Source organism: Kineococcus rubinsiae, from assembly GCF_011839805.1.
Classification (GTDB): Bacteria; Actinomycetota; Actinomycetes; order Actinomycetales; family Kineococcaceae; genus Kineococcus; species Kineococcus rubinsiae.
The window spans coordinates 1-57671 of record NZ_VWPY01000014.1 but is presented as its reverse complement, the minus strand read 5'-3'; the positions used below and the strand labels follow the sequence as shown (position 1 = coordinate 57671).

Below are 57671 nucleotides of genomic sequence, written 5' to 3'. Positions count from 1 at the left end.
TCGACGAGGGAGGCGGGTGCGTAGACGGAGTAGGTGATGGTGTTGCCGGGTTCGACGAACATCGCCCCGCCGCCGGAGATCCGCCGGACGACCTCGACGCCGAAGTCGTCGGCCGCGGCGCGGTCCACCTCGTTCGCGAGCGACTGGAAGCTGCCGATGACGACGGCGGAGGACGCCCACTCCCACACGCGCAGCGTCGGGGGGCGCCGGCCCTCGGCGACCTCGCGGGCGAGGACCTCGTCGAGCGCCATGTGCAGCTGCGGCGTCTGCGGGGCGGTGTGCAGGAACTGCCACGGGTGGTCGCGCCAGCCCGTCGCGCCGCCGACCGCGCGGCGCACCGTGGTGGCGACCGCCTCGGGACCGAACCCCAGCAGGACGGCGCCCGGCGGCAGCGCGGACCGGACCCGGGCCGCGAGCTCGCCGGCGTCGGTGTCCGCCGGAACCCCCTGCAGCGCCGCGTCCACGGCCTCGAGGGCCTCGTCGGGTTCGAGGAAGAAGTCGCCGCTCAGCCGGACGTCGGCGAGGCGGCCGTCGACCACCTCGAGGTCGACCACGACGAGCTTGCCGCCGGGGACCTTGTACTCACCGTGCACGCGGTCACCGTACGCCCCGGGGGGTGGGACCCCCGGGGCGCGGTGGACGGGTCAGCGCGCGATGACCGCACCCAGCCAGTGCTCGGGGATCCCGAACCCGCCGAGCAGCTCCCCGACGCGCGGGCGCAGCGAGCGGCAGAGGTCGTTGACGGCGTGCGTGAGGGCCTTGGCCCGCACGGGCGTCATGCGGCGGTGCTCGAGGAACCAGCCCTTCTCCGCCTCCAGCAGCGCCAGGACGTGCAGGTCGCAGACCTCCGAGAGCAGCGCCGCGACGGCCGGGTCCTCGGCCCGGGCGATGGCCGCGGTGAACGCCTCGGCGACGACGCGGTCCACGTGCGCGCGGCCCGCGAGCAGCATGTGGTCCTGCAGCTCGTTGAGGGCCTCGAACGCCTCCGCGGGCGGGCGGCCCTGCGCGCGGCGGGCGCGCTTGGCCAGCGACTCCACGACGTGGCGCTCGCGGTCGCGCAGCATCCGCAGCTGCCAGGACCGCTCCCGCAGCTCGCCGCTGTCGCGGCCGGGCGCGGAGTCGACGATGTCCGCCACGAACGACTTGGCGGGGCTGCGCCCCGAGAGGGTCGAGACGAAGTCGCGCGTCGCGAACCGCGCCATGCCGAGCGTGTCGAGCTCGGAGAACTGCATCTTGTAGGCGGTCAGGACGCTCTTCGCCACCAGCTGCAGGAGCACCGTGTTGTCGCCCTCGAACGTGGTGAACACGTCCGTGTCCGACTTCAGCTGCGGCAGGCGGTTCTCCGAGAGGTAGCCCGCGCCGCCGCACGCCTCGCGGCACGTCTGGATGGTGCGCGTCGCGTGCCAGGTGGAGGCCACCTTCATGCCGGCCGCGAACGCCTCGAACTCCCGCTGGGCCTGCGGCTCGTTCTCGCCGCCGCGCAGCTGGTGGCCCACCAGGTCGTCCATGGCCACGAGCAGCTCCTCCTGGCCGAAGCCGAGGGCGTACGTGGTGGCCAGCGGGATCAGCAGGCGGCGCTGGTGGCTGAGGTAGTCCAGCAGGGTGACCTCGCGGCCGGCCGCGCCGTTCTGCGCGTCCTTCCCGGCGCCGGGCTTGGCGAACTGCGAGCGGTTCTCCGCGTGGCGCAAGGCGATGCTCAGGGCCACCTTGGTCTGGCTCAGGGCGCCGCCGGAGACGCTGACCCGGCCCTTGACCAGGGCGCCCAGCATCGTGAAGAACCGGGAGTTCGCGCTCTCGATGGGGCTGGAGTACGTGCCGTCCTCGGCGACCTGCGCGTAGCGGTCCAGCAGCGCCGTCCGCGGGACGCGCACGGAGTCGAACGCGAGCCGGCCGTTGTCGAGGCCGTTCAGCCCGGCCTTGCGGCCGTCGTCGCCGGCCCACACCCCGGGCAGCAGCTCGCCGTCGCGGCGCAGCGGCACGACGAACGCGTGCACGCCGCGGCGCTCGCCGCCCGTGATGAGCTGCGCGAACACGACCGACATCTCCGCGTCCTCCGCGGCGCCGCCGATGTAGTCCTTGCGGCTGGCCTCGTCGGGGGTGTGGACGACGAACTCCTGCGTCGCCGGGTCGTACGTCGCCGTGGTGCCGAGGGAGGCGACGTCGGAGCCGTGGCCGGTCTCCGTCATGCCGAAGCACCCGCGGATCTCCAGCCGCAGGATCCCCGGGAGCAGCGCCTCGTGGTGGCGGGCGGTCCCGAGCGCCTGCACGGCACCGCCGAACAGGCCCCACTGCACGCCCGACTTGATCATCAGCGACGCGTCGGTGAACCCCAGCATCTCGAACTGCGCGACCTGACCGCCGGGGCTGTCACCGCCGCCGTGGGCGGAGGAGAACCCGAGCTCGTGACCGCCGATCTCGGTGATGCGCTGCAGCCGCCGGCGCGTGAGGTCGCGCTGCTCGCGGGTCGAGAGGTGGTCGGTGGGGCCGAAGAAGTCGGCGGGGAACTCCCGGCGCGCCTTCTGCCGGGCGTCGGCGAAGCGCCCGTCGAGGAACGCCCGCAGGGTGTCGACGTCGACCGGCAGCGTCGCGGCGCGTTCCGCGACGGGGGCGGGGACGTCCCCGGCGGGGACCTCGGTGGGGTCGGCGGTGGCCGTGGGCCTCTCGGCCGCAGTGGTGCTCATCGGTCCTCCTCGGGAGTTCCAGCGGGTGTCGTCGGGGTGGGCAGGACGGCCGAGAGGCCGCCCCACGCGAGCGCCGTCAGGTCGCGGGCCATGTCGTCCGCGCTCTGCGGGGCGGGGGAGCTGATCCAGCGGTCGGCGGCGGTGCGGATCATCGCGATCAGCCCGTGCGCGAGGGCGTCGGTGGCGCCCGACGTCGACCCGGCGACGCGCAGCTGCGCCGTGATGGTGCGGGCGGTCTCGTCGGCGATGAGACCGGAGATGCGCTGCACCGGGTCCCGCTCGACGCGTTCCACGAGCGGGTGGGAGACCACGAACCGGTAGACCTCCGGGTCCTTCTCCACCAGGTGCAGGTAGGTGGAGATGATCCCCGCCAGGGCGTCGCGCGGGCTGCGGGCGCGGGCGGCGGCCGCGTTCAGCTCCCGCACGATGAGGCGGTTCACCCGTTCGGCGACCGCCTGGTAGAGGTCCTCCTTGTCGGCGAAGTGCCGGTACAGGACCGTCTTGCTGGTGCCGGCCGTCGCGGCCAGTTCGTCCATCCCGACGCCGGCGCCGTGGCGGGCGATGGCCCGCAGGGCGGCGGAGACGAGCTCCTCGCGCCGGGCCCGGCGGTGCTCGGCCCAGCGCGTGCGCCGCCCGTCCGGGCGGGGTGGCGCGTCGACGGTGTCCACGTCTCGACGGTACCTGTTGCAGCGGGTATCCGGTACCGGAAGTACCTGATAACTTCGGGGCAGGTCGACGGCCACCCGTGGACGTCGCTCGACGAGGAGGACTCCGATGTCCGTTCCCGCTGATCCCGCCGCTGCCCCGGTGCCGGAGGGCCGCCTGCCGCGCCGCGCCGCGATCCTCGGCGGCAACCGGACGCCCTTCGCCCGCGCGGGCGGACGCTACGCCGAGGCTTCCGCGCAGGACCTCCTGGTCGCCGCGATCGACGGCCTCGTCGCGCGCTTCGGCCTGGCCGGCGAGCAGCTGGGCGAGGTCGTCGCGGGGGCGGTCCTCAAGCACAGCCGCGACCTGAACCTCACCCGCGAGGCCGTCCTCTCCACGGCCCTGTCGCCGCGCACCCCGACCTACGACGTCGCGCAGGCGTGCGGCACGGGTCTGGAGGCCGCGGTGCTGCTGGCGAACAAGATCGCGCTCGGCCAGGTCGAGTCCGGCATCGCGGGGGGCACCGACTCCGCGAGCGACGCGCCGATCGCGGTCGACGACGGCCTGCGCCGGGTGCTGCTCGCGCTGCAGCGGGCCCGCACGCCCCAGCAGCGCCTCGCGGCCCTGTCCCGGTTCCGTCCGCGCCAGGTCGTCCCCGCCACCCCGCGCGTGACGGAGCCCCGCACGGGCCTGTCGATGGGGGAGCACGCGGCCCGCACGGCGCTGCAGTGGCACGTCAGCCGCGAGGACCAGGACCTGCTGGCCCTGGAGAGCCACCGCCACCTCGCCGAGGCGTACGAGCGCGGGTTCTTCGACGACCTGCTGACCCCCTACCTCGGGCTGCGGCGCGACGACAACCTCCGCCCCGACACCTCCCTGGAGAAGCTCGCGAAGCTCCGCCCGGTGTTCGGCCGCGACGAGGAGGGGCCCGCGACGATGACGGCCGGGAACTCCACGCCGCTGACCGACGGCGCCGCCGTCGTCCTGCTGGCCTCCGACGCGTGGGCCGCCGAGCACCGCCTCGACGTGCTCGCGCACCTCGTGGACGCCCAGACCGCGGCCGTCGACCACGTCCGCGCGGGGGAGGGGCTGCTCACCGCGCCGGTGTTCGCCGTCCCGGAGCTGCTGCGCCGCAACGGCTGGACGTTCGACGACCTCGACCTCGTCGAGATCCACGAGGCGTTCGCCTCCACCGTGCTCGCCACCACGGCCGCGTGGGAGGACGAGGAGTTCTGCCGCACGCGCCTCGGCCTCGACGGCGCCCTGGGCACGATCGACCGCAAGAAGCTCAACGTGGTGGGTTCCTCGCTGGCCACGGGGCACCCGTTCGCGGCGACCGGCGCCCGGATCCTCGCCTCGACCGCGAAGCTGCTCGCCGAGCGCGGGGGTGGCCGGGCGCTCATCTCGATCTGCGCCGCCGGCGGGCAGGGGATCGCGGCCCTGGTGGAGGCCCCGTGAGCGCGCCGGTCGACGCCTACGCGCGCCTCGTCCGGCAGGGGCCGGGGGCCGCGCTGGCGCGCCGCCTCGGCGCCCCGCGCCCGACCGCCCTGCGCCGCTGGGAGGCCGGGGCGGACCTCCTGACCGGTCCCGCGCTCGTGCTCGGCATCGGCGCGGCGCCCCTGGCCGCGGACGTCTCCCGGTGGCTCGCGGCGGCGGGCGCCCGGCTGGCCGACGCCGAGGCGGCCACGGACGACCGCTTCGGGGCGGTCGTGCTCGACGCGTCCGCCGTGCGCACCACGGCCGACCTCGCCGCCGTCCGCGAACCCCTGGCACCCGCCTTCCGCCGGCTCGCCGCGAACGGGCGCGTCCTCGTACTCGGGGCCCTCGTCGCCGACACGACGACCGTCGAGGCCGCCGCCGTGCAGCAGGCGCTGGAGGGTCTCGTGCGCACGCTCGGCAAGGAGGCCCGCGCGGGCGCCACCGTGAACCTGCTGCGCGTCGGCGAGGGTGCGGGCGAGGCCCTGCGCGGCCCCCTGGAGTTCCTCGCCTCCGCCCGCTCCGCGTTCGTCTCGGGCCAGGTGCTCGAGGTCGGCCCCGCGCGCGGCGGCGACGCGGCGCGGGCGTCGGCCGGTCCGCGCACCGCCGTCGTCACCGGTGCGGCGCAGGGCATCGGCGCCGCGGTCGCCGAGGTGCTCGCGCGCTCCGGCACGCACGTGGTGTGCGTCGACCTCGCGGCGCAGGGCGAGCAGCTGGCCCGCGTCGCCAACCGCGTCGGGGGTTCCGCGCTGCACCTGGACATCACGGCCGCGAGCGCCCCCGCGGCGCTGGCCGAGCACCTCCTGCGCCGCCACGGCGGCGCCGACGTCGTCGTGCACAACGCGGGCATCACGCGCGACCGCTCCTTCGTGAACCTCGACGAGGCCGGCTGGGCGTCGGTGCTCGAGGTGAACCTGCGGGCCCCGCTGCGCCTGACCGAGGGCCTCCTCGCCCGCGAGGGCGCGCTGCGGCCGCAGGCCCGCGTGGTGCAGCTGTCGTCGATCAACGGCATCGCCGGCGCGAAGGGACAGGCGAACTACGCGGCCAGCAAGGCCGGGGTCATCGGGATGGTCCGCGCCCTGGACGCCCGGCTCGCGGCCTCGGGGGGCGCTGCGAGCGCGGTCGCCCCCGGCTTCGTCGAGACGGCCATGACGGCCCGGATGCCGCTGCTGCCGCGGGAGGTCGGCCGCCGCGCCAGCTCCCTGCAGCAGGGCGGTCTGCCCGTCGACGTCGCCGAGGCCGTCGCGTTCCTCGCCGGCCCGGCCGCGGCCGGGATCTCGGGGCAGGTGCTGCGCGTCTGCGGCCAGAACCTGCTGGGGGCCTGACGTGGCCGGCCCCTCCACGACGCCCGTGCGCGTCCTGCCGCGCACCCCGTCGCTCGGGCGCACCTACGTGCGCTCTCTCCTCGCGCCGCGCGACGGCGATGCCCTCGACCTGCCCCGGCGCTCCGTCGAGGTGCGCGACGTCCGCGCCGACGCGGGCCGGCTCGCCGCGTTCGCCCGGCTCTGCGGCTTCCCGCTGCGCGCGGAGCTGCCCCTGCCGTTCCCGCACCTGATCGGCTTCGGCCTGCAGGTCGACCTGCTGGTGCGCGAGCCGTTCCCCTTCCGGCTGCTGGGCCTCGTGCACGTGCGGCAGGAGTTCGAGCAGCAGCGCCCCCTCGGCGCCGACGAGCGCCTCGACGTGCGCGTGCGCGCCACCGGCCTGCGCCCGCACCGCCGCGGCGCCACCGTCGACCTCGTCACCGAGGTGCGGCCCGCGGGGCAGGACGGCGAGCCCGTCTGGCGCGGGCTCAGCCGCTACCTGGCCCGCGGCGTGACCTTCCCCGGCACGCCCGCCCCGGCGCCCGCGCCGCTGCCCGCCCCGGAGGGGCCCGGTGCGCTGTGGCGGCTGCCCGCGGACCTCGGCCGCCGGTTCGCCGGCGTGAGCGGCGACGTGAACCCGCTGCACCTGTCGGCCCTCACGGCGAAGGCGCTCGGGTTCCGGCGCGCCCTCGCGCACGGCGTGTGGACGGCCTCGCACAGCCTCGCCGCGCTCGGCGGCCCGCCCCCCGCGGCCGCCCGGTTCGCCGTCGAGTTCGCGGCGCCCGTGCTGCTGCCCTCGACGGTCGTGCACGTCGTCGCGGAGCGGGAGCTGGCCGGGCGTCCGGGCTGGAGCACCGCGGTGCGCAGCCGCGACGGCTCGCGCCTGCACCTGACGGGACGCCTCGAGGCGCTCTGAGCGCCGTCCGGGGCGGCCGGCGTGGTCTGCTGTCCGCCGTGCCCGCACCCGCCACGCCCTCCCCGACGCCCACGCCGTCCACGACTCCCGCGACCGCCGCCGTGCTGCTGCTCGGCGGCCGCAGCGAGATCGGCCTCGAGGTGGTCGAGCGCCTCGTGCGGGCGGGCGCGGCGACCGTCGTCCTCGCCGCCCGGCGCAGCGGCGAGCTCACGGCCGAGGCGGCCCGGCTGCGGGCCGCGGGGGCCCGCGACGTCGAGGTCGCCGAGTTCGACGCCGACGCGCTGGAGACCCACGGGCCGCTGCTCGCCGACCTCGTCGCCCGGCACGGGGCGGTCGACGCCGTCCTGGCGTTCGGGATCCTCGGCGACCAGGCGCGCGCCGAGACCGAGGCGGAGCACGCGCTCGACGTGGTGCACACCGACTTCGTCGCCCAGGTGAGCGTCCTCACCCACCTCGCCACGCTGCTGCGCCCGCTGCGCGCCGGCCGGGTCGTGGTGTTCTCCTCGATCGCCGGGACGCGCGTGCGGCGCGCGAACTACGTCTACGGCGCGGCCAAGGCGGGCCTGGACGGCTTCGCGAGCGGCCTCGCCGACGCCCTCGCCGGCAGCGGCGTGCACCTCCTGCTCGTCCGGCCGGGTTTCGTCGTCGGCCGGATGACCACGGGGATGTCGCCCGCCCCGCTCGCCAGCACCCCGCCCCAGGTCGCCGACGCCGTCGTCGCGGGCCTCGCCGCCCGGCGCGCCGTCGTGTGGGTCCCGGGGACCCTGCGGCTGCTCGCGGCCGCCATGCACGTCACCCCGCGCGCGATCTGGCGCCGCGCACCCCGCTGACCCCGGGTCGCGGGCCTGAGCCGTCGCGCAGGCCCCAGTACGGTGGCCCGGTGCAGAACGCCGAGGCGCTGACCGCCGCCGACCGCCTGGACCGCCTCCCCTTCACGGCCAAGCACCGGCGGCTGCTCGTCGGTTCCGGGGTCGGCTGGGCGCTGGACGCGATGGACGTCGGGCTCGTCGGCTCGATCATGGTCGCGCTGACGGTGCAGTGGGGCCTGTCCCCGGGGCAGGTCTCCTGGGTCGCCTCGGTGGGGTTCGCGGGCATGGCCGTCGGCGCCAGCGTGGGCGGGTTGCTCGCCGACCGGATCGGCCGCCGCCAGGTCTTCGCCCTGACGCTGCTGGTCTACGGGCTGGCCACGGGTGCGGCCGCCCTGTCCTGGTCCGTCGGCGCGCTGCTGGTGTTCCGGTTCTTCGTCGGCCTCGGCCTCGGCGCGGAACTGCCCGTCGCCTCGACCCTGGTCAGCGAGTTCGCGCCCCGCCGCATCCGCGGCCGCGTCGTCGTGCTGCTGGAGGCGTTCTGGGCCGTGGGCTGGACCCTCGCCGCGCTGCTCGGGTACCTGCTGGTGCCGACGGGCGACGACGGCTGGCGCTGGGCGCTCGCGGTCGGTGCGCTCCCCGCGGTGTACGCGGTCGTGGTCCGCCGCGGCCTGCCGGAGTCGGTGCGGTTCCTCGTCAGCCGCGGCCGGACGCAGGAGGCCGAGCGGGTCGTGCGGGAGTTCGAGGTCGCGGCGGGCGTCGAGCACCCGCGCGGTGAGCTCGTCGCCGAGGTGGCCGACACGACGCGGCACAGCATCTGGGCGCCCGCCCTGCGCCGCCGGACGGCCGCCCTGTGGGCGGTCTGGTTCTGCGTGAACTTCAGCTACTACGGCGCCTTCACGTGGATACCCAGCCTGCTCGTCGCCGACGGGTTCAGCCTCGTGAAGTCGCTGCAGTTCACGCTGATCATCACCCTGGCCCAGCTCCCCGGGTACGCCCTCTCGGCCTACCTCGTCGAGGTGTGGGGCCGCCGGCGGACGCTGTCGGTGTTCCTCCTCGGCTCCGCCGTCGCGGCCGTGCTCTACGCCGGTGCGGACGCGCGGTCGTCGATCCTCGCGGCGGGGATGCTGCTGTCGTTCTGCAACCTGGGCGCGTGGGGTGCGCTGTACGCCGCGACGCCCGAGATCTACCCGACCGCCGTGCGCGGGCGGGGCGCCGGCGCCGCCGCCGGGTTCGGCCGGCTCGCCTCGATCCTCGCGCCGCTGGCCGTCCCGCCGCTGGTGGTGCTGGGCGGCACCGGGGCGGTGTTCGTCGTGCTCGCGGTGTCCTTCGCGATCGCGGCGTCCGCCAGCCTGGCGCTGCCCGAGATGCGCGGCGAGGCCCTCGAGGACGCCTAGGCGCGGAGGGGCGGAGGTCCGCGTGTCGAGGTCGACACACGGGGTCGCGGGACGGTGTCAGCGCCGACACCGCTGCGGCACACCGGATCCGTAGCGTCCTGGGGGTGGCCGCAACGGCGGCCACGACCCGGTCGGGGAACCGACACCTCTGAGGAGAACCACCATGCGTGGAAAGACCATCGCCGCCGTCACCGCCGTCGTCGCCGCCGCCGCCGCCGGGATCGCCGGTGCCGGAGCGGCCTCGGCGTCGACCCCCGCTGTCCCGACGGCGACGCCGCTGCACTTCGCCGCCGGCGCGACGTCGACCCACGTCAGCGGTCGCGTCGCCGCCCACGGCGACCGCCGCTACACCTTCTCGGCGCGCGTCGGGCAGACCGCGACGTTCCACCTGTCGCGCAGCACCTCCGCGATGACCTGGACCCTCGTCGGCCCGACCGGCCCGTCGGTGCACGACGCGGCCAGCCCGCGCCAGAGCGACTTCACGTACCGGCTCCCCGAGAGCGGCACCTACTACGTCGACATCGTCTCGACCCGCTCCGCGAGCTACGACCTCTCCCTCGCCATCCCGGCCGGCACCAGCGCGGCGACCTCCGAGCGGGTGATCCGCTTCCCGGCCGGGGCCACGGGGACCACCGTGTCGGGGCAGGTGCCCACCACGGGCACTGCCCGGTACCGCTTCGACGCCGCGCGGGGCCAGCGCGCCGTCGTCACGCTGCAGGACTCCTCGCCCGACGCCACCTGGTCCCTCGTGTCGCCCGGCGGCTCGCCGCTGCACGGCAGCATGAGCGAGCAGCAGGCGCGCGCCTCGGTGACGCTGCCCGAGACGGGCACCTACTGGCTCGCGGTGAGCTCGCCCGCCGGCAGCACCTACGCGCTGTCGGTCTCCATCCTCCGTCACTGACACGCCGCGCCGCCCGGTCGAGGGACCGGCGGCGCGGCCGGGGCCTGCGCCGGAGGGGAGCGCAGACCTCCTCGGCGGGCGGTCGCTCACCAGCCCCGGGCGCGCCACTCCGCGAGCTGCGGGCGTTCCGCGCCCAGCGTCGTCGGGGCGCCGTGGCCCGGGTGGACGACGGTGTCGTCGCCCAGCTCGTCGAAGAGCCGGGCCGTGACGTCGTCGAGCAGGGACGTGAAGTCGCCCGCGTCGCCGCGGGTGTTCCCGACGCCGCCGGGGAACAGCGAGTCGCCCGTGAACACCCGGTCGGGGGAGCCGCGCAGGACGAGCGCCACCGATCCGGGGGTGTGACCGCGCAGGTGGCGCACGAGCAGGCGGAGCTCCCCGACCTCGACGACGTCCCCGTCCTCGAGGCGCCGGTCGACCGCGACCGGCAGGGCGTCGGCGTCGAGGGTGCCCGCGGCGGTGCCGGCGCCGGTCGCCGCGACGACGGCCTCCAGCGCCCCGACGTGGTCGGGGTGGCGGTGGGTGGTGACGACGAGGTCCAGGCGCCCCGCGGGGTCGCCCTCGCGCACCAGGGCGAGCAGGGCCTCGGGGTCGGCGGCCGCGTCGACGAGCAGCTGCGCCGAGGTGGCCCGGCAGGTCAGGAGGTAGGCGACGTTGTCGGTGGGCCCGACGTGCGCCTCGCGCAGGTCGAAGGCGTCGGTGCGGGTCACGAGGTCGCTCACGGGTGCGGTCAGCGCTCCAGCAGCTCACGCTGCGACGCCGGCCGCGCGGCGGCGGTCAGGTCGATCACCCGGTGCGCCGGGGCGTGCGCCCGGGTGCGCCGGCGCAGCAGGGCGCCCGCGAAGGCGAGCGCCGCGGCGGCGTAGAAGAGCGTGCGCTCGGGCTCGCCGGCGGCGGCGAACGCCCCGGCCAGCAGGGCACAGCCGACGGCACCGATCAGGTGCACCAGGTCCATGAAGGACGACCACACATCCACCCGTCGATGGTGATCCTCCGTGGCCGATCCTGCACAGCGGGGCGGGGCACGCCACCGGCCTGGCGGCCCCCGTCCCGCTCTCCGTCACCGGAGATCGCTGAGAGTCACCGCCCGTCGAACACCCGCAGCAGCCGGGCGACCTCCGCCCGCACCGCGTCCCGCCCCGGGGCGAGGTACTTGCGGGGGTCGCTGAGGCGCGGCTGCTCCGCCAGGACGCGGCGGGCCTCGCCGGTCATCACCTGGTTCAGCCGCGTCCCCACGTTGACCTTGGCCATGCCGCGCGCCACCGCCCGGCGCAGGCCCTCGTCGGGGACGCCGGAGGAGCCGTGCAGCACGAGCGGCACGTCGACCGCGGCGGCCAGCGCGCCGATGAGCTCGTCGTCCAGCACCGCGTCCCGGCTGCTCATGGCGTGGGAGGAGCCCACGGCCACGGCCAGCGCGTCGATCCCGGTGGCCGCGACGAAGGCCGTCGCCTCCGCGGGGTCGGTCCGGACGCCCGGGGCGTGGGCGCCGTCCTTGCCCCCGACCTCGCCGAGCTCCGCCTCGACCCAGACGCCCGCGCGGTGGCAGCGCTGCGTGACCGCGGCGGTGCGGGCGAGGTTCTCGTCGTAGCTCAGCGCGGCGGCGTCGAACATCACCGAGGGGATGCCGAGCGCGAGACCCTCGTCGATCAGCGCCTCGTCCTCGACGTGGTCGAGGTGCACCAGGACGGGGACCGTCGCGGCCGCGGCCATGCTCAGGCAGGCCAGCGCCAGCGGGGCCAGCGCGCCCCGGTAGCGCACGGCGTTCTGCGAGATCTGCACCACCACGGGCAGTCCGGCGTCCTCCGCACCGCCCACGACGGCCTCGGCGTGCTCGAGCAGGATCACGTTGAACGCCCCGACCCCCCGCCCGGTCCCGCGCAGCCCTCCGACGACCTGCGTGCCCTCCGCCTTCACCGGCGTGCCCCTCTCTCCTCGTCCAGCTCCTCGACCTCCACCAGGTCGAGCCAGCGTGCGCGCGCGCCGGTGTCGACCTCGCCCGCCACGGGCCGCAGCACGCACGCCGCGGACGTCGCGACGACGTCGGCCAGCACCGCGGGCCACGCCGCGACGCCGGCGCCCAGGTGGCGGGCCAGCGCCGCGGCGGCCGCGTCGCCCGCACCCGTGGGGTTGCCCGCGACGACCTCGACGGGCCGCGCGTGCCAGGCACCCTCGGGGGTGACCGCGACGACGCCCTGCTCGCCGAGCGTGGCGAGCACCGCCGCGGCCCCGCCGGCCAGCAGGTGCCGGCCCGCGCCGAGGACCTCGCGCAGGTCCCGGGCGGGGGCGCCCACGAGGTCGGCGAGCTCGTCGCGGTTCGGCACCAGCACGGCGCCGACCCCGGCCGCGGCCCGCAGCGGGGCCCCGGACAGGTCGGCGACCACGGGCACGCCCGCGTCCCGGCAGAGCTCCGCCAGCCGGGCGGGCAGGTCCACCGGCAGGCCCGGGGGGACGCTGCCGCTGATGACGACGGCGTCCGCGCCCTGCGCGAGCTCCTCCACCAGCACGGCCGTGACCGCTTCGGCGGTGCCCTCCGCGGCGGGGCCGCCGGGTTCCTGCAGGCTCGTGGTCGTGCCGTCGGCGGCGACCACGGCGACGGTCCGCCGCACGGCCTCCAGGGCGAGGACGAGGCGGTGCGGCAGGTGGAGGGCGTCGAGCCCGGCCTCGAACTCGTCCGGTTCCCGGGCGGCGGTGAGGGCCACGACGACGGCCTCGCCGCCGAGCGCCCGGACCACCGAGGCCACGTTCACGCCCTTGCCGCCCGAGCGGGAGCGCACGCCCCGCACCCGCACGGTCTCGCCCACGGTCAGGGCGTCGACCGCGTAGGTGACGTCGACGGCGGGGTTCAGGGTGACCGTGAGGACGCGGCCCGCCGGTGCGGTGGGGGCGCTCACCCGACCGGTGTGCTTCCGCCGTCGGTGCTGCGCTGGCGGGCGGCGACGTCCTGCGGCAGCTCGACCGCCGCGCCGGCGTCCTCACCCCGCTTCTCCGACGTGTAGACCATGACGGAGGAGCCGACGAGGGCCAGCAGGATGCCGGCGGTCTGGAACCCCGAGGGCAGCGTGCGGTAGACGATCAGCGACAGCACGATCGTGAGCACGGGCGCCATGGCGTTGGTGACCGGGGCGACGACGGAGGCCCGGCCGCGGCTCATGGCCATGACGAGGAACAGGGCGCCGACGGCGTTCAGCACCTGGGTGCCGGCGGTCAGCGCCGGTGCCTCCCAGGGGAACTGCGTGGGCAGCCCGCCCGACATCACGAGGGCGACCGGCACCAGGACGAGCCCGCTCACGGTCATCCACCCGAACGTCGTGGCGTCGTTGACGCCGACGGTGGCGGCCTTGCGCATGTAGAAGGCCTGCACGCCCCACGCGACGCAGACCAGGGCGGCCAGCAGGAGGTACGGCCCGGTGGAGGCGTCGGAGTCGCCCGAGGAGACGGAGAACAGCACGATCGCGACCAGCGCCAGGACGACGCCGACGGCGGTCAGGCGGGACAGCCTCTCCCGCAGCGCGAACAGCGCCATGAGCACGGTGATGGCGGGGGACAGCGCGACGATCGGGAAGATGATGTAGGCGGGGCCCATGGTGAGCGCCTTGAACAGCAGCAGCTGCCCGCCGGCGCCGGTGAGCCCGACGACGAGCCCGTAGCGGGCGGCGATGCCGCGCCGGTCGAACGTGGTGCCGCGCAGGGCGAAGAACGCCGGGATGAGCATGGTGAACGCCCAGATGACGTAGACCATCCCGTCCGGGTAGCCGTACCGGCTCGTGGGCTGGCTGGAGAACGCGCCCCACACGCCCCAGAACAGGACGAGCAGTGCGGCGTAGGGGATCCAGCCGGTCTGGCGCGTGACGCCGGGTCCTGACGTGCTCATGCCTGACGACCTTCCTCATCGAGGTGCTCGGACTGCAGACGCCGGACCTGACCGGCGTCCAGGGGGTTCCCCGCGAGCCGCGCGGCGTGCACGGCGGCACCCAGGTGCGGCGGGAGCAGGGGGTCGCGCAGGTCGTAGCGGTCGCCGTGGCGGGCCACGGCCGCGCGGAAGGAACCCCGCACGTGGGGGTTGGTGAACATCCCGCCCGAGAAGGAGACCGGGATGCCGTCCGCTGCCCCGAACCCGAGGCGATCGGCCTGGACGTCCACGAGCAGCGCGAGCTCGCGGCCGGCCTCGGTGAGGATCGCCAGCGCCGCGGGGTCACCGGCGTCGGCGGCCTCGGCCACGGCCCGGCTCAGCCCCGCGACGTTCCCGCGGTCGCCGTGCCAGCGGTTCAGGACGACGTCGACGACGTCGAGGTCGGTCGTCAGGTCCAGGCTGCGGCGCACCGCGTCCTGCAGCGGCCCGCCCGGCAGGCGGCCGTCCGCCATGCGGCTGAAGGCGTTCAGCCCGCGCACGCCGACCCAGTAGCCGGAACCCTCGTCGCCGAAGACCTCGCCCCAGCCGCCGGCCCGGGCGGTGCGCCCGCCGTTCTCGCCGTAGGCGATGGAACCGGTGCCCGCGACGACGTTGATGCCGTCGACGCCACCGAGGGACCCGGCCCAGCCGCACACCATGTCGTTGCCGCACGCGTAGCGGTCGGTCCCCAGGACGCGGCCGGGCACCGCGTCGAGCTCGGGCACGTCGGCGCTGACCTCGCCGTAGGCGGGCAGGCCGAAGAACGCGTGCGAGATCTCGCCGGGGGTGGTGCCGACGGCCCGGCAGACCTCCTCGACGCCCTGCCGCAGCAGGGGTTCGACGATGCCGATGCCGCTCATCAGGTAGTAGGTGCTCGCGGTGCGGGTCTGGGTCAGCAGCTCCCCGTCGTCGCCCAGCAGGCAGAACGCCGTCTTCGTGCCCCCGCCGTCGACGCCGAGGTACACCTCAGGCCTGCCCGCGGGCGGGCAGCGGGTGGATGACGACGCCCTGCACGACGCGGTTGACCTCGCCGCCGGGGAAGGGGTTGTCCGGGGTCAGGCCCGCCGCGACCGAGCACGCGAGCGCGGTGACCTGGGCGGGCAGCACGGCGACCAGCGCCCACGCCGCGTCGCTCCAGCCGGCGGGGCGCGGGACGCGCCACGCCGTGGCCCCGGCGGTGGGGGCCTCGGCGTCCACGACCGCCACGCGGCCGGCCCCGAGCGAGGCGACGAGCTCGGCGGCGATGTCCTCGTCGTAGGAGCGGGTGTAGGCCTCGCCCGAGAGGTAGACCACGGCGAACGTGGCGTCGTCGAGCACGGCCTTGGGGCCGTGCCGGAACGCGAGCGAGGAGTCCCCGAGGGCGAGCGTCCCGCCCGCCGTGAGCTCGAGGCACTTCAGCGCGGACTCGTGCGCGAGGCCCTTGAGGGGGCCGGACCCGAGGTAGACGAGCCGGCGCGGCGCGGTGGTCGCGACGGCGGTCGCGAGGTCGACCACGCCGGCGAGCACGGCTGTGCCGGCCTCGGCGAGGGCGTCGACGTCGACCGGGTGCCCGAAGCACAGCAGGGTCGCCAGCGCCATCGAGGTGAACGAGGACGTCATGGCGAAGCCCCGGTCGTTCGACGCGGGCGGCAGGGTCACGACGACGGCGTTGCCCGCGGCGGAGAACCGGCGGGCCAGCTCCCCGTCGGCGTTGCAGGTGATCACGAGGTGGTGAACGGCCGGGGCGAGCGCGTCGACGATCTCCGCCGCGGCCACCGACTCGGGGCTGTTCCCGCTGCGCGCGAAGGAGACCAGCAGGACGGGGTGGTCGCCGGCCAGCACGGCCTCCGGGCCGGAGACGAGGTCGGTCGTCGCGACGGCCTCGACCCGGCGGCCCAGCTGCCGGCTCAGGTCGGGCGCGACGACCTCGCCGGCGAACGCCGACGTCCCGGCGCCCGTGAGCAGGACCCGGGTGCGGGGGTCGGCCAGCGCCGCGGCCAGCAGGCGGTCCACGTCGGCCCGGCGCTCCTCGACGACGCGGGCCGTCGCGCGCCACACCGCGGGCTGCTGGGCGATCTCCTCCCCGGTCCACGTGCTGGTCAGGAGGTCGTTCTCTGCTGCCATCGGGAGTGCCTCTCTGCTCTCGTCGCCGTCGCGGGGACGCTACTGGTCTGCAACTGGGCGGTCAATGGTCTGTGCTGGTTCGTCTGCCGGGCCGCGGGAGGGCCGCTGGTACGTTCGCCCGCGTGGGTGCACGTGAGGTGAGGGCTCTGCTGACCCCCGACGAGCTGCCCCTCTACCTGCGCCTGGCCGAGCGGTTGCTGGCCGACCTGCAGGCCGCGGACGGGGAAGGCGGCGCCCGGCTGCCGTCGGAGCGCCAGCTGGCCGAGCGCTACGAGGCCTCCCGCGTCACCATCCGCGCCGCCCTCGGGGAGCTGCGCGAGCGGGGCGTCCTCGTCTCGCTGCCCGCCCGCGGGTGGGCGCTCGCGGCCCCGCCCGGCGTGCGGGAGGAGGCGCGGGGCGCCCGGGTCCTGGGGTTCAGCGACCTGGCCGGGCAGCGCGGCCTGCGCACGCGCAGCCGGGTGCTGTCCTCGGCGGTCCGGCCCGCCACCGTCCGCGAGGCCGAGCTGCTGCGCACTGTCGCCGGCGCGGAGCTGTTCGAGCTGCGGCGCATCCGGTACCTGAACGACCTCGTCATCGCCTTGGAGCACAACCGGTTGCCGCTGGCCGTGGCACCCGCCATGGCGACGACGGACTTCACGGAGACGTCGCTGTACGACGTGCTGCGCGCGGCGGTCCCGTCGCAGGCGCCGCGCTACGCGGACTACTCCGTCGAGGCGCGCCACGCGGAGGGCGACGAGCACGAGCACCTGGAGCTGTCGGGTCCCGTCCCGATCCTCGCGGCGACCCAGCTGACGTTCAACCAGGCCGGCGTGCCGATCGAGCTGACGTTCCAGGCGTACCGGGGCGACCGGTACACGTTCCACGCCTCCATCACCGACTGACCCCTCGGTGATCGTGCAGGGAGACCCTGCACGAGCACGGAGGGGTCAGATCGCCTTGCCCGGGTTGAGGATGCCGAGCGGGTCGAACACGGCCTTGACCGCGCGCTGCAGGTCGAGGGAGTCGTCCCCGACCTCCTCGCGCAGCCAGGCGCGCTTGAGGATCCCCACGCCGTGCTCGCCGGTGAGCGTGCCGCCGAGGCCCAGCGCCAGCGTGAACACCGCGCCGGCCGCCTCCCACGCCGGGCCCTCGGTGACGCTCTCCCCGCGGGGGACCACGACGATGGGGTGCAGGTTCCCGTCGCCCGCGTGGGCGACGGTCGCGATGCGGACGCCGGTGCGCGCCGAGATCGCCGCGATCCCCTCGACCGCGGCGGCGAGCTGCGAGCGGGGGACCGCGACGTCCTCGATGAACACGTCGCCCGTGAGCTCCAGCGACGGCAACGCGGCCCGGCGGGCCTCGAGGAGCCCCGCGGCCTCGACGGGGTCCGTCGTCGAGCGGTGGTGCGGGGTGAACCGCCCGACCACGGCGCCGAGCGCCGCGATGTCGGCCTGCGCGCCGCGGCCGTCGCACTGCGCGAGGAGCATCGCGGACCCGCTGCTGCGCAACGACGTCCCGCGCGCGGCGTCCACCGCGAGCAGGGTCGCCTCGTCGAGCAGTTCCAGGACCGAGGGCTGCAGGCGGGCCGCGGTGATCGCCGCCGCGGCCGCCGCGGCGGTCCCGACGTCGGCGAAGTGCGCGGCGAGCGTGGCGGTCTCGTCGGGTCGCGGCCGCAGCCGCAGGGTCGCGCCGACCACGACCGCGAGGGTCCCCTCGGAACCCACGACGAGGCTCGTGAGGTCGTAGCCCGCGACGCCCTTGACGGTCTGGCGGCCCGTCCGCACGCGCCGCCCGTCGGCGAGGACGAGGTCGAGGCCGAGCACGGACTCGCGGGTCACGCCGTACTTCGCGCACCGCAGCCCGCCGGCGTTCGTGGCGATGTTGCCGCCGATCGAGCAGTAGGCGGCGCTGGCCGGGTCCGGCGCGTAGAACAGCCCGTGCTCGTGGGCCGCGGCGTCGAGGTCCCCGGTCAGGACACCGGGTTCGGCCACCGCGACCTGGTCGGCGGGGCGGATCTCGAGGATGCGGTCCATCCCGGACAGGTCCAGCACCACCTCCCCGGCGTGGGCGGAGGCGCCCGCCGCGAGGCCGCTGCCCGCGCCGCGCGGGACGACCGGGACCCGGTGCGCGGTGGCCCAGCGCAGGGTGTCGACGACGTCCTCGACGCGCGTGGCCCGCACGACGCCGTCGGGCAGCGACGCGGGCCGGTACCCCGAGCGGTCGGTGGCCACGGCCTCCCGGTCGGCGGTCCCGGTCAGCAGACCGGGCAGCACGTCGGGGGCCGGCGCATCGGTGGGGACGGGCGGGGCGGTGTCGGGACGGGCCACGCGCCGACAGTAGTTCCGCGTCCGCCGCGTCGTCCGGAACCCCTCAGCGGTTCCGGTCGACCGGCCCCGTCACCGCGCGGTAGGTGCGCTCCAGGGACTGCCGGGCGGGTTCGCCGAGGCGCTGGACGACGGTGACGTAGAGGCAGTCGACGACGAGCAGGGAACCCGTGCGGCTCGCCATCGACCCCGCCCGGTAGGCGGTCTCGCGCCCCGCGGCGAGCAGGACGTGGGACGCGGCCGCCGTCAGCGGCGAGGCGGCCGTGCTGGTCAGGGCCACGACCGTCGCCCCGCGCGCCGCGGCCTCGCGGGCCGCCCCCACCACGTCGGCCGTGCGCCCGGAGTGGCTGACGGCGACGAGGACGTCGCCCGGCCCGAGGCCCGCCGCGGAGACCAGCGCCGCGTGGCCCTCGGTGCGCGGGCGGCACACGACGCCGACCCGGCCCAGCCGGTGGTCGAGGTCGAGGGCCACCACGGCGGAGGCGCCGATGCCGCAGCAGTCCACGACCCGCGCGCCCGCCACGGCGTCCGCGGCCGCCGACAGGGCCGCGACGTCGAGGGTCCGCGCGGTCGCGGCGATGGCCTCGGCCTCCACGGCCGCGAGCGTGGCCACGACGTGCGCGGGGTCGTCGGCGTCGGTGAGGGTCCCCGTGAGCAGGCCGAGCGCCGGGGGCGCCGTGCCCGCCACGGCCGAGGCCGCGAGCGCCAGCCGCAGCTGCGGGTAGCCCGCGAACCCGAGCGCCCGGGCGGTGCGCACGACGGTGGCCTCGCTGGTGGCCGCGCGCCGCGCCAGGTCGGTGACGGTGAGCTGCGCGCACGCGCCGGGGTCGTCGAGCATCGCCTGCAGGACGCGGGAGAGCGAGGCCGTCGCCGAGGGCAGGGCCGCGAGGAGGTGGGCGTGCAGCGCCGCGGGCCGTGGGGCCTCCACCGCACCCCCGCTCCCGGCGCCGGACCCGCGCCGACCCTGGCGCTAGTTTTCGTGGACCGATAGCATCGTGTCAACTTCCTTCACCACGGCTGGAGCCCCCATGAGCACCCCCGTCCTCGGCCGCCTGGTCCGCGCGGAGATCGCCGAGCAACCCGCCGTGGCCGAGCGGGTGCTCGCCTCCGCCGGCGGGGAGCTCGCACGCCTCGCCGCGGTCCTGCGCGAGGCCGCCCCGCGCGCCGTCCTGCTCACCGCCCGCGGCACCAGCGACCACGCCGCCCTCTACGCCAAGTACCTCGTCGAGGTCGGGCTCGGGCTGCCGTGCGGGCTGACGTCCACGTCGACGCTCACGGTCTACGGCGCGCAGCCCGACCTGCGGGGCGTGCTCTGGATCAGCATCAGCCAGTCCGGCGGGTCGCCCGACCTCGTGGAGTCCACCGCGGCCGCCCGCCGCGCCGGCGCGCTCACCCTGGCCGTCACCAACGCGCCCGACTCCCCGCTGGCCCGCGCCGCCGAGCACCACCTCGACGTGCACGCGGGCCCCGAGCTCGCCGTCGCCGCGACCAAGAGCTACACCGCGCAGCTGCTCACCCTGTGGCTGCTCGTCACGACGTGGCGCGGTGCGCCGACCGCGGCGGCCGCCGCGGTGCCCGGCTTCCTGCAGGCCGCCGTCGACGCGAGCGACGTCCCCGACGTCGCGTCCCGCTACCGCTTCGTCGACCGGCTCGTCACCACGGCCCGCGGCTACTCCTACCCGACGGCCCGCGAGGCCGCGCTGAAGCTCATGGAGACCTCCTACCTGTCGGCGCAGGCGTTCTCGGCGGCCGACCTCATGCACGGACCGCTCGCCATGGTCGACGCCGACCGGCCCGTCATCGCCGTCGTCGCGGAGGGCCCGGGCGGCGAGGCGATGGCCCCCGTCCTGGCCGCGCTGCGCGACCGCGGCGCCGACGTCTGCGCGGTCGCCCCGCCGCACCTGGCGACCGACGCGACGGTCCGCCTGAGCCTGCCCGCGGGCATGCCGGAGGACCTGGCCCCCGTCGTGCAGATCGTCCCGCTGCAGCGGCTCGCACTGGAGATGGCCGTCGCCCGGGGCCTCGACCCCGACGCGCCCCGCGGGCTGCGCAAGGTGACGGAGACGCGGTGACGACCGTCCTGGTCGAGCACGGCACGGTCCGCACCGGTCGCCGCGTCCTGACCGACGGCTGGGTCCTGCTGCGCGACGGGGTCGTCACCGCGCTCGGCGAGGGGGCCGCGCCGGCGCCGGACCGCGCGGCCGCCGAGGTCGTCGACGCGAGCGGCGCCACCGTCGTGCCCGGCTTCGTCGACCTGCACTGCCACGGCGGGGGCGGCGAGCAGTTCGGCGGGACGGGGGAGGCCGCCGTCCGCTCGGCCCGCACCGTCGCGGCCACCCACCGCGCCCACGGCACGACGACGCTCGTGGCGAGCCTCGTCAGCCGCCCGCCCGCGGAGCTGCGCGAGACGGTGGCGGCGCTCGCGGACCTCGTCGGCGACGGGGTGCTCGCCGGCGTCCACCTCGAGGGTCCCTGGCTGAGCCCGCTGCATCGCGGGGCGCACGACCCGGCGCTGCTGCAGCCCCCGGCGCCCGCCGACGTCGAGGACCTGCTGCGGGCGGGCGGCGGCGCCGTCCGCGTCGTCACGCTGGCCCCTGAGCTGCCCGGCGGCCTCGACGCCGTGCGGCGGGTCGCGGGCTCCGGCGCGGTCGCGGCGATCGGGCACACCGACGCCGACGCCGAGCTCGCGCGCGCGGCGGTCGACGCGGGTGCGCGCCTGGCCACCCACCTGTTCAACGCCATGCCCCCCGTGCACCACCGCGCCCCGGGCCCGGTCGTCGCGCTGCTGGAGGACGAGCGCGTCGTCGTCGAGCTCATCGCCGACGGCGTCCACCTGCACCCGCTCACCGTCGCGCACGCCGCGCACAGCGCCGGGCCGCGGCGCACGGCCCTGGTCACCGACGCGATGGCCGCGGCCGGCGGGGCGGACGGGGACTACCTGCTCGGGGACCTGCACGTCGAGGTGCGCGGCGGGACGGCCCGCCTGGCCCCCGGGGGTTCCATCGCCGGCAGCACCCTGACGATGGACCGGGCCCTGGCCTTCGCCGTGCACGAGGCGGGGCTGGACCTCGACGACGCCCTGGCGGCCGCCACGTCCGTGCCCGCCGGCCTGCTCGGCCGCGCCGACCGGGGCCACCTCGAACCCGGTGCCACCGGGGGGGCGGTGCTGCTCGACGCGGAGCTGCGGGTGCTGCGCGTCCTCGCCTGACGCTCGAGGCCACCCGCCGGGACGACGGGCGGTCCGGCCCTCAGCGGGCGATCATGCCCGCCGAGAGGTCGACGTCAGCGCCGCACAGGCCCGGAACGCACAGCACCGCGACGGTGGCCGTGGCCACCTCCTCGGCGGTGACCATGCGCCGCAGCGCGGCGCGGGAGACGAACTCCTCTTCCGCCTGCGCCGGGCTCGTCCCGGTGCGCTCCGCCTCCCGGGCGAAGTTGCGGTCCATCCGCGGCCCAGCGACGGGGCCGGGGGAGACGGAGTTCACCATGACGCCACCCGGGCCGACCTCGTGGGCCAGCGTGGTCGTCAGGCCCAGCACCGCCATCTTGGAGGCGGTGTACGGCGTGCGTCCCGGCAGGGGGCGCTTCCCGCTGACGGAGGCGATGTTCACCACGTCACCGGAACCCCGCTGCAGCATCGGCGGCAGGAACGCCCGGCACACCAGGTAGGTCCCGCGGACGTTCACGGCGAAGACCTCGTCCCACTCGTGCGGCTGCACGGCCGTGAGGTCGGCGACCGGACCGGCGATGCCGGCGTTGTTGACCAGGATGGAGATCGACTCCCCGGCCAGGTGTACCGCGAGGGCCTCCACCGAGGCGGGGTCGGAGACGTCGCAGGTCGCCACCCGCGCCGTGGGCCCGATCATCGCGGCGGTCTCCCCCAGCGGGGCTTCGCTGCGGCCCACCAGGACCACGCGGGCGCCATGGCCGGCCAGAGCGAGCGCGATGGCCCGCCCCAGCCCGTTTCCGGCCCCGGTGACCAGGGCGGTGCGTCCGCCGACGACCTCGTCGGGGGCCCTCACCGCGTTCCGCGCAGCGACGAGGTGCTGGGCTCACCCGGTACGGCCACCACGTCGATCTCGTCCAGCTCCAGGTGCCGCCGGTCGGGGGCGAAGGAGATCGCGACGATCGCCACCAGGGTGCAGGCGATGGAGAAGACGATGACCGCCCACAGGCTCCCGTCGGTCCATAGCACGAGCGAGGCCGCCAGGGCGGGGGCGAAGCTGGCCAGCAGGATCGAGGCCATCTGGTAACCGATGGAGATCCCGGAGTAGCGCACGGCCGTGGGGAACATCTCGCAGTAGAGCGCCGGCAGGGGGGCGTAGACCATGGCGTGCCCCAGCGCCATGAACACCACGACGCCGAGGACGACGGCCCAGAGCTCTCCGGTCTGCACGAGCGCGAACACCGGCCAGGTGGTGACCACGATGATCCCCGCCCCGATGAGGAACGTCCTGGGGCGTCCGATGCGGTCCGACAGCTTGCCGAAGACGGGGATCAGGGCGATGTTGGCGGCCGCGCCGACCATCGAGGCGGTGAGGCCGTAGCTGCGCGGGGCGCCGAGGGTCGTCGTCACGTAGGAGAGGACGAAGGTGGTGAACAGGTAGTAGTTCCCGGCCTCGGCGAAACGGCCGAAGATCGCGATGAGCAGAGGCTTCTTGTGCTCGCGGAACAGCACGACGGCGGGTGCCTTGCGCTCCTCCATCTCGGCGTCCATCTTCGCCTTCTCCACCAGGAACGCCTCGCTCTCGCTGGCGCGCAGGCGGATCACGAGGCCGACGACGGCCAGCGCGATCGCCATCAGGAACGGCAGCCGCCAGCCCCAGGTCTCGAAGGCGTCCCCCGAGATCCACGCCGACAGCGACATCGCGGCGGTTCCCAGCAGCAGCCCGGCGGAGACGCCGATCTGCGGCCACGAACCGAAGTAACCGCGCCGGCGGCGCGGCGCGTTCTCGACCGCGATGATCGCGGCCCCACCCCACTCACCGCCGACGGCGAAGCCCTGGGTCAGACGCAGCACGCACAGCAGCAGCGGAGCCGCCACGCCGATCTGCCCGTAGGTGGGCATCAGGCCGATCGCGGCGGTCGCGACGGTCATCACCGAGAAGGTGAGGATCAGCGTCGACTTGCGCCCGATGCGGTCGCCGAGGTGACCGGCGATCACCGCACCCAGCGGGCGGGCCAGGAACCCGACGCCGAAGGAGGCCAGTGACACGATCTGACCCACCGCCCCGGAGAGGTTGGGGAAGAACACCGAGCCGAACACCAGCGCGGCGGCCGTGCCGTAGATCGTGTACTCGTACCACTCGACGATCGCGCCGATGGTGCCCGACTGCAGGGACCGGCGGCGCACTTGCTGGGGGGTGAGAGCGGACTTCTCCATCGCGGATCTCCGTCGATCGGTGGGGGAGGGGGAGGGGGTCTTCTCAGGCGGAGGTGCTCTGGAAGTGGTCGCTCCAGGGCAGCGGGGCGCCGGCGTACTTGGCGGCGCGCACGTCGCCGGAACGGGCGTGGCCCTCGAACAGCTCCACGCGCGCGGCGCGCCCGCACAGGGTCCCCAGCCGGGCCGAGGCGTCGGTGTCGCGCACCTCCTGGTAGGTGACGGTGCGCAGGTACTTGCCGACCCACAGGCCACCGGTGTAGCGGGCGGCGCCGCGGGTGGGCAGGACGTGATTCGTCCCGATCACCTTGTCGCCGTAAGAGACACAGGTCCCCTCGCCCAGGAAGAGGGCGCCGTAGGCGTGCATCTTGTCCAGTGCCAGCCGGGGCTCGGCGGTGAGGATCTGCACGTGCTCGAACGCGAAGTCGTCGGCGATGCGGTACGCCTCGTCGAGGTCGTCGGCGACGATGACCTGGCCGTGGTCGCGCCAGGCCGGGCCGGCGATGTCGCCTGTGGGCATGCCCGGCAGGATCTCCTCGACGTGCGCGAGGACCCGGCGGCCGACGTCCTCGCTGGTGGTGATGAGGACGGCGGGGGAGTCGGGGCCGTGCTCCGCCTGGGAGAGGAGGTCGACGGCCACCACGAACGGGTCGGCCGCTTCGTCGGCCACTACGAGAACCTCGGTGGGCCCGGCGAACAGGTCGATGCCGACCTCGCCGAAGAGCTGCCGCTTGGCTTCCGCGACGTAGGCGTTGCCGGGGCCGGCGAGCATGTCGACGCGCGCCATGCTCTCGGTGCCGATGGCCATGGCGGCGACCGCCTGCACCCCGCCCAGGACGTGGATCTCGTCGGCGCCGGCGAAGTGCATCGCGGCGATCGTCGCGGCGGGGATCTCGCCGCGGATCGGGGGCGTGCAGGCGACGACGCGCGGCACACCGGCGACCTTGGCCGTCACGATGGTCATGTGAGCCGAGGCGGTGAGCGGGTAGCGGCCACCAGGGATGTAGGCGCCCACCGCCGCGATGGGCAGGTGGCGGTGACCGAGGAAGACCCCTGGCTCGGTCTCGACCTCGATGTCGGTCAGGGACGCCCGCTGCGCCTCGGCGAAGCGGCGGACGTTGGCCTGCACGGTCGTGATGTCGTCGATGACCTGCTGCGGCAGCGAGGCGATGATCTCCTGCACCTGCTGCTCGTCGAGGCGGAAGGAGGCGGGCTCCCACCGGTCGAAGCGGGCGGAGAGCTCGCGCACGGCGGCGTCGCCGCGCTCGCGCACGTCGGCCACGATGCCACGCACCGTGTCGGCGATCGCGTCGTTGCCGGCGAACGAGGTCGAGGTGGACGTGGCCGTCTTGAGGGGGTGGGACATCTCAGCTCCATCGCGAGTCGTCTGGCGTTCCGGCTGGTGCGTCGTCCATCTTGGATACGTATCCAACAGTGGTGCGAAGGAAGGGGCAGGTGGCGGACCCGTCAACCCCTGGCGTCGGGTGCGCCGCTCGCGGACTCAGCCGGTCGGATCGCCGTTCCACGGCGCCGTGGTGGTGCGCAGCACCAGGTCCACCGGCAGCACCTCGTGGCGCAGCGGCGAGTCCGGGACCTGCAGCCGCTCCAGGAGCAGACGAGCCGCCACCTCGGCGATCCGGCTCAGCGGCTGGCGGACCGTCGTGAGCTGGATGCGCTCCCAGGCGGAGGCCGGCGCGTCGTCGCACCCGACGACGCTCAGCCGGCCCGGGACGTCGACGCCCTCGGCGGCGGCGGCGTTGAGCGCCGCGTGCGCCATCACGTCGTTGTGGCAGAAGAGCGCGCTCGGGCGCTGCGGGCCGGCCAGCAGCTCGCGCACCGCGGCGTAGCTGGCGGCGTAGTCGTAGCCGCCTTGCACCTCGACGAGCTCCGCCCGCGGCGCCCGCTCGGCCAGCCGGGCCCGGAAACCGGCCGCGCGCTGCTCGGCCGTGCTCGCCAGCACGGTCCCGCACACCATCGCGATGCGCTGGTGCCCCAGGTCGAGCAGGTGGTCGGCGGCGAGCCTTCCCGCGGTGGTGTTGTCGGCCTCCACCTGGTCGCCGGGGAAACCCTCGATGGTGCGGTGGCACAGCACGACGGGGATCCCGTGGTCGCTGACCGGCCATGCCAGCGGGTCGTCGCGCACGGCGGAGCTGAACACCACTCCGTCGACCCGTTCCCGGCGCAGCATCGCGAGGCTCTCCTGAGGTGTCGCCACGTCGCTGAGCAGGAGCAGGCGCAGTCCCTGCTCGTGCAGCACGCGCTCCACGGCCCGCACCATGATCGGGTAGAAGGGGTTGGTGAGGTCGCGGATGACGACCCCGACCAGGCCGCTGCGGGCGGCGACCAGCGACCTCGCCGCGAGGTTCGGCTGGAAGTCGTGCTTGGCCAGGACCTCCAGCACTCGGCGCCGGGTCTCCGGGGCGACGCTGCCGCCGTTGAGGACGCGCGAGACCGTCGACTGCGCCACTCCCGCCTCCCGCGCGATCTGGACGCTGGAGACGAGCGGTCGCCGGGCCATGCGTGTCGCTCCTTCGGACCTGGGTGGTGGGTTGCGGCGCAGGGAGTCGAACCGGGTTCAGCCGGGTACCGGGACGACGAGCTGGCGCACGGCGAGGCCGTCGGCGAGCGTGTCCATCGCCTCGTTGAGGTCCTCCAGCCCGATGGTCGCCGAGACCAGCTGCTCCACCGGTAGCCGGCCCTCCCGCCACAGCCGCACGTAGGTGGGGATGTCGCGTGCGGGCACCGCCGACCCCAGGTAGCTCCCGACGATGGTGCGCGCCTCGGCCGTCAACCCCAGGGGCGCCACCTGCGCACGTGCGCCGGGTGCGGGGAGGCCGACCGTGACCGTGGTGCCGCCGGGTGCCGTCAGCTGCACGGCCGTCTCGAAGGCGCGCACGTTGCCGGCCGCCTCGACCACGACGGGTGCCCGCAGTCCCTGCTCCAGCGCCTGCTGCGGCGTCAGGGCCTGCGAGGCGCCCGCGGCGCGGGCGGCGGTCAGCTTGGCCGGCACCGTGTCGACGCCGACGACGCGGCCCGTCCCCAGCGAGGCTGCGGTCATCACTGCCGCCATGCCGACCCCGCCCAGGCCGACCACGACCACGTCGTCCCCTTCCTGCGGCCGGCCCGCGTTGAGCACCGCCCCGCCGCCGGTGAGCACCGCGCAGCCCAGCAGCGCGGCGACCGCCGGCGGCACGTCCGCCTCGACCGGCACGATCGAGCGCCGGTCCACCACGGCGTGGGTGGCGAAGGCGGAGATCCCCAGGTGGTGCTTGACGGGCTGCCCGTCGCGCCGCAGCCGCACCCCCCCACCCAGCAGGTCGCCGGCCCCGTTGGCCACGCTCCCCGGTCCGCACGGCAGCTTGCCCTCGGTGCGGCAGCCCGCACAGCGCCCGCAGCGCGGCAGGAACGTCATGACGACCCGCTGACCGGGCTCCAGGTCCTCGACCCCGGGGCCGAGCGCCTCGACGAGCCCCGCGGCCTCGTGCCCCAGCAGCATCGGCACCGGGCGCACCCGGTTGCCGTCGACGACCGACAGGTCCGAGTGGCACACGCCTGCCGCCTCGATGCGCACCAGGACCTCCCCGGGACCCGGTGGGTCGAGGTCGAGCTCGCTGATCGTCACGGGACGCGAGCGCGCGAAGGGGCGCGCTCGTCCGACGTCCTCCAGCACCGCCCCGCGGATCGTCAGCGACCGTCCCACCGCTCCTCCTCCTGGTCCGCGCGGCCGGCCGGTGCTGAGCCGCGGTCCCCGCCAGCCTAGGTGGCGGGGCACGAGGCGGGGCTGGACCTCGACGACGCCCTGGCGGCCGCCACGTCCGTGCCCGCCGGCCTGCTCGGCCGCGCCGGCCGGGGCCACCTCGAACCCGGTGCCACCGGGGGGGGGCGGTGCTGCTCGGCCCGGAGCTGCGGGTGCTGCGCGTCCTCGCCTGACCCGGGGGGTCCTCAGAGCCCGCCGATGGGCGGCTGCCCCGTGTCGGGCACGAGGATCGGGGTGTCCGCGCGCAGCGTCCGCCCGGCGAAGAAGTCCGTGAGGCGGCGGGCGCACAGCAGCATCAGCGGGATCCCCAGCACGATCATGCCGACGCCGATGACGAAGACCCCGCCGAGCGGGCCGAACACCGTGTAGCCGTAGTCCTTCGCGGCCATGTCGATCGCGCTCTGCACGAACGCCCACAGCATGGCGAGGCCGCCCAGCAGGGGCAGGACGCCGCGCAGCAGCAGGTGGCGCACGGAGGTGCGCAGCGAGGACCGGAAGTACCAGACGCACGCGAACGCCGTGATGCCGTAGTAGAACGCGACGGCGAGGCCGAGCGAGGCGATCGAGTCCTGCAGCGCGTTCTGGCTGACCAGCGTCAGCACGAGGTAGAACCCCACGGCCGCGACGCCCATGACGGCCGTCGCGAACGACGGCGTGCGGAAGCGCGGGTGGACGGTCGCGAACCGCTGCGGCACCGCGCCGTAGACGGCCATGGCCAGCGCCCCGCGCGCGGTCGGCAGGATCGTCGTCTGAGTCGAGGCGGCCGCGGACACGGCGACGGTGAGCAGCAGCAGGAACGACAGCACCGCACCGCCCACCGGGTCGCCCAGCAGCGTCAGGACGTCGTCGGCGTTCTCCTCGTTGCCCAGGCCGATGCCCGTCGTCCCGAACCCCGCGTACGCCTGCACGGCGACCGCGACGAGGACGTAGGTGACGACGAGGATCACGGTGGCCAGCAGGGCGGCCCGGCCGGGGGTCGTGTCGGAGTCGCGGGTCTCCTCGGAGACCGCGAGGCAGGCGTCCCAGCCCCAGTAGATGAAGATGCAGAGGATGACCGCCTCCGCCAGCGCCGACGCGCTGACCCCGAAGGGGGAGAACCAGTCCCACGTCGGCGTCACGGCCTGCGGGCCGGCCTCCCCGCGCGCGACCAGCCAGAGCGCGCCGACCGAGATGATCGCCAGCACCGCGAACTGCAGCAGGATGAGGACGTTCTGGATGCGCTCGGAGATCTGGATGCCCCGGTAGCTGACCCAGGTCATCCCGATGATGAACGCGATGCCGAGGGTGACGCGCACGACCGGCTGCTCGGCCAGGCCGTCCAGGCCCAGGAAGCGCAGCGAGTAGATCGCGGCGATCTCCGCGACGTTGGCGAGCACGATGATGGCGGAGACGGCGACGCCCCAGCCGCCCATCCAGCCCACCCACGGGCCGAACGCCTTGGTGCCCCACGTGAACGTCGTCCCGCAGTCCGGGGCCGCGCGGTTCAGCTCCCGGTAGGCGATGGCCACCAGCAGCATGGGCACGAACGCGACGAGGAACATGGCGGGCGCCTTGTCGTGCACCGCCAGCACCACGTACCCGAGGGTGGCCGCGAGGCTGTACGCCGGGGCGGTGGCGCCGAGACCGATGACGGTGTTCCCCCACAGGCCCAGGGCGCCGGGCTGCAGGCCCTTGCCCCCCGGCGGGGCCGCCGCGGGTTCCGGGCGGGAGACGGGTCCGGGAGGTGGGGTCGCTGCCATGATGCTCCTTCGCGTCGGGCTGCTCTGCGCACGTCGCGGCGGAGACTAGCAGCGTGATCGCTGCCGAGCGACGGATCCCGTCGTGGATCACCCCTCGGACGACGGATCCGCGCGCGCGTCCTTGCCCCCGCGACGGCTGGGGGTCACACTGGCCGCCCGTGCCCCACCTGGAGGTGTCCCCGCTGTGCCGTCCCACCCGCTGATCCCGCTGCGCACCGACGAGTTCGCGCTGAACGTCGAGGTCCTGCGGTCCTCGGGGCGGCTCGCGCCGAGCATGCGCTTCGCCTCCGTCGTCCTGGCGGAGCCGCCCAAGGCGGACGTGCTGGCGTGGACGCCGGGGGACGCGGTGCCGCGCCGCGCGAAGTCCGTCCTTTGGGACCGCAGCGACAACCGGGCCTACGAGGTGCTGGTCGACCTCGTGGCGGCGCAGGTGCTGGCGTTCGAGCACGTCCCCGGCGTCACCCCGAACTTCACGGTCGACGAGTGGCACGAGTGCGAGGTCGCGCTGAAGGCCGAGCCCCGCGTCGTCGCGGCGCTCGCCGAGCGCGGGCTGACGGACCTGGACCTCGTGCTCATCGACGTCTGGACGTACGGCCACGGCGTCATGCCGGAGCAGTACCGCGACCGCCGGCTCGGCTGGTGCGACGTCTGGCACCGGGCCACGCCGCACGGCAACCCCTACGCCCACCCCGTGCACGGGCTGAAGCTCGTCGTCGACATGAACACGTTCGAGCTGCTGGAGATCGACGTCGCGGACGAGATCGCCCCACCCGCGCCGGTGATGGGGGAGTACGAGCCCGAGCTCGTGCCGGAGTTCACGCCGCGCGAGGGCCTGCGTGCCCTCGACGTCTCGCAGCCGGACGGGCCCTCGTTCACGATCGACGGCGACGGGGAGCTGCGCTGGCAGAACTGGTCGATGCGGATCGGGTTCACCTACCGCGAGGGCCTCGTGCTGCACCAGGTCCGCTACGACGACGCCGGCACCGAGCGCGAGATCGCCTACCGGATGTCCTTCGCGGAGATGATCGTGCCCTACCGCGACCCGGGGTTCGAGCACCGCCGCCGCACCGCCTACGACATCGGCGAGTGGGGCCTGGGGTACATGACGACGTCGCTGGAGCTGGGCTGCGACTGCCTCGGGGAGATCCGCTACCTCGACGCCGTCCTCACCGACTCCCACGGGGAGCCGTACACCATCACCAACGCGATCTGCCTGCACGAGGAGGACGACGCGGTCCTGTGGAAGCACGTGGACGCGAACGGCCGCGCGGAGGTCCGCCGCTCGCGCCGCATGGTCGTCTCGTTCCACGCGACCGTCGCCAACTACGAGTACCTCGTCTACTGGCGCTTCCAGCAGGACGGCACCATCGAGTGCGAGGTGCGGGCCACCGGCATCATGGTGACGACCCCGCTGCCCGAGGGCGCCCCGACGCCCCCCTACGGCACGCTCGTGGACCAGCGCACCTACGCGCCGTTCCACCAGCACTTCCTCGTCGCCCGCCTCGACCTCGACGTCGACGGCCAGGAGAACACCGTCTTCGAGATCGACTCCTCCGCGGCGCCGATCGGGCCGGAGAACCCCCACGGCCTCGCGGTCGTCACCACGAGCACCCCCGTGCGCTCCGAGGCGGAGGCCGGCCGCGACGTCGACTGGCAGCGCCAGCGCAGCTGGAAGGTCGCGAGCACGCAGCGCCGCAACGCGATGGGCTCGCCGACGGGGTACAAGCTCGTGTCCACGGCCGCGATCCCGCACCTGTTCGACCCGTCCGCCCCGCAGTTCCTGCGGGCGCCGGTCATCGGCCACGACGTGTGGGTCACGCGCCATCACGACGACGAGCTGTGGCCCGCGGGCGACCACCCCACCCAGAGCGAGGTGGACACGGGCATGACCCGCTGGATCGCCGACGACGAACCGCTCGAGGGCACCGACGTCGTGCTGTGGCACGTCTTCGGGATCCACCACGTCACCCGCCCCGAGGACTGGCCCGTGATGCCCGCGGACGTCGTGAGCTTCCAGCTCAAGCCCGCGGGGTTCTTCGACCGCAACCCCTCGCTCGACCTGCCGCGCACGGGGCGTCCCGCGCACGCGGGTCCCACCCCGTCCTGCCACTGATCCCGCTGAGCCCCCGGAGGAACGTCGTGACCCAGGCCCTCTCGAACATCGTCGGCGGCGAGGCGGTCCCCGCGGCCGACGGCCGCACCACCGACGTCGTGGACCCCTCGAACGGCACCGTGTACGCGTCCGCGCCGCTGTCCGGGCCCGCCGACGTCGACGCCGCCTACGGGGCGGCCGCGAAGGCCTTCACCTCGTGGGGCCGCACGACGCCGGGCGAGCGGCAGAAGTTCCTGCTCGACCTGGCCGACGCGATCGAGGAGCGGTCCGAGGACTTCATCGCCGCGGAGGTCCGCAACACGGGCAAGCCGGTCGCCCTGACCCGCTCGGAGGAGCTGCCGCCGGCGGTCGACCAGCTGCGGTTCTTCGCCGGGGCGGCCCGCGTCCTCGAGGGCCGTGCGGCAGGGGAGTACCTGGCCGGGCACACCTCCTGGGTGCGCCGCGAGCCCATCGGCGTGGTCGGGCAGGTGACGCCCTGGAACTACCCGCTCATGATGGCGATCTGGAAGATCGGCCCGGCCCTGGCGGCCGGCAACACCATCGTGCTCAAGCCCTCGGACACGACGCCCGCCTCGACGGTGCTGCTCGCGCAGATCGCCAACGAGGTGCTGCCGCCCGGCGTGCTGAACGTCGTCTGCGGCGACCGCGACACGGGCCGCGCGCTCGTGGAGCACCCGACCCCGCAGCTCGTCGCCATCACGGGTTCCGTGCGGGCCGGCGTGCAGGTCGCGCAGTCGGCTGCGGCGCAGGTCAAGCGGGTCCACCTGGAGCTGGGCGGCAAGGCGCCCGTCGTCGTCTTCGACGACGCGGACGTCGAGGCCGCGGCGGCGGCGATCGCCGGCGCGGGGTACTTCAACGCGGGCCAGGACTGCACGGCCGCGACCCGCGTCCTCGCCGCGCCGGGGGTCCACGACGACTTCGTCGCGGCCCTGTCCGAGCAGGCGCGGGCCACGAAGCCGGGCCTGCCCGACGACCCCGACGCCGCCCTCGGACCGGTGAACAACGCGCGCCAGCTGGCGCACGTCTCCGGGTTCGTCGACCGGCTGCCCGACCACGCCGTCCTCGGTGCGGGCGGCGGCCGCGGCACCGCGGAGCTGGCCGACGGCTACTACTACCAGCCGACGGTGGTGTCCGGCCTGCGCCAGGACGACGAGGCGATCCAGAACGAGATCTTCGGGCCCGTCATCACGGTGCAGCGCTTCAGCGACGAGGAGGAGGCCGTGCGCTGGGCCAACGGCACCGAGTACGGCCTGGCCTCCAGCGTCTGGACGAAGGACTTCGGACGCGCGATGCGGATGTCCAGCCGCCTCGACTTCGGCTGCGTCTGGATCAACACCCACATCCCGCTCGTCGCCGAGATGCCGCACGGCGGGTTCAAGAGCTCCGGCTACGGCAAGGACCTCTCGATGTACGGCCTCGAGGACTACACGCGCATCAAGCACGTGATGGCCAACCTCGACTCCTGAGCGCCGTCCCCGACCGACCGACCGGCCGTGCCCGGGACCCGGCGCGGCCGGTCCCGTGCCCCGCCGCGGCGGGGGGTCTCAGCCGCGCAGCCCCGGGTACTCCGGCAGCGCCGGCTCGTGCCGCTGGCTCGTGATGACCGTCTTCTCCGCGAAGCGCCGCAGCGCCGGCGCGAGCGCGATGCGCATGCCCCGGTGCAGCACCCGCACCCCGCGGTCGCTGCGGGGGTGCATCAGCCCCGGGGTCCCGGGCGGCAGGCCCTGCGCGCTGTCGACGTAGCGCCGCAGCAGCCGCTCGTAGCGGGCGAAGGCCTCGCCGTGCGTCACGCCGGACTCGCTGAGGGTCCGGCCCAGCTCCCCGGCGAGGACGTGCGCGCCCACGAGCGACAGCGTCGTCCCCATGCCGGTCGGCCCCGAACCCCACGCGGCGTCCCCGACGAGCGCCACCCGCCCCGTGCTCCACCGCGACACGACGACCTGCGCCATCCGCTCGGTGTAGAACTCCTCGGGCCGCTGTGCGAAACCCTCCAGGACGCGCTGGACCCGCCAGCCGACGTCGCCGAAGCGCGCGCGCAGCACCTGCAGCTGCGCGGCGACGGGCAGGCCGTCGAACCCCACGTCGGGGGTCATGAAGTTCAGGCTCGCCCGCAGGGTGCCCAGCGGGTCGGGGCGCACGGACACGGTCCGGCGGCCCGAGGTGGTCATCCAGTACCACCAGTCGTCGTCCTGCTCCTCGCGGTCGATCGTGCCGTAGGCGATGTTCACGCCCTTGTCGACGACGCGGGTGCGGTCGGCGAACAGGTGCCGGCGCGTGCGGGAGCTGCGGCCCTCGGCGACCAGCAGCAGGTCGTAGCGCTCGCGGGCGCCGGAGGCCGTGGTCACGTCGACGCCCGTGGCGTCCTGGTCCACCGAGGTCACGGCGTCGCCGTAGCGGACTTCGACGTCCCCGTCGACCGCGTCCAGCAGGAGCGCGGACAGGTCGCCGCGGAGGATCTCGACCTCGGCGGTCGTGCCGTCGCGGCCGGCGGTGGCGGTGACCTCGGCGACCACGCGCCCGGCCTCGTCGACGAACCGCGTGCCGACCTCCCCGGTGAGCCTCGCCATCACCGCGTCCTGCAGCCCCGTGCGGCGCAGCACCTCCCGGCCGAGGCCGCGGACGTCGATGTTCTGCCCGGCGTCGCGGCGCGCGGGGGAGCGCTCCAGGACGGTGACGGCGAACCCCGCCCGGTGCAGGCCCCAGGCCAGGGTGGGTCCCGCGATGCTGCCGCCGGTGAGGAGGACGCGGGGTCGTGCCGAGGTGCTCATAGCTAGGCAAACTAGCGACTAGGTGGCCTAGTGGCAAGGCGTGGTGAGATGGGTCCGTGGAACAGCCGCACCAGCCCTTCGAGGGGCTCGACCCCGCGACCCTGGCCGTGCGCGACGTGATCGCCGGCTCCCGCGAGCTCACGGGGCGGATGGCCCAGCGCATGGGGATGACCGTCAACGACATGTCGGCCATCGGCGAGCTCGTCCAGCACGGGCCCATGGGCCCCTCCGAGCTGGCGCGGCGGCTGGGGATCCGCACGGCGTCGGCGACGCTGATGATCGACCGCCTCGAGCGGGCCGGGCACGTGCGGCGGGTGCGCGACACGGTCGACCGCCGTCGCGTCACCGTCACCGAGACCGACGCGGCGCGGCAGGCCTCCGAGGACGCCTGGGGCCCGGTGATCGGCGCGATCGACGACTACTGCGCTTCGCTGCCGGCCGGGGAGCGCGACACCGTCCTGCGGTTCTTCAGCCACCTCACCGACGTCATCACCCGCCTCGCCCCGTCCTGACCCCCGCCGTCGGGCACCGGGGCCCCGGGTACCGTGCCCGCGTGGACCTCGGACTGGACGAGCACGTGGCACTGGTGGTGGGCGGCACCGGCCTGATCGGCCGGGCCGTGGTCGCGCGGCTGCGCGCTGAGGGCGCCGTCGTGGTCGCGGCCTCGCGCCACCCCGAGGACGGCATCGCCGTGGACGGCCAGGACGCGGAGTCGGTGCGCGCGGCCGTGGAGCAGGTGCGGCGCGAGCACGGCCGCCTCGACGTGCTGGTCGTCACGGCGGCCCCGAGCGCCCGCACCCTCGACCCCGCCCGCAACGCCGACCCCGAGCAGGTGCTGAGCGCGGTCGACGCGAAGGCGATGACGTTCCTGCGCCTGGCGAACGAGGTGCTGCCGGGCATGGTGGAGGCCGGGTACGGCCGCGTCGTCGGCGTCAGCGGGCAGAACGCCTTCCTCACCGGCAACATCACGGGTTCGGTGCGCAACGCGGCGCTCATCATCACCGCGAAGAACCTCGCCGACCAGGTCGCCGGTACCGGCGTCACCGTGAACACGGTGAGCCCCGGCACGGTGACCCCGACGCCCGCGGCGGAGGTCGAGGCCGGGCGCGGCGGCGAGTCCTCCCCGGAGCAGATCGCCGACCTCGTCGCGTTCCTGGCCTCGCCCCTGGCCGGCGCGGTGTCGGGGGAGTCGATCGCGGTGGGTCACCGCGTGCGCGGCGTCGTCTCCTCCTGAGGCGGCCGGGTTCCGTCCTCCCGGGCGGCGTCAGGAGTCGAAGCCGACACCGGCGGCGTCCAGTGCGGCGAGCCACGGGCCGCGGCGGCCCTGCCGCCGGTCGGCGCGGACGAGGGCCTTCGTCGTCAGCGTGATCCCGGCCCACGCCAGGGGTTCCGGCGGGAACGGCAGCGGGGTCGAGCGCACGAGCTCCAGCTCGGTGCGCTCCGTCGCCTCCCCGCCCAGCAGGTCGAGGAGGACGTCCGCGGCGAACCGCGTCATCCCGACGCCGAGCCCCGTGAACCCCGCGACGCTCGCGACCCGCCCCTTCGCGGCTGTGCCGAAGAACGGGAAGAACCGCGTGCAGGTGTCGATCGCCCCGCCCCACGCGTGCGTGAACCGCACGCCGTCCAGCTGCGGGAACGTCTGGCCGAAGTGCGCCGCGAGCGTGCGGAACGACTCCGCGCGCTGGTCGTGGGCGGCCGACAGCGACCGCCCGTAGTGGTAGATCGCGTCGTAGCCGCCGAACAGGACCCGGTCGTCGGCCGTGAGCCGGTAGTAGTGGAACTGGTTGTTCATGTCGTCCAGGCCCTGCCGGTTCGCCCAGCCGACGGAGCGCCGCTGCTCCGCGCTCAGCGGCTCCGTCATGAGGACGTAGTCGTAGACCGGGACGGTGTGCAGGCGGTAGCGCTTCAGCAGCGACGGGAACACGTTGGTGCCCAGCGCGACGGCGGCGGCCGTGACCACGCCGCCGTCGGTGCGCAGCCGGACGCCTGCGGCGTCCGAGGACAGCCGCCGCACGGGCGTGCCCTCCACGATCCGCACGCCGAGCTCCAGGCAGGTGCGCCGCAGCTCCCACACCAGGTGCGCGGGGTTGACCAGGGCCGTGTCGTCCCGGTTCCAGACCCCCGCCAGGTAGGTCGGGGAGCGCACCTCGGCCTGCACCGCCGCGGCGTCCAGGAACCCCGCCTCCCCGCGCAGCTCCTCCACCTGGTGCGGTTCGGTCGCCAGCGTCAGCGAGCCGGTCCGCTCCCACGCGCAGTCCCAGCCGTAGCGCGCGGCCGTCGCGCCGATCCCGTCGAGGTTCTCCATCCCCAGCTCGTCGAGGCGGTCGACCTCGCGCGGCAGGTGCCGCTCGCCGTTGCTGCGGCCGTGGGTCAGGCTCGCCGAGACGAAGCCCCCGTTGCGCCCCGAGGCGGCCCAGCCCGTGCTCGCCCCCTCGACCAGCAGGACGTCGCGGCCGGGGTCGCGCTCCTTGGCCCGCAGCGCCGTCCAGAGGCCCGTGTACCCGCCGCCCACGACGGCGAGGTCGGCCCGCGCGGCACCGCGCAGCGGGGGCAGGGGAGCGGGGCGCCGGGGGTCGTCGAGCCAGGGGGAGACGGGTCGCGCGCCGGCGAGGGCGGCCTCGGCCGCGGCCGAGGGCACGGGGTGGAACGGCACGCGGGACTCCCGGTGGTCGTGGACGGTGGCGTTCCGGTCGAGTTCTACCGTGCTGCGGACGGGTCCACAAGAGCGGATCCGTCGTCCGGGGGCCTCCGAACCACGGATTCCCTTGTCCGGGGCCTCCGCGGCCCGCTAGCATCGCCGCCGTGACGATCCGCACCCCGGCTCCCGCCCTGGACGACGTCTCGAAGCGGATCGTGGAGGTCCTGCAGGAGGACGGGCGGATGTCCTACGCCGCCATCGGCAAGGCCGTCGGCCTCTCCGAGGCCGCGGTGCGCCAGCGGGTGCAGCGCCTGCTGGACGGCGGGGTCATGCAGATCGTCGCCGTCACCGATCCCCTCCAGGTCGGCTTCGCGCGCCAGGCCATGATCGGCATCCGCGCCGAGGGCGACACCCGGATCATCGCCGACCGCCTGGCCGAGGTCGCGGAGATCGACTACGTGGTCATCACGGCGGGCAGCTTCGACATCCTCGTCGAGGCGGTCTGCGAGGACGACGAGGGCCTCCTCGACGTCATCAACTCCAAGATCCGGGCGATCCCGGGTGTGGTCGGCACCGAGACCTTCGTCTACCTGAAGCTGCGCAAGCAGCTCTACAACTGGGGAACCCGATGAGCGCAGCGAACGTGACCCCCCGCGGCACCGCCCGCACGGACGCGGCCCGCGACCACCTGTGGATGCACTTCACGCGCCACTCCACGTTCTCCGAGGGCGGCGGCGAGGTCCCGATCATCACGCGGGGCGAGGGCGCCTACGTCTACGACGCCGCCGGCAAGCAGTACCTCGACGGCCTCGCCGGGCTGTTCACCGTGCAGGTGGGCCACGGCCGCACCGAGCTGGCCGAGGCGGCGTCGAAGCAGGCGCAGGAGCTCGCGTTCTTCCCGCTGTGGTCCTACGCGCACCCCACGGCGATCGACCTCGCCGAGCGGCTCGCCCACGAGGCGCCCGGCGACCTGAACCGGGTGTTCTTCACCTCCGGCGGGGGCGAGGCCGTCGAGGCCGCGTGGAAGCTCGCCAAGCAGTACTACAAGCTCGTCGGCAAGCCGATGAAGCACAAGGTCATCAGCCGGGCCATCGCCTACCACGGCACCACGGCGGGCGCGCTGTCCATCACGGGCATCCCCGAGGTCAAGGCGCCGTTCGAGCCGCTGGTGCCGGGCGGCTTCCGCGCGCCCAACACGAACATCTACCGGGCGCCCGAGCACCTGCGCGAGGACCCGAAGGCGTTCGGCCGCTGGGCGGCCGACCGGATCGGTGAGGCCATCGAGTTCGAGGGCGCCGACACCGTCGCCGCCGTCTTCGTGGAGCCCGTGCAGAACGCGGGCGGCTGCTTCCCGCCGCCCCCCGGCTACTTCGAGCGCCTGCGCGAGATCTGCGACGAGCACGACGTCCTCCTCGTCAGCGACGAGACGATCTGCGCCTTCGGCCGGATCGGGGAGCTGTTCGCCTGCGAGGACTTCGATTACGTCCCCGACATCATCACGTGCGCCAAGGGGCTGACGTCCGGGTACGCCCCGCTCGGGGCGATGATCGCCTCGGAGCGGCTGTTCGAGCCGTTCGCCCACGGGGACACGTCCTTCGCCCACGGGTACACCTTCGGCGGGCACCCGGTGTCGTGCGCCGTGGCGATGGCCAACCTCGACATCTTCGAGCGCGAGGGTCTCGTCCAGCACGTCCACGAGAACGCGCCCCTGTTCCGCGGGGCCCTCGAGCGGCTGCTGGACCTGCCGATCGTCGGCGACGTGCGCGGAGCCGGGTTCTTCTACGGCATCGAGCTCGTCAAGGACCGCCAGACGCGGGAGACGTTCAGCGGCGAGGAGGCGGAGCGGCTGCTGCGCGGGTACCTGTCGCCGGCGCTGTTCGAGGCGGGCCTGTACTGCCGCGCCGACGACCGCGGCGACCCCGTCATCCAGCTCGCGCCGCCGCTGATCATCGGTCCGAAGGAGTTCGACGAGATCGAGCAGAAGCTGCGCGGCGTCCTGAGCACCGCGTGGTCGCTGCTGTGACGGCGACCGCCGAGCGGACCACCGCGGCGCGCGGCCCCCGCTCGGTGTGGGCCGACACCCTCGACGCCGCGGAGGCGGCCGCGCCGCCGCGGACCCCGCTGGACGGTGACGAGCAGGTCGACGTCTGCATCGTCGGCGCCGGGTACACGGGGCTCTGGACCGCGTACTACCTGCTGCAGGCCGACCCCGGCCTCGACGTGCTGGTGGTGGAGGCCGAGACGGCGGGTTTCGGGGCCAGCGGCCGCAACGGCGGCTGGGTCTCGGCGCTGTTCCCGCAGAGCGCCGAGCTCATGGCGCGCGAGAGCGGCGCCGCGGCGGCGCAGGCGATGCGCCGGGCCATGCGCGAGACCGTCGACGAGGTCGGGCGGGTCGTCGAGGCGGAGGGGATCGACTGCCACTGGCGCAAGGGCGGCACGGTCGTCATCGCGCGCACCCTCGCGCAGCTGCAGCGCGCCCACGCGGAGGCGGACGCCGACGAGGCGGCCGGCGGCGCGGAGGGCGTGCGGTTCCTCGACGCCCGGCAGGCGTGCGAGAAGGTGCGGATCAGCGGCGCGCTCGGTGCGACCTTCACGCCGCACTGCGCCCGCGTGCACCCGCTGCGGCTGGCGCGCGGCCTGGCCCGCGCCGTCGAGCGCGCGGGGGGCCGCATCGTCGAGGGCACCCGCGTCACGGCCATCGCCCCCGGCGAGGTGCGCACCGAGCGGGGGACCGTGCGCTGCCGCTCCGCCGTGCGCGCGACCGAGGCCTGGACCAGCACGCTGCCGTCCTCGCGCCGCGACGTCGTGCCCGTCTACTCCCTCATGGTGGCCACGGAACCGCTGCCCGCGTCGTTCTGGGAGCGCGCGGGCCTCGCGGGCGGGGAGACGTTCTCGGACTTCCGCAACGTCATCGTCTACGGCCAGCGCACCGCCGACGACCGGCTCGCCTTCGGCGGGCGCGGGGCGCCGTACCACTTCGGGTCATCGATCCGCCCCGACCACGACGCGGAACCCCGCGTCTTCGACGCCCTGCGCGAGACGGTGCGGGAACTGTTCCCCGCGATCGGCGACGCCCGGTTCACCCACAGCTGGGGCGGGCCGCTGGGCATCGCGCGCGACTGGCACGCGAGCGTCCGCCACGACCCGCGCACCGGGCTCGCGAGCGCGGGCGGCTACGTCGGGGACGGGGTGGCCACGACCAACCTCGCGGGCCGCACGCTCGCCGACGCCGTCGCGGGCCGGCGCACCCCGCTGCTGGACCTGCCGTGGTTCGGTCACACGTCGCCGCGCTGGGAACCCGAACCCCTGCGCTGGACCGGTGTGAACGCCGGCCTCGTGCTCGCCCGCGCCGCGGACGCGGCCGAGCGCCGCCGCGGGCGGGAAACTCCGGTCGGTGGGCTCCTCGGGCGGCTGACCGGGCACTGAGCGTGCCGCGCTGACCCCGCGGCGCACGCGGAACCCGATGTTGTTTACACGATCGACGCCGGAATCCGTTGTCCAACCGCCTGTTCGTCGGTACGTTCCACCGTAGTCGAACCGTTCGACGACGGAGGGAGCCAGCCTGTGCCGCACGACGCCGCCGACCTGCTGCTGCACTCGGGCCGCGTGTTCACGGGTTCCGCCCTGCACCCCACGGCCACCGCGGTCGCGGTCTCGGCGGGCCGGGTCGTGGCCGTCGGGACCGACGACGAGGTCCGGGCCGCCGCGGGTCCCGCGGGGCCGCGCACCGAGGTCGTCGACCTCGCCGGGCGCCTGCTGCTCCCGGGTTTCACCGACGCCCACGTGCACCCCGTCATGGGGGGCGTCGAACGTCTCGGCTGCGACCTGACCGCGGTGTCCGGGCGGGCCGCGACGCTGCAGCTGCTGGCGGAGCGCGCGGCCACGACGCCCGGCGACTGGATCGTCGGGGGCGGCTGGGCGATGTCCGACTTCCCGGGCGGGACCCCCCGCCGCGAGGACCTCGACGCCGCCGTCGGCGAGCGTCCCGCCTACCTCGTCAACCGCGACCACCACGGCGCCTGGGTGAGTTCCGCCGCCCTGCGCCTGGCCGGGGTCGACGCGGGAACTCCCGACCCGCCGGACGGCCGGATCGAGCGGGACCCGGACGGCACGCCCACGGGAACCCTGCACGAGGGGGCCATGGACCTCGTCGGCCGGTTCCTGCCGCCCGTGACGGACGCGACCGTGGCGGCCGGTCTGGCCGAGGGGCAGCGCTACCTGCTGTCCCTGGGCATCACGGGCTGGCAGGACGCGATCGTGGGGGAGTACGCGGGCCACTCTGACACCACCGGGGCCTACCTGGCCGCGCAGGAGGCGGGGACCCTCACCGCCCGCGTCGTCGGGGCACTGTGGTGGCCGCGGGGTCACGCGGTCGCCGACGTGGACGATGTCGTCGCGGGTCTCGCGGCCCGCCGGGCGGCGGCGGGGACCGGGCGGTTCCGGGCCACCACCGTCAAGATCATGCTCGACGGGGTCGCGGAGAACCAGACGGCGTCGATGCTCTCGCCCTACCTCGACCGCTGCGGCTGCGCGAGCGCCGGTTCGGGGCTCTCCCACCTGGACCGCGACCTGCTGCTGGCCGCGGTGCCCGCGCTCGACGCCGCCGGCTTCGACGTCCACGTGCACGTCATCGGCGACCGGGCCGCGCGCGACGCCCTCGACGCCGTCGAGGCCGCCCGGCGCTCCCCCACCTCGCGGGGCGGGCGGCACCACCTCGCCCACCTGCAGGTCGTCCACCCCGACGACGTCCCGCGGTTCGCGGAGCTCGGGGTCGCGGCCAACGCGCAGGCGCTGTGGGCCTGCGACGACGCGCAGATGTCCGAGCTCACGACGCCGTTCCTCGGCCCCGAGCGCTCGGGGTGGCAGTACCCCTTCGGCGGGCTGCTGCGCAGCGGCGCCCGCCTGGTGATGGGTTCCGACTGGCCCGTCTCCACCCCCGACCCGTGGCAGGCCATCTCGGTCGCCGTGACCCGCCGCCCGCCCGGGGAACCCGAGGTCCCGGCGTTCCTGCCGCAGCACGTCCTGACGCTGACCGAGGCGCTGTCCGCGTACACGGCGGGGTCGGCCTGGATCAACCGCCACGACGACGCCGGGGCGGTGCGCCCGGGGTCCGTCGCCGACCTGGCGGTCTGCTCGGGGAACCCGTTCGACCTGCCGGCCGCGGAGCTGCACGAGCTGTCGGTGGACACGACGGTCGTGGGCGGCGCCGTCGTCCACGACCACCAGCACGCGACGAGCCCAGGAGGACCCCGATGACGAGCCTCGACCCGGTGACCGTGACCGCTCCGGTACCCGCGCCGTCCCTCGTCGGGGCCGGGGGTTCCGTCGCGCTGCGCGGCGTCGTGAAGCGCTTCGGCGCCGCGACGGCCGTCGCGGGCGTCGACCTCGACGTGCGGTCGGGGGAGTTCCTCTCCCTGCTGGGGCCCTCGGGCTGCGGCAAGACGACCCTGCTGCGGATGCTCGCCGGCTTCGAGGAACCCGACGAGGGGACCATCGAGATCGCGGGCCGCTCCGTCGTCGGCGTCCCCGCGCACCGGCGGCCCGTGAACACCGTCTTCCAGGCCTACGCCCTGTTCCCGCACATGAGCGTCGCCGAGAACGTCGCCTACGGCCTGCGGCAGCGCCGCACCCCGAAGGCCGACGTGCGGCGCCGGGTGGGGGAGGCGCTGGAGATGGTGCGCATGAGCGCCTTCGCCACCCGCGCCCCCGCCGCGCTCTCGGGCGGACAGCAGCAGCGCGTCGCGCTCGCCCGCGCGCTCGTGAACCGGCCGCAGGTCCTGCTGCTCGACGAGCCCCTCTCCGCGCTGGACCGCAAGCTGCGCGAGGAGATGCAGGTCGAGCTGAAGCTGCTGCAGACCTCGCTGGGGACGACGTTCGTGTTCGTCACCCACGACCAGGAGGAGGCGCTGTCGATGAGCGACCGCATCGCGGTCATGCTCGACGGCCGCGTGCAGCAGCTCGGGGCGCCCGAGGACATCTACTCCGAACCCGTCAGCGCGTTCGTCGCGGGGTTCATCGGCAAGCAGAACTTCCTGCCCGCCACCGTCGTGCAGCCCGGCGTGCTGCGCTGCGCCGACGCCACGGTGTCCAGCACCCGCGCGTGGTCGGGCCCCGCCGCCGGCGGCGACGTCCTGGCCGCGATCCGCCCCGAGGCGCTCACCGTCACGGCGGCCGAACCCCGGGGCGGTGCCAACGTCGTGCGCGGGACGCTCGCCGGGGTCGCCCACCTGGGCGACGTGGTGCAGCGGGTGGTCGTGACGGGCTCCGGGCTGGAGCTCATCGCCCGCGCGCCCCGCGGTGCGGACGCGGCCGTCCCCGCGCACGTCGGCAGCGAGGTCTGGCTCTCGTTCCCGCCCGAGCAGGTGCACGTCTTCCCCGCCTGACCCGTCTCCCTCTGACCTCGTTCCCCCCTGACGCCGTTCCCCCTGACGCCGTCCACCCCGCCACCCCAGGAGCGCCCGTGACCCGCAAGCCCCCGCCCACCGCCTCCCTGCTCGCGCCGCGGGAGACCGCGCGCCGGCTGAGCACGCGCCTCGGCCGGCGCAGCGTCCTCGGCGGCCTGGCCGCCGCGGGCTCGGCCTGGGCGCTGTCGGCCTGCGGCGACGGCGGTTCGAGCGCGTCCTCGGCGGGGGCGGAGGCGGACGGGAAGGTCGAGGACGCTCTGAACATCTACACCTGGGCCGACTACGACGCCCCGGAGGTGCTGAGCGCGTTCCAGGAGGGCGGCGGCCCGACGCTGCAGATCGACAGCTACGGCTCCAACGAGGAGATGCTCGCGAAGCTCGTCGCCGCGAAGGGCGCGAGCGGCTACGACATCGTCGTGCCGACGGGTCTGTTCATCCCGCAGATGGGCTCGAACGGGTTCCTCGCGGAGCTCGACCGCAGCAAGCTGCCGAACTTCGCCAACCTCGACCCGCAGTACCTCGGGCAGACGTGGGACCCGGACAACACCTACAGCGTCCCGAAGGACTGGGGGACGACGGGGTTCATCTACGACACGACCGTCATCGGCCGCGAGCTGACGTCCTGGGCCGACTTCCTCGACGCCGCGCAGAAGGAGGCCAGCGGGAGCGTCTCGATCCTCGAGGACCCGTGGGAGGTCACCTGCATCTACCTCGCGGCGAACGGGATCGACCCGAACACCTCCGACCCGGCGCAGCTGCAGGCCTGCGAGGACTACCTCGTCGCGAACCTCGCCCCGCACCTGAAGGGGTTCGAGTCCAACCCGGGCGGCAGCGCCATCGCGCAGTCCACGTACGCCCTCATGCAGTGCTGGAACGGGGACGCGCGGCTCGGCCTCGACGGCTCGAACGAGCCGGACAAGTGGAAGTACGTCTTCCCCACGCCGACGGCGAACATCTGGATGGACAACTGGTGCATCACGGCCGGCGCCGAGCACCCGGACGCGGCGTACGCGTTCATCGACCAGGTGCTCGAGGTGGACACCTCCGTCCAGGAGCTGCTCTACATCGGCTACAACACCGGCCTGAAGGACATCGAGGCGAAGGCCACGGCCGCGGGGCTCGACCGCGCCGAGCTCGTCTTCCCCTCCGAGGAGGTCGTGGCCCGGCTGACCGCGAGCGTCCTCAACGACGGCCACGAGACGATCGTGGCCATCCTCGGCAAGATCCGCGCCGCGGCGGGCGCCTGATGCTGCGCCGGCTGCGCGCCCCCCACGGGGCGCTGGCGCTGCCGGCGTGGGTGTTCCTGCTGGCGTTCTTCGTCGCGCCCGTCGCCCTGGTGTTCTGGTACAGCTTCGGGGAGAAGCCAGGACTGTTCGGCACGCACTCCAACGAGGTCCTGTCCTTCGCGCGCTACGGCGAGGCCGCGGACGCCACGTTCCTGGCGACGTTCTGGAACACCCTGCGCATCGCGCTGCTGGGCACGGCGATCTGCCTCGTGGTGGCGCTGCCCTTCGCCTACTGGGTCGCCGTGAAGGTGCCGACGCGCTGGCGCGGCCTGCTGATCGCCCTGGTGCTCGTGCCGTTCTGGACGAACTTCCTCGTGCGCACGCTGGGGTGGCAGATCGCCCTCAGCCCCGAGGGGTTCGTGTCCTCGGGGCTGCAGGCGCTCGGGTTGCGGGACGACCCGCTGCAGGTCCTCTACACGCGGGGCGCCGTCCAGCTCGGCGTCGTCTACAACTACCTGCCGCTCATGGTGCTGCCCTGCTACGTGGCGCTGGAGCGCACGACGGCGTCGCTGCGCGAGGCCAGCCGCGACCTCGGCGCGGGCCGCTGGCGGACCCTGACGTCGGTCACGCTGCCGCTCGCGTTCCCGGGGATCGCCGCGGGGTGCCTGCTGGTGTTCGTGCCCCTCATGGGCGACTACGTGACCGCCACCGTCCTCGGGGGCGCGAAGGGCAACATGGTCGGCCAGCTCGTCGCCAGCCAGTTCCAGACCGCGCAGAACTGGGCCCTCGGCTCCGCGATGGCCGTCCTGCTCGTGGTGTTCATCGCGGTCACCGTCCTCGTCGCGGCGGCGGTGGCGCTGCTCGTGCGCACCGCGGTGCGCCGGGGCCGGCGGGTCGACCTGCCGGCCGTGGCGTCCGCCCGGGTGCCGGCGCCCGCGGGAGGCCGCTCGTGACCGCGCTCGACGACCGTCCCGGCACGCGCCGCGCGGCGCCGGCCCCCGCCCGCCGGCGGCGCAGCACCTCCTCGGCGCTGCTGGGGATCTGGGGCGCGCTGGTCCTGGTGTTCCTGTTCCTGCCGATCGCGGTCATCGTCGTCTACTCGTTCAACACGGGCCGCCTGCTGACCTCCTGGCAGGGGTTCGGGTTCAGCAGCTACGCCGCCGGTCTGGACCGTCCCGTGATCCGCGGGGCGATCGCGACGTCGGTGAAGGCGGCCGTGGGCGCGGCCCTGCTCTCGGCGGTCATCGGTTCCCTCGCGGGGCTGGCGCTGGCCCGTCGCGGCGGGCGTTGGGCGGGGCTGCTGACGCTCCTGCTCGGCCTGACGCTGGTCACGCCGGAGATCGTGGACGCGATCTCGCTGCTGGGCTGGTTCGTGTCCCTCGACTCCGACGCCGGCCTCCCCCTGTTCGGCAACGGCCTCGTGCGCCTCGTGATCGCGCACTCGGTGCTCTCGACCGCCGTGGTCACGTTCATCGTGCGGGCGCGCGTGTCCGGGATGGACGCCTCGCTGGAGGAGGCCGCGGCGGACCTCTACGCGACGCCGTGGGCGCGGTTCCGCGACATCACGCTGCCGCTGGCGGCGCCGGGCGTCCTGGCGGGCGGGCTGATGGCGTTCACGCTGAGCCTGGACAACACCATCGTCGCGAGCTTCGTGCAGCTGCCCGGGGGAACCCCGTGGCCCGTCTACGTCCTGTCGGCGCTGCGGGCCGCGCTGCGCCCGGAGATCGCCGCGGTCTCCACGCTGATGCTGGTGCTGACCCTGGTGAGCCTCGCCGTGGTCGCCCTCGTCCTGCGGCGCTCGGGGGACTCCGCGACCGACGTCGCCCGCACCCTCACCGGCGGGGGCTGACCGGCGAGAGTCGGCCGGCACGAGTCGAGCGGCGGGAGCCGACCGGAGAGGTCGCGACGCCCGCCGTCTTGTCCCGGCGCGCTTGCAGGCGGACCATGCCTGCAGGAGCGGAACGGCGCGCTCCGGTCCCGGCCGCGAGGAGGCGGTGGCGATGCAGGCTCGAGGTCGCACGACGGTGGGTTTCTCGGGGTCGGGAGCGTCGCGGCGCGCCCTGCGCTGGGCGCTGGTGGACGGGGCCGCGACGGGGCGCAGCGTCCACGTCGTCGCGGTGGACCCGCCGCACCGCACGACGCTGCCCGCCCCCCTGCACGAGGCGCTGCCCTCGGAGGCCCTCGGGCCGGCGCTGGCGGAGGAGCTGCGCCACCTGCCCGGACGGGCCCCGGCCGTCACGACGTCGTGCGTGACCGGGACCGCCCACGTGGCGCTGCTGATGGCCGCGGCGACGAGCGACGCGCTCGTCCTCGGCGTCGGCCGGCGCGTGGGGCCGATCGGTCCCGGCACCGGTCACGTGGTGCGCGAGTGCGTGCCCCACTCGCCGGTACCGCTGGTGCTCGTGGGGCCCCAGGCCGTCGTCTCGCCCGCCCGCCGGCTGCTGCTGGTCTCCAGCGAGGACGACGCGGTGGCCGAGTGGGCGCTGCTGCGGGCCCAGGCCTCCGGGCTGCAGGTCCGGGTGCTGACCACGTGGTCGCTGAACCCGCTGCGCTACCCCGACCACGACGACGAGCGCCGCCGCCGGCACCTGCTCGCCGCGCAGCGCCACCAGCGCGCCGGTCAGGTCGTCGCGCCCGTCGCCCGGCGCTCCATCCGCGCCGACATCGCCGAGGGTCAGCTGGGCGACGTGCTGGCGCACCGCGTGACCGTCGGGGACCTCGTCGTCGTCGGCGGGGTCGACCCGCACGACGTGCCGATGCGGACCCTGCGCGCGCCGGTCGTGCTCGTCCCCGCGTCCGTGCGCACCGTCGTCCTGCCCGACGTCGTCGGCACCAGGACGCTGCAGCGCAGCTGATCCGTCCGAGGCGGCCCGTCAGGTGGCGGGCCGCAGCGACGACGCGGGCACCCAGGTGTCGATGAGGACCGGGCGCACGTGCTCGTCGAGCAGGACGTAGGCGACGCGGCCGAGCCAGCCGTCCGGTCCCCGCCGCCAGGCGAGGAGGAGGCCGGGGAAGGGCCCGGGGTCCTCCGCGGGGCCCTGGACCCAGCAGTGGCGGCCGACGCTGCGCTCGGGTTCCGCCGTGGGCCCGCGGCCCGGACCGGTGGTCTGAGGGGGACCACCGGCCCGGCGGGCCAGCGCCTGCTCCGCCTCGGCGAAGGGGGAGGGCTCGCCGCGGGCCCGGGCCGCGCGGTAGCGCTCCTCGTACGACCTGCTCCAGCGCCCGCCTGCCACCCCGCCAGGATGGCACGGACTCGAACGCGTGTTCGAGCTCCGGCCCTGCCGACCGGCCCCGCGCCCCGCCGTCGCCCCGGCATGATCTGCTGGTGCCGCGCGCACCACGGTCTGCGGACCGGGTGGTCGCGCGGGCACGACCCCGTCGACGAGCGAGGACCACATGGTGAAGGCGGCAGGGCAGGTTCGCGTCCCGGGCGGCGGCGGGACCCGGCACCCCGGCCTCCGCGACGTCGCGCGGGTCGCCGGCGTCTCGCACCAGACGGTCTCGCGGGTGCTCAACGACCTCCCGGACGTGGCGCCGGCCACGAGGTCGAAGGTGCTCGCGGCCATCGAGGAGCTCGGGTACCGGCGCAACCTCACCGCCCGCAACCTCGCGACCAACCGCTCCGGGACCCTGGGCATCGTCACCGACGGCTCGCCCCGCCTCGGACCCGCCAGCACGCTGATGGCCCTCGAGGCGGCCGCGCGGGCCAAGGGGCTGACGTGCGCCGTCGTCACCATCCGCGAGCCGTACGGCGTCTCCGTCCCCGCGGCCCTGCGGAACCTGGAGGAGATGGGCGTGCACGGCGTCGTCGTCATCGCCCCCCTGGTGGCGGCCGCCGCGCAGGTGCGGGCCTACCGGACCCGCGTCCCGCTGGTCCTCATCGCCGCCGGTGAGGTCTCCACCCCGGGCGTGCTCGTCTCGGGTGAGAACCAGGAGCTGGGTGCGCGGATGGCCACCCAGCACCTGATCCGCTCGGGGCACTCGGACATCCTCCACGTGGCGGGGTCGCAGGACTGGTTCGACGGGCGGGTCCGCCTGCGCGGCTGGGCGGCGGAGATGGACGAGGCAGGCCTGTCGAGCGAGCGGTGGTTCGAGAGCGACTGGAGCCCCGCCTACGCCTACGACCTCGGCCACACCCTCGTCGAGGAGGGGCTGCCCACGGCCATCTTCGCCGCGAGCGACCACATGGCTCTGGGCCTGCTCAGGGTCTTCGCCGAGGTCGGCGTGCGGGTGCCCGAGGACGTCAGCGTGATCGGCTACGACGACGTCGAGGGTGCGGACTTCTTCTACCCGCCGCTGAGCACCGTCCGCCAGGACTTCGCCGAGCTGGCCCGCGCCTCCCTGGACCTGCTCGACGACGCCACCAGCGCTCTGCTGCAGGAGGAACCGCCGAGGGCCCCGACCCTGGTGGTCCGCGCCTCCACCGCCGGCCCCCGGGGCTGAGGAGCGCGCCGGCAGGGGCGCGCGCGCACCCCTGGCGGCGCTCCGGCACCCCGTGCCGGGGTTCTCCGCTGTCGGCCGCGTCCACTGTGCTCGCTCGGTGGTCTCCTCGTCCAGCCTGCTCCAGCTCCTTGAATGTGATCCGTCTCACACCCCTTGACGAGGCCACTGTTACCGTTCACGGTAGGCGTCACGACGGACGGCGGCGGCGCACGGCAGCGCTGACGGACGAGGTCCGCCGCGGTGTCGCACCTCCCACGGGTGGTCGGCCACCGCGGGCGGAACGAGGACCGCGGGAGACCCCCGCAGCCGCCCGTCGACGCAGGACGCCCCGGAGCATCCGGGGCCACCGCTCGCACGGGGGCACCGGCGCCCGGCACGACACGAGGAGACGACACATGCGCAGGACGAGGACGTCCATCGCCGCCGCACTGCTGACCACGACCGCGCTCGCGCTCGGGGGCTGCACGTCCGCGAGCAGCAGCACGAGCCAGGTCGACCCCGCCGTCGCGGCCGGGGCGGACCGCGCCCTGGCGGCCGTCGCCGGAACGGTGCTCTCGAAGGGCCCGCACGGCGAGGAGCCGGCACCGGCGAGCAGCGCCGACCTCACCGACGCGGAGGTCGCGCAGGTCCGCGAACTCCACCTCAAGGCCGCGATCGTCATGCACTACGGCGGCAACGACTGGGCCAACGCGCAGATCGCCGGCCTGCGAGAGCGCTTCTCGCAGCTGGGGATCGAGGTCGTCGCCACCACCGACGCCAACTTCAAGCCGGACAAGCAGGTCTCGGACCTGGAGACCGTCATGACCAAGGACCCGGACATCATCGTCTCCATCCCCACCGACCCGGTGGCCACCGCGGCGGCCTACGAGAAGGTCGCCGCGGCCGGCGTGAAGCTCGTGTTCATGGACAACGCGCCGCAGGGGCTGGTGGCCGGCGAGGACTACGTCTCGGTCGTCTCGGCGGACAACCTGGGCAACGGGGTCATCTCCGCGCACCTCCTGGCCAAGGCCACCGGCGGCCGGGGCGAGATCGGCGTCATCCACCACGAGGCCGACTTCTTCGCCACGCAGCAGCGCTACGAGGGCTTCACCCGCACCCTGCGGGAGGACTACCCCGACATGACGGTGGTCGAGGACCAGGGCATCGCCGGTCCCGACTTCGCCGGGGACGCGCAGGGTGCAGCCAACGCGATGCTGGCCAAGCACCCCGACCTCGCGGGCATCTGGGCCGTCTGGGACGTCCCCGCCGAGGGTGTGCTGGCCGCCGCCCGCGCCTCCGGGCGCGGCGACCTGAAGGTCGCGACCCAGGACCTGGGCACCAACGTCGCCATCGCCCTCGCGCAGGACGAGCTCGTGGTCGGTCTGGGTGCGCAGGTGCCCTTCGACCAGGCGATCACCGAGGCGAACCTGGCCGCGGGGGCCTTCGTCGGCAAGCAGGCGCCGCCCTACGTGGCCCTGAGCGGGCTGCCCGTCACCCACGACAACGTCCTGCAGGCCTGGAAGCAGGTCTACCACCAGGACGCCCCCGCAGAGCTGCAGAACTCCGTCGAGAAGTGACCCGGCCCCCCACCGACGGAGACGAGAGGAGCACCGACGTGCCCGGAGCAGCGCGCGCGGACGACGGCACGGCTACGCAGGTCCGCGGCGGTGAGCCGGCCGTCCTCATGAGCGGCATCCGCAAGAGCTTCGGGGGCGTCCCGGTGCTGCGCGGCGTCGACTTCGACCTCGCCCGCGGCGAGGTCCACGCCCTCGCCGGCGGCAACGGTGCCGGCAAGTCGACCCTGATGAAGGTCCTCCAGGGCGTGCACCCCGCGGACGAGGGGACCATCGCCGTCGACGGGCGACGCGTGGAGATCAGCTCGATCCACGACGCGCGGGCCGCCGGCATCGGCATGGTCTTCCAGGAGTTCAGCCTCGTCCCGAGTCTGACGGTGGCGCAGAACATCTTCCTGGGCGCGGAACCGCTGCGCCGCAGCCGCCTCATCGACGACCGGGCTGCGGTCGCCGCCGCGGGGGCGGTCCTCGAGGAGATGGGGGTCGACGTCGATCCGCGCGCCGTCGTCGGTGACCTGAGCACCGCCTACCGGCAGCTCACCGAGATCGCCAAGGCCCTCGCGCAGGACGCCCGCGTCCTCATCATGGACGAGCCGACCGCCAGCCTGGCGCGCCAGGAGAGCGAGGCGCTGTTCGCGCTGATCCGGCGCCTGGCCGCGCGAGGGATCGCCGTCGTCTACATCTCCCACCGCATGGAGGAGGTCTACCGGATCGCCGACCGGATCACCGTCCTGCGCGACGGGACCCGGCTCCTGACCCGGCCGCTCAGCGAGATCACGCCCGAGCAGATCGTCGAGGGCATCGTCGGCAAGGCGCTGGACGGTCAGCCGGTCCACCGGCAGGTCGACGGTGCCGGGCTCGGAGCCGTCTTGCTGCAGGCCCACGCCGTGCACGCACCACCGAAGGTCCGCGACGTCTCCTTCACCCTGCACGCCGGGGAGGTCATCGGTCTGGCCGGGCTCATGGGCAGCGGACGCAGCGAACTGGCTCGAGCCCTCTTCGGCATCGACGAGGTGACGTCCGGCGAGATCAGCGTCCGCGGCCGCAGGGCCGACCTGAGCTCACCGAGGAAGGCGATCGCGGCCGGGCTCGCGCTGATCCCCGAGGACCGTCGCGAGCAGGGGCTGGTGCTGGAGCACTCCGTGGCCGACAACCTGCTGCTGCCGGTGCTCGGCGAGCTCAGGCGCGGCCCGCTGCTGCACGCCCGCCGCGCCCGCGAGCGGTCCGCCGACCTCATCCGCCGCTTCGCCGTCAAGGTCGCCGACCCCGCACGCCCGGTGAGCCTGCTGTCCGGCGGGAACCAGCAGAAGGTCGTGCTGGCGAAGTGGATGGGCACCGACCCCGACGTGCTCATCCTCGACGAGCCGACCGCGGGGATCGACATCGGCACCAAGAACGAGATCGTGACGATGATCCGCACCCTCGCCGCCGCCGGCAAGGGCGTCATCGTCATCTCCTCCGAGTACCCGGAACTCCTCGCCGTCAGCGACCGGGTGCTGATCATCCGCGACGGGACCATCGCCGGCGAGTACTCGCGTGAGCAGATCGCCGACGAGGAGTTCCTCGAACTAGCCGTCCAAGGAGCAACGTCATGAGCACCACCGCCGTCCGCAGGGCCACCGCGACGGACGCCGTGAGGCACCGCCTCGACTGGCGGCGCTACGTCATCTACATCGGCTTCGTGGTCGTCTTCGCCTTCTTCGCCGTGCTGCTGCGCGACGAGGGGTTCCTGTCGCCGAATAACCTGCTGAACATCTTCCGGCAGACGGCGACGATCACCGTCATCGCGGTCGGCATGACCTTCGTCATCGCCTGCGCGCAGATCGACCTCAGCGTGGGGTCGGTGGCCGGCCTCGCGTCGGTCTGCGCCGCCATGGCGATCGCCCAGCACGGTGTGGTGGTCGGCGTCCTCGCCGGTCTGCTGGTCGGAGCCGTCATCGGGGCCCTCAACGGAGCCCTCGTCAGCCTGCTGGGCATCCCCTCCTTCCTGGTGACCCTGGGCATGCTCGGCGTGGCCGCCGGTCTCGCGCAGTGGATCACCGCGTCGGCGCCGCAACCCATCCTCGACGACACCTTCAACCTGGTGTTCGGGGGTGGCGACGTCGGCCCGGTCCCCGGGCTGCTGGTGTGGAGCCTCCTCTTCGTCGCCGCCGGTTCGATCGTCCTGCGCAGGACGAGGTTCGGGCGTCAGGTGCTCGCCACCGGCGGCAACCGCACCGCAGCCCGGTTCACCGGGGTGAGCACCCGGCGCATCACCTTCACCGTCATGCTGCTGTCGGGTCTGGTGGCCTCCGTGGCGGGCATGCTCTACGCCGGGCGGCTCGAGTCCGGCCGCTTCCAGTGGGGCGCGGGGGACGAGCTGTCGGCCATCGCCGCGGTGATCCTCGGCGGCACGAGCCTCTTCGGTGGCGCCGGTTCCGTGGTGGGCACGCTCACGGGTGCTCTCCTCATCGGACTCATCAACAACGGCCTCATCCTGGCCGGCCTGGACTCCAGCCAGCAGCAGGTCGTGCGCGGCGTGATCATCATCCTCGCCGTCGCCCTCGCCCGGAAGAAGTGACCACACGTCCTCACTCCCCCCGACCCCCGGAGGAACTGCAGTGCGACTCGCGTACCACACCATCACCTGGGGTGGTGTCGCCGGCCACGCCAGCGGCGTCACCAGCATCAAGGACCTCTTCTACCGCGCCGGCGGTTCCATGGAGCAGGCGATCCGCGACATCGGCGCCGCCGGGTACGAGGGCGTCGAGATGTTCGACGGGAACCTGGTCGACTTCGCGGAGCGCCCCGAGGCGCTGCGGGACCTGCTCACCGGTGCGGGCGTGGAACTGGTCAGCGTCTACACCGGCGCCAACTTCGTCTACGCCGACGTCCTGCCCGACGAGCTGGCCCGGATCACCCGGGCGGCCGAACTGGCGGCGACGTTCGGGGCCGGACGCCTCGTCGTCGGTGGCGGTGGGACCCGCGCCGCGGGCGTCCTCGACAGCGACTACGACCGGCTCGGCAGCGCCCTGGACAGGGTCTGCGAGATCGCCGAGGCGCACGGCCTGGAAGCCAGCTACCACCCGCACCTGTCCACCATCGTGGAGAGCCCGGCGCAGCTCCACCGCCTGCTGCAGGTCACGCGGATCGGCCTGTGCCCGGACACCGCGCACCTGGCCGCCGGCGGTGGTGATCCCGCCGCGCTCATCGGCGCGTACCCGGAGCGGATCCGGCACGTCCACCTGAAGGACTTCCGACCCGAGCCGTTCGCGTTCCTCCCCCTGGGCGAAGGCGTCCTCGACCTGCCCGACATCCTCGCCGCCGTGCGCGAGTCGGGCTACGACAGCTGGCTCGTGGTGGAGCTGGACGACTACGACGGTGATCCGGCGCGGGCCGCGGCCATCAGCAAGGAACGTCTGGACCGGCTGCTGTCCGACCGCGCCTGAGCACCACCCCACTCCTCACGACCACTCTCACGACCCACGACTCCTTGGAGGACCACCGTGCGCACCCTCAACGTCGGCCTCATCGGCGGCGGCTTCATGGGCAAGGCCCACTCCCTGGCCTACGCGGCCATGCCCATGTTCTTCTGGCCCGCCCCGGCACTGCCCGTCCGGTCCATCATCGCCGAGTCGGACGAGGCGCTGGCGGCGCAGGCCGCCCAGCGGTTCGGGTTCGAGCGGTCGACCGGGGACTGGCGGGAGGTCGTCGAGGACCCCGACGTCGACGTCGTCGACATCGCCACCCCCAACCACCTGCACGCCGAGATCGCCATCGCCGCCGCCCGGGCGGGCAAGCACATCATCTGCGAGAAGCCGCTGGCCCGGACGACGGCCGAGGCCGCGGCCATGTGGAACGCGGTGAAGGACGCCGGGACCGTGCACATGGTGGCGTTCAACTACCGCCGCACACCGGCCGTCGCCCTGGCGAAGAAGTACATCGAGGAGGGCGCCATCGGCCGGGTCCTCAACTTCCGCGGGACCTACCTGCAGGACTGGAGCGCCCACCCGGACGCCCCGCTGTCCTGGCGCTTCCGCAAGGACATCGCCGGTTCCGGGGCGGTCGGCGACATCGGCAGCCACGTCGTCGACCTCGCGCGCCACCTCGTCGGCGAGATCGCGAGCGTGAACGCGCTGGTCTCCACGTTCGTCCCCACCCGTCCGCTGCAGTCCGGCGGCGCCGACAGCCTGGGCGGCGAGCGAGGTGGCGCAGGCCCGCGCGGTGACGTGGACGTCGACGACGAGGTCATGACGCTGCTGCGGTTCGAGGGGGGGGCCGTCGGCTCGATCGAGGCGACCCGCAACGCTTGGGGCCGCAACAACTTCCTCACCTTCGAGATCCACGGGACCGAGGGCTCGATCGTCTTCAACTACGAACGTCGCGACGAGCTGCAGGTGTGCTTCGCGGCTGACGGCGACGACCGCCGCGGCTTCCGCACGGTCTACACCGGGCCCAACACCCCCTACGGAGAGGGGCTGTGGCCGATCCCCGCGCTCGGCATCGGCTACGGCGAGACGAAGATCATCGAGGCGTACGACTTCTTCAGCGCCGTCGTCAGCGGCGGCTCGGTGAGCCCGAGCTTCAAGGACGGCTACCAGGCGGCTCTGGTGGACGAGGCGGTGCTCACCTCCGCGACCACGGGCGCGTGGACCAGCGTGCCCCGGGTCGACGGGTGAGCGAGCCGGCGTCGACGAGCACGTGCCTCGAGCCGGTCGGCCCGGGGTTCGTCCTCGTACCGGAGCTGCGGGCGCGACCCGGTCGCGCCGAGCAGGTCCTGGTGCTGCTGCGCGAACTGGCCGTGCTCAGCCGGGGGGAGCCGGGCTGCCGCCAGTACCGCGTCCACCGCGACGAGGAGGACGAGACCACCTTCGTGCTCTACGAGGAGTGGGAGGACGAGGCCGCGTGGAGGCGGCACGACACCGGTGCCCGCGTGGGCGACCTGCTGAGCGCGCTGGCACCGGACCTCCGGGAACCCGTCCACGTGCGGCGGTTGCTCCCCGTCTGACGTGGCGGCCGCCCCGGCGACCCGGTCGCCGGTCACCCAGCGGCACCCGACCCGCTAGCGTCCGGGGCGTGCCGGTCACCGTGCGGACGCAGTCCCTGGCGGCGCCGGAGGGCGTCGTCGCCCCCGTCGTCGTCCTCGCCCCCCACGCCGACGACGAGACCCTCGCGATGGGCCCCGCCGTCGAGCGGGCCGTCGCCGACGGCCTCCACGTCGTGGTGGTCCTCGTGACCGACGGCCGCGCGTCGGGGGCGCGGGCCTTCACGGGGCTGGGCGTGGCGGAGTTCTCCGCCGCCCGCGACCGGGAGTTCCTCGCGGCCTGCGCGGCCCTCGGGGTGCCCGAGGAGCAGGTGTTCCTCGCGCACTGCGTCGACGGCGCGCTGACCCCGGAGCTCGCCCGCACCGTGGTCGGGACGTGGGCCGGGCTGTTCCCGGCGGGGCGGTTCTGCACCACCACGTGGACCGACGCGCACCGCGACCACGCCGCCCTCGGTGCGGCCCTGCGCGACCTGGCGCCCGCGATCACGGGGGAGGTGCGGTTCTACGTCAAGCCCGACGAGTGGGACGCGCCCACCCCGCGCCCGGCGCTGAGCACCGAGCACGCCCCGAGGACCCGCTACCTCGCGGCGTGCGACGAGTACGCGCGCGTCGACCACGCGGCCGGCCGCTACGGGATCGGCCAGCTGTCCGTGCCCGGGCCGTTCGCGCTGCGCCGCACCAGCGACGAGAGCCGCTGGCACGGTCTCGCCTGAGCGCGGGCGCGCGTCGGCGGGCGATCCCCGCCCTGCGACCCTGGGACCCGTGAGCACCGCCACCGCACCGGACGTGGAGCTGCGGCGCGCCCGCGTCGCGGTCGGCGCCTGCTTCTTCGTCAACGCCGTCCTCTACGCCAACCTCGTGCCGCGGGTGCCCGAGGTGAAGGCGGCGCTCGACCTGAGCAACGGGGCCCTGGGCGCGGCGCTGGCCGCGGTCCCGCTCGGGTCGCTGCTCGCGGGCCTGACCTCCGCCGCGCTGATCCGGCGGTTCGGCTCGGCCCGGCTGGCCTCGTCCGGTCTCGTGCTCCTGTCCGCCGCGCTGGCCTGCGTGGCCGTCGCCCCGGGCTGGTGGGCGCTCGCCGCCGTGCTGCTGGTCTCCGGGGCGCTCGACGCGATCGTCGACGTCGCGCAGAACGCCCACGGGCTGCGCGTCCAGCGCCGCTTCGGCCGCTCGATCCTCAACGCGTTCCACGGCGTGTGGAGCCTGGGCTCGGTCACCGGCGGCCTCCTCGGCTCGGCCGCCGCGGGGCTCGGCCTGCCGCTGGGCTGGCACCTCGGCGGATCGGCCGTCGTGTTCAGCGTCGTCGCGCTCCTCGCCCACCGGTGGTTGCTGCGCGGGCGCGACCAGGACGACGGGGTCGGCCAGGCCGAGGGAGCCGGCCACGACGATGGGGACGGTGCTGCGGCCGCGGTGGTGGACGGGGGAGCGACCGGAGGCCGTCCGGCGCGCGGCTCGCGCCGCCCCGCCGTCGCGGCGCTCGCCGTCCTGGGGCTGCTGGCCGCCTGCGGGGTGTTCGTGGAGGACGCCGGGTCCTCGTGGAGCACGCTCTACCTGCGCACCGACCTCGCGGCCGGGCCGGCGGTCGCGGGCCTCGGCTACGTCGCCCTGTCCGTGGCCATGACGGTGGGACGCCTGACGGGGGACCGCGTCGTGGACCGGTTCGGGCAGCGGCGCGTCGTGCGCACCGGGGGCCTGCTCGCCGCGGTCGGCATGGGCGCGGCGCTCGCCCTGCCGTCCGTGCCGCTGACGCTGGTGGGCTTCGCCCTCGCCGGGCTCGGCGTCGCGACCCTCGTGCCGGCCGTGTTCCAGGCCGCCGACGAGGTGCCCGGGCTGCCGCACGGCCTCGGGCTCGCCGTGTCGAACTGGCTGCTGCGCCTGGGCCTGCTCGCGTCGCCGCTCATCGTCGGGGTCGTCTCCGACGCCGTCGGCCTGCGCCTCGCGCTGCTCGTCGTCGTGCTCGCGGGCCTCGGTGCGGTCGTGTTCGGCCGGACGCTGCGCGGCGCCGCCGACCGTCCCACCGCCGGCGACCCCGCGTGAGGGCCGTCCCGTGGCGCACCCTCGCCGCGGTCTACGCCCCGGCCGCCCTGTTCAGCGTCAGCCAGGGCGCGCTGCTGCCCGTCCTGCCGCTCAGCGCGCGCGAGCTCGGGGCCCCGGTCGCGACCGCCGCCCTCGTCGTCGCCCTGCTGGGCATCGGCCAGGTCGCGGGGGCGCTGCC

52 protein-coding genes and 1 pseudogene (1 of these 53 running past the window's edge) are annotated in these 57671 nt (G+C 74.9%); 32 read left to right on the top strand and 21 right to left on the bottom strand.

The features are described from left to right. The 3 genes in view from lplAB to F1544_RS25340 are tightly spaced (at most 51 nt apart) and all read right to left on the bottom strand, a layout consistent with a single transcriptional unit that may run on beyond the window. Positions 1-593, bottom strand: the 5' portion of a protein-coding gene (gene lplAB, locus F1544_RS24260; RefSeq protein WP_167584721.1) for a lipoate-protein ligase LplAB. Its footprint begins 457 nt before the window's first position; the window shows 593 of its 1050 coding nt (coding positions 1-593); it begins with the start codon at positions 591-593; its stop codon lies beyond the left edge, outside the window. Between the two features lie 51 nt (positions 594-644). Further along, positions 645-2681: an acyl-CoA dehydrogenase family protein gene (locus F1544_RS09785; RefSeq protein WP_167584719.1), complete on the bottom strand. Its 2037-nt coding sequence runs from the start codon at positions 2679-2681 to the stop codon at positions 645-647. Then, positions 2678-3349, bottom strand: a complete 672-nt coding sequence (locus F1544_RS25340; RefSeq protein WP_167584718.1) for a TetR/AcrR family transcriptional regulator — start codon at positions 3347-3349, stop codon at positions 2678-2680. The genes F1544_RS09785 and F1544_RS25340 overlap by 4 nt, the downstream gene beginning before the upstream one ends. 106 nt (positions 3350-3455) lie before the next feature. On the opposite strand from F1544_RS25340, the gene F1544_RS09775 reads away from it, so the two are divergent. The 6 genes from F1544_RS09775 (at position 3456) to F1544_RS09750 (ending at position 10123) form a co-directional block, all read left to right on the top strand. Beyond that, the gene (locus tag F1544_RS09775; RefSeq protein WP_167584716.1) at positions 3456-4784 is read left to right on the top strand and encodes an acetyl-CoA C-acetyltransferase; all 1329 of its coding nucleotides are present in this window, start codon (positions 3456-3458) and stop codon (positions 4782-4784) included. Further along, on the top strand, positions 4781-6127 hold the full coding sequence (locus F1544_RS09770; protein ID WP_167584714.1) for a 3-oxoacyl-ACP reductase: 1347 nt from the start codon (positions 4781-4783) through the stop codon (positions 6125-6127). The genes F1544_RS09775 and F1544_RS09770 overlap by 4 nt, the downstream gene beginning before the upstream one ends. A gap of 1 nt (position 6128) precedes the next feature. Next, positions 6129-7019: a MaoC family dehydratase gene (locus F1544_RS25810; RefSeq protein WP_167584712.1), complete on the top strand. Its 891-nt coding sequence runs from the start codon at positions 6129-6131 to the stop codon at positions 7017-7019. Between the two features lie 101 nt (positions 7020-7120). Next, positions 7121-7849 (top strand): decaprenylphospho-beta-D-erythro-pentofuranosid-2-ulose 2-reductase, encoded by a 729-nt coding sequence (dprE2, locus tag F1544_RS09760; RefSeq protein WP_167584766.1) that lies wholly within the window; start codon positions 7121-7123, stop codon positions 7847-7849. 50 nt (positions 7850-7899) lie between these two features. Continuing rightward, positions 7900-9222 carry an MFS transporter gene (locus F1544_RS09755; protein ID WP_308469982.1) on the top strand — a complete coding sequence of 441 codons (1323 nt, stop codon included), beginning with the start codon at positions 7900-7902 and terminating at the stop codon, positions 9220-9222. 163 nt (positions 9223-9385) lie between these two features. After that, entirely contained in the window at positions 9386-10123 is a 738-nt protein-coding gene (locus tag F1544_RS09750; RefSeq protein ID WP_167584710.1) for a peptidase, read from the top strand. Positions 10124-10209: 86 nt separating this feature from the next. Here F1544_RS09750 and F1544_RS09745 read toward each other — a convergent pair whose 3' ends face one another. The 7 genes from F1544_RS09745 to F1544_RS09715 form a co-directional block, all read right to left on the bottom strand. Next, positions 10210-10842: an MBL fold metallo-hydrolase gene (locus F1544_RS09745; protein ID WP_308469981.1), complete on the bottom strand. Its 633-nt coding sequence runs from the start codon at positions 10840-10842 to the stop codon at positions 10210-10212. Positions 10843-10850: 8 nt separating this feature from the next. Next, entirely contained in the window at positions 10851-11096 is a 246-nt protein-coding gene (locus F1544_RS09740) for a hypothetical protein (protein WP_167584708.1), read from the bottom strand. 104 nt (positions 11097-11200) lie between these two features. After that, on the bottom strand, positions 11201-12034 hold the full coding sequence (locus F1544_RS09735) for a class II fructose-bisphosphate aldolase (protein ID WP_167584706.1): 834 nt from the start codon (positions 12032-12034) through the stop codon (positions 11201-11203). Next, the gene (locus F1544_RS09730; RefSeq protein WP_167584704.1) at positions 12031-13011 is read right to left on the bottom strand and encodes a 1-phosphofructokinase family hexose kinase; all 981 of its coding nucleotides are present in this window, start codon (positions 13009-13011) and stop codon (positions 12031-12033) included. Before F1544_RS09730 ends, F1544_RS09735 begins: the two co-directional genes overlap by 4 nt. Then, entirely contained in the window at positions 13008-13991 is a 984-nt protein-coding gene (locus tag F1544_RS09725; RefSeq protein WP_167584702.1) for a DMT family transporter, read from the bottom strand. Before F1544_RS09725 ends, F1544_RS09730 begins: the two co-directional genes overlap by 4 nt. Further along, complete coding sequence (locus F1544_RS09720; protein ID WP_167584700.1) at positions 13988-14974, bottom strand: N-acetylglucosamine kinase; 987 nt, start codon at positions 14972-14974, stop codon at positions 13988-13990. The genes F1544_RS09725 and F1544_RS09720 overlap by 4 nt, the downstream gene beginning before the upstream one ends. 1 nt (position 14975) lies before the next feature. Further along, positions 14976-16112, bottom strand: coding sequence for an SIS domain-containing protein (locus F1544_RS09715; RefSeq protein ID WP_167584698.1), 1137 nt, complete (start codon positions 16110-16112; stop codon positions 14976-14978). Positions 16113-16234: 122 nt separating this feature from the next. Between F1544_RS09715 and F1544_RS09710 the strand changes: the two genes are divergently transcribed. After that, a complete protein-coding gene (locus tag F1544_RS09710) occupies positions 16235-16993 on the top strand; it encodes a GntR family transcriptional regulator (RefSeq protein ID WP_208971604.1) in 759 nt (252 codons plus the stop codon). A 45-nt stretch (positions 16994-17038) separates the two neighbouring features. On the opposite strand, the gene F1544_RS09705 is transcribed toward F1544_RS09710, so the two are convergent. Next, a complete protein-coding gene (locus tag F1544_RS09705; protein ID WP_373368068.1) occupies positions 17039-18364 on the bottom strand; it encodes an FAD-binding oxidoreductase in 1326 nt (441 codons plus the stop codon). A 97-nt stretch (positions 18365-18461) separates the two neighbouring features. Next, positions 18462-19343: a MurR/RpiR family transcriptional regulator gene (locus F1544_RS09700; RefSeq protein ID WP_167584694.1), complete on the bottom strand. Its 882-nt coding sequence runs from the start codon at positions 19341-19343 to the stop codon at positions 18462-18464. A 100-nt stretch (positions 19344-19443) separates the two neighbouring features. Here F1544_RS09700 and F1544_RS09695 point away from each other — a divergent pair, with 100 nt between their 5' ends. Both F1544_RS09695 and nagA read left to right on the top strand, forming a co-directional pair. Further along, a complete protein-coding gene (locus tag F1544_RS09695) occupies positions 19444-20487 on the top strand; it encodes an SIS domain-containing protein (protein ID WP_167584692.1) in 1044 nt (347 codons plus the stop codon). Next, positions 20484-21623, top strand: coding sequence for an N-acetylglucosamine-6-phosphate deacetylase (gene nagA, locus F1544_RS09690; protein WP_167584690.1), 1140 nt, complete (start codon positions 20484-20486; stop codon positions 21621-21623). The genes F1544_RS09695 and nagA overlap by 4 nt, the downstream gene beginning before the upstream one ends. Before the next feature lie 40 nt (positions 21624-21663). Here nagA and F1544_RS09685 read toward each other — a convergent pair whose 3' ends face one another. The 6 genes from F1544_RS09685 to F1544_RS09660 all read right to left on the bottom strand — a co-directional run bounded on the left by F1544_RS09685 (position 21664) and on the right by F1544_RS09660 (position 29291). Beyond that, a complete protein-coding gene (locus tag F1544_RS09685; RefSeq protein WP_167584688.1) occupies positions 21664-22437 on the bottom strand; it encodes an SDR family NAD(P)-dependent oxidoreductase in 774 nt (257 codons plus the stop codon). Then, positions 22434-23798, bottom strand: coding sequence for an MFS transporter (locus tag F1544_RS09680; protein ID WP_167584686.1), 1365 nt, complete (start codon positions 23796-23798; stop codon positions 22434-22436). The genes F1544_RS09685 and F1544_RS09680 overlap by 4 nt, the downstream gene beginning before the upstream one ends. Before the next feature lie 43 nt (positions 23799-23841). Next, complete coding sequence (gene hisD / locus F1544_RS09675) at positions 23842-25161, bottom strand: histidinol dehydrogenase (RefSeq protein WP_167584684.1); 1320 nt, start codon at positions 25159-25161, stop codon at positions 23842-23844. Between the two features lie 135 nt (positions 25162-25296). Continuing rightward, positions 25297-26313 carry a LacI family DNA-binding transcriptional regulator gene (locus F1544_RS09670; RefSeq protein WP_167584682.1) on the bottom strand — a complete coding sequence of 339 codons (1017 nt, stop codon included), beginning with the start codon at positions 26311-26313 and terminating at the stop codon, positions 25297-25299. Positions 26314-26370: 57 nt separating this feature from the next. Further along, a complete protein-coding gene (locus F1544_RS09665; protein WP_167584758.1) occupies positions 26371-27483 on the bottom strand; it encodes an alcohol dehydrogenase catalytic domain-containing protein in 1113 nt (370 codons plus the stop codon). 254 nt (positions 27484-27737) lie between these two features. Continuing rightward, positions 27738-29291: an APC family permease gene (locus F1544_RS09660; RefSeq protein ID WP_167584680.1), complete on the bottom strand. Its 1554-nt coding sequence runs from the start codon at positions 29289-29291 to the stop codon at positions 27738-27740. Positions 29292-29475: 184 nt separating this feature from the next. Between F1544_RS09660 and F1544_RS09655 the strand changes: the two genes are divergently transcribed. After that, complete coding sequence (locus tag F1544_RS09655) at positions 29476-31404, top strand: primary-amine oxidase (protein WP_167584678.1); 1929 nt, start codon at positions 29476-29478, stop codon at positions 31402-31404. A gap of 26 nt (positions 31405-31430) precedes the next feature. After that, positions 31431-32870 carry a gamma-aminobutyraldehyde dehydrogenase gene (locus F1544_RS09650; protein WP_167584676.1) on the top strand — a complete coding sequence of 480 codons (1440 nt, stop codon included), beginning with the start codon at positions 31431-31433 and terminating at the stop codon, positions 32868-32870. A gap of 78 nt (positions 32871-32948) precedes the next feature. Here F1544_RS09650 and F1544_RS09645 read toward each other — a convergent pair whose 3' ends face one another. After that, a complete protein-coding gene (locus F1544_RS09645; RefSeq protein ID WP_167584674.1) occupies positions 32949-34172 on the bottom strand; it encodes an FAD-dependent monooxygenase in 1224 nt (407 codons plus the stop codon). Between the two features lie 56 nt (positions 34173-34228). On the opposite strand from F1544_RS09645, the gene F1544_RS24250 reads away from it, so the two are divergent. Next, the gene (locus F1544_RS24250) at positions 34229-34684 is read left to right on the top strand and encodes a MarR family winged helix-turn-helix transcriptional regulator (protein ID WP_167584672.1); all 456 of its coding nucleotides are present in this window, start codon (positions 34229-34231) and stop codon (positions 34682-34684) included. 41 nt (positions 34685-34725) lie between these two features. Next, a complete protein-coding gene (locus tag F1544_RS09635) occupies positions 34726-35406 on the top strand; it encodes an SDR family NAD(P)-dependent oxidoreductase (protein WP_167584670.1) in 681 nt (226 codons plus the stop codon). A gap of 30 nt (positions 35407-35436) precedes the next feature. Here the strand turns inward: F1544_RS09635 and F1544_RS09630 are convergent, their stop codons facing one another. Further along, positions 35437-36825 carry an NAD(P)/FAD-dependent oxidoreductase gene (locus F1544_RS09630; RefSeq protein ID WP_308469979.1) on the bottom strand — a complete coding sequence of 463 codons (1389 nt, stop codon included), beginning with the start codon at positions 36823-36825 and terminating at the stop codon, positions 35437-35439. 149 nt (positions 36826-36974) lie between these two features. Between F1544_RS09630 and F1544_RS09625 the strand changes: the two genes are divergently transcribed. The 9 genes from F1544_RS09625 to F1544_RS09585 all read left to right on the top strand — a co-directional run bounded on the left by F1544_RS09625 (position 36975) and on the right by F1544_RS09585 (position 47295). Then, the gene (locus F1544_RS09625; protein ID WP_308469978.1) at positions 36975-37442 is read left to right on the top strand and encodes an Lrp/AsnC family transcriptional regulator; all 468 of its coding nucleotides are present in this window, start codon (positions 36975-36977) and stop codon (positions 37440-37442) included. Next, positions 37439-38833, top strand: coding sequence for an aspartate aminotransferase family protein (locus F1544_RS09620; protein WP_167584668.1), 1395 nt, complete (start codon positions 37439-37441; stop codon positions 38831-38833). The genes F1544_RS09625 and F1544_RS09620 overlap by 4 nt, the downstream gene beginning before the upstream one ends. Next, positions 38818-40236 (top strand): NAD(P)/FAD-dependent oxidoreductase, encoded by a 1419-nt coding sequence (locus F1544_RS09615; RefSeq protein WP_208971603.1) that lies wholly within the window; start codon positions 38818-38820, stop codon positions 40234-40236. The genes F1544_RS09620 and F1544_RS09615 overlap by 16 nt, the downstream gene beginning before the upstream one ends. Before the next feature lie 138 nt (positions 40237-40374). Next, positions 40375-42066 carry an amidohydrolase gene (locus tag F1544_RS09610; RefSeq protein ID WP_208971602.1) on the top strand — a complete coding sequence of 564 codons (1692 nt, stop codon included), beginning with the start codon at positions 40375-40377 and terminating at the stop codon, positions 42064-42066. Further along, positions 42063-43193, top strand: a complete 1131-nt coding sequence (locus F1544_RS09605; protein WP_167584666.1) for an ABC transporter ATP-binding protein — start codon at positions 42063-42065, stop codon at positions 43191-43193. Before F1544_RS09610 ends, F1544_RS09605 begins: the two co-directional genes overlap by 4 nt. A 77-nt stretch (positions 43194-43270) precedes the next feature. Continuing rightward, a complete protein-coding gene (locus F1544_RS09600; protein WP_208971601.1) occupies positions 43271-44461 on the top strand; it encodes a polyamine ABC transporter substrate-binding protein in 1191 nt (396 codons plus the stop codon). Continuing rightward, complete coding sequence (locus F1544_RS09595) at positions 44461-45393, top strand: ABC transporter permease (RefSeq protein ID WP_167584664.1); 933 nt, start codon at positions 44461-44463, stop codon at positions 45391-45393. Before F1544_RS09600 ends, F1544_RS09595 begins: the two co-directional genes overlap by 1 nt. After that, a complete protein-coding gene (locus F1544_RS24245) occupies positions 45390-46289 on the top strand; it encodes an ABC transporter permease (RefSeq protein WP_167584662.1) in 900 nt (299 codons plus the stop codon). The genes F1544_RS09595 and F1544_RS24245 overlap by 4 nt, the downstream gene beginning before the upstream one ends. A 151-nt stretch (positions 46290-46440) precedes the next feature. Further along, positions 46441-47295, top strand: a complete 855-nt coding sequence (locus F1544_RS09585) for a universal stress protein (RefSeq protein WP_167584660.1) — start codon at positions 46441-46443, stop codon at positions 47293-47295. A gap of 18 nt (positions 47296-47313) precedes the next feature. Here F1544_RS09585 and F1544_RS09580 read toward each other — a convergent pair whose 3' ends face one another. Further along, entirely contained in the window at positions 47314-47673 is a 360-nt protein-coding gene (locus tag F1544_RS09580; RefSeq protein ID WP_167584658.1) for a hypothetical protein, read from the bottom strand. A gap of 166 nt (positions 47674-47839) precedes the next feature. Here F1544_RS09580 and F1544_RS09575 point away from each other — a divergent pair, with 166 nt between their 5' ends. From F1544_RS09575 to F1544_RS09530, 10 genes and pseudogenes are all read left to right on the top strand, one after another. After that, the gene (locus tag F1544_RS09575) at positions 47840-48883 is read left to right on the top strand and encodes a LacI family DNA-binding transcriptional regulator (RefSeq protein WP_208971600.1); all 1044 of its coding nucleotides are present in this window, start codon (positions 47840-47842) and stop codon (positions 48881-48883) included. Between the two features lie 395 nt (positions 48884-49278). Next, positions 49279-50439: a substrate-binding domain-containing protein gene (locus F1544_RS09570; RefSeq protein ID WP_167584654.1), complete on the top strand. Its 1161-nt coding sequence runs from the start codon at positions 49279-49281 to the stop codon at positions 50437-50439. A 107-nt stretch (positions 50440-50546) separates the two neighbouring features. Beyond that, entirely contained in the window at positions 50547-52031 is a 1485-nt protein-coding gene (locus tag F1544_RS09565; RefSeq protein ID WP_167584748.1) for a sugar ABC transporter ATP-binding protein, read from the top strand. Beyond that, a complete protein-coding gene (locus F1544_RS09560) occupies positions 52028-52996 on the top strand; it encodes an ABC transporter permease (protein WP_167584652.1) in 969 nt (322 codons plus the stop codon). Before F1544_RS09565 ends, F1544_RS09560 begins: the two co-directional genes overlap by 4 nt. Positions 52997-53036: 40 nt before the next feature. Beyond that, positions 53037-53864, top strand: a complete 828-nt coding sequence (locus F1544_RS09555) for a sugar phosphate isomerase/epimerase family protein (RefSeq protein ID WP_167584650.1) — start codon at positions 53037-53039, stop codon at positions 53862-53864. A gap of 57 nt (positions 53865-53921) precedes the next feature. Continuing rightward, positions 53922-55094, top strand: coding sequence for a levoglucosan dehydrogenase (locus F1544_RS09550; protein ID WP_167584648.1), 1173 nt, complete (start codon positions 53922-53924; stop codon positions 55092-55094). Then, positions 55091-55423, top strand: a complete 333-nt coding sequence (locus F1544_RS09545) for a putative quinol monooxygenase (RefSeq protein ID WP_208971598.1) — start codon at positions 55091-55093, stop codon at positions 55421-55423. Before F1544_RS09550 ends, F1544_RS09545 begins: the two co-directional genes overlap by 4 nt. Before the next feature lie 68 nt (positions 55424-55491). Further along, entirely contained in the window at positions 55492-56172 is a 681-nt protein-coding gene (locus tag F1544_RS09540; RefSeq protein ID WP_167584646.1) for a PIG-L family deacetylase, read from the top strand. A 49-nt stretch (positions 56173-56221) separates the two neighbouring features. Beyond that, on the top strand, positions 56222-57493 hold the full coding sequence (locus F1544_RS09535) for an MFS transporter (protein ID WP_167584644.1): 1272 nt from the start codon (positions 56222-56224) through the stop codon (positions 57491-57493). Further along, a pseudogene (locus tag F1544_RS09530) lies at positions 57490-57671 on the top strand (MFS transporter); the annotation flags it as partial. The gene F1544_RS09535 and the pseudogene F1544_RS09530, both read left to right, overlap by 4 nt.

What these genes read in the sequence shown, in the direction of transcription:
- F1544_RS09785 (WP_167584719.1), bottom strand. Translation starts at nt 2,681, where the DNA reads ATGAGCACCACTGCGGCCGAGAGGCCCACGGCCACCGCCGACCCCACC.
- F1544_RS09775 (WP_167584716.1), top strand. Translation starts at nt 3,456, where the DNA reads ATGTCCGTTCCCGCTGATCCCGCCGCTGCCCCGGTGCCGGAGGGCCGC.
- F1544_RS09750 (WP_167584710.1), top strand. Translation starts at nt 9,386, where the DNA reads ATGCGTGGAAAGACCATCGCCGCCGTCACCGCCGTCGTCGCCGCCGCC.
- F1544_RS09725 (WP_167584702.1), bottom strand. Translation starts at nt 13,991, where the DNA reads ATGAGCACGTCAGGACCCGGCGTCACGCGCCAGACCGGCTGGATCCCC.
- F1544_RS09715 (WP_167584698.1), bottom strand. Translation starts at nt 16,112, where the DNA reads ATGGCAGCAGAGAACGACCTCCTGACCAGCACGTGGACCGGGGAGGAG.
- F1544_RS09695 (WP_167584692.1), top strand. Translation starts at nt 19,444, where the DNA reads ATGAGCACCCCCGTCCTCGGCCGCCTGGTCCGCGCGGAGATCGCCGAG.
- F1544_RS09680 (WP_167584686.1), bottom strand. Translation starts at nt 23,798, where the DNA reads ATGGAGAAGTCCGCTCTCACCCCCCAGCAAGTGCGCCGCCGGTCCCTG.
- hisD (WP_167584684.1), bottom strand. Translation starts at nt 25,161, where the DNA reads ATGTCCCACCCCCTCAAGACGGCCACGTCCACCTCGACCTCGTTCGCC.
- F1544_RS09670 (WP_167584682.1), bottom strand. Translation starts at nt 26,313, where the DNA reads ATGGCCCGGCGACCGCTCGTCTCCAGCGTCCAGATCGCGCGGGAGGCG.
- F1544_RS09660 (WP_167584680.1), bottom strand. Translation starts at nt 29,291, where the DNA reads ATGGCAGCGACCCCACCTCCCGGACCCGTCTCCCGCCCGGAACCCGCG.
- F1544_RS09645 (WP_167584674.1), bottom strand. Translation starts at nt 34,172, where the DNA reads ATGAGCACCTCGGCACGACCCCGCGTCCTCCTCACCGGCGGCAGCATC.
- F1544_RS09620 (WP_167584668.1), top strand. Translation starts at nt 37,439, where the DNA reads ATGAGCGCAGCGAACGTGACCCCCCGCGGCACCGCCCGCACGGACGCG.
- F1544_RS09605 (WP_167584666.1), top strand. Translation starts at nt 42,063, where the DNA reads ATGACGAGCCTCGACCCGGTGACCGTGACCGCTCCGGTACCCGCGCCG.
- F1544_RS09595 (WP_167584664.1), top strand. Translation starts at nt 44,461, where the DNA reads ATGCTGCGCCGGCTGCGCGCCCCCCACGGGGCGCTGGCGCTGCCGGCG.
- F1544_RS09585 (WP_167584660.1), top strand. Translation starts at nt 46,441, where the DNA reads ATGCAGGCTCGAGGTCGCACGACGGTGGGTTTCTCGGGGTCGGGAGCG.
- F1544_RS09570 (WP_167584654.1), top strand. Translation starts at nt 49,279, where the DNA reads ATGCGCAGGACGAGGACGTCCATCGCCGCCGCACTGCTGACCACGACC.
- F1544_RS09565 (WP_167584748.1), top strand. Translation starts at nt 50,547, where the DNA reads ATGAGCGGCATCCGCAAGAGCTTCGGGGGCGTCCCGGTGCTGCGCGGC.
- F1544_RS09560 (WP_167584652.1), top strand. Translation starts at nt 52,028, where the DNA reads ATGAGCACCACCGCCGTCCGCAGGGCCACCGCGACGGACGCCGTGAGG.